Here is a 57,671-nt window from a genome sequence, read left to right as displayed (position 1 = left end):
TTCGACCGCACTTCGCGCGTGGTGAAGCTATCGCCCGACGGCGAAAAGTTTTTACCCGCCGCCATGCGGGTTGTTGAAGAGTTTCAACGGGCCGAAAATTATGCCCGCGACCTGAAAGAGATCAAAAAATCCCTGGTTCGGGTTGTTGGCGCGCCGCTGATCGCCTGTGCTTTTCTGCCGCAAATCATCCATGCCTTTAAGCGGCAGCATCCGCATACCCACGTACAGCTTATTGATAAGCCCATGTCGCAATTACAAAAAAGCATTATGTTGGGAGAAGCGGATTTCGGTATCGGCCCGGAGCGGCCGCTGGAACCGGAAATCGACAAACAAACGCTGTTCACAACGGAAATCGCCCTGTACTGCCATCCGGACTATCGGCTGCATAAAAAAACGGTTCGCTGGGAAGAGATTCAGAGTGAAGAGCTGATCGCCGTTGGCAACGAATCCGTTCCGATGATCTCCGCGACCGCTGGCGTGCGCATTAAGCCCAAAATGACGGTGGAACATATGGCGACCGCCATGTCGCTGGCGGCGCAGTGTGAAGGCGTGGTGATCGCCGGAACCTTTTCCCGCCATTACGCCAAAAGCTACCAATTAGCGACCTGTTCGCTCACGCCTCCGCTGCGGCGCAATATGAACCTTTATTTCCATGCGTGGCGCGCACAAACGCCCGCCACGCAGCGCTTTAGAGATTTTTTATTCAGCTATGTCGATGAACATCATGATGCCCCGGCCAACCAGCGGTAGGCCGGGGATTAAGGCAGGTTAAATATCGATATTCGCTGCTTTCAGGGCGTTCTCTTCAATAAAGGCACGACGCGGCTCAACGGCATCACCCATCAGCGTGGTGAACAGCTGGTCGGCAGCAATCGCATCTTTGACGGTCACGCGCAGCATACGGCGGCTTTCCGGGTCCATGGTGGTTTCCCACAGCTGATCCGGGTTCATTTCACCCAGACCTTTATAACGCTGGATAGCCAGACCGCGACGTGATTCTTTCACCAGCCACTCCAGCGCCTGCTCGAAGCTGGTTACCGGCTGGCGACGCTCGCCGCGTTCGATAAACGCATCCTCTTCAATCAGACCGCGCAGCTTCTCGCCCAGCGTGCAGATACGACGATATTCCGCGCCGGTCACAAACTCGTGATCCAACGGATAATCGGTATCCACACCATGCGTACGCACGCGAACGATCGGCTCGAACAGATTCTGTTCCGTATTAGTATGAACATCGAACTTCCACTGACTGCCGTGCTGCTCTTTCTCATTCAGCTCGGTAATCAGCGCATTCACCCAGCGCGTTACAGTCTGCTCATCAGAAAGATCGGCTTCGGTCAGAGTTGGCTGATACACCAGCTCTTTGAGCAGCGCTTTCGGGAAGCGACGCTCCATACGACCAATCATTTTCTGCGTGGCGTTATATTCAGAGACCAGTTTTTCTAACGCTTCGCCGGATAGCGCCGGCGCATGAGCGTTCGCGTGCAGAGTCGCACCGTCAAGCGCGATGGAAATCTGGTACTGATCCATCGCTTCGTCGTCTTTAATGTACTGTTCCTGCTTGCCTTTCTTGACTTTGTACAGCGGCGGCTGCGCAATGTAGACGTGGCCGCGCTCGACGATTTCCGGCATCTGACGATAGAAGAAGGTCAACAGCAGCGTACGGATGTGCGAGCCGTCGACGTCCGCATCGGTCATGATGATGATGCTGTGGTAACGCAGTTTGTCCGGGTTGTACTCGTCGCGACCGATACCGCAGCCCAGTGCGGTGATCAGAGTCGCCACTTCCTGAGAGGAGAGCATCTTGTCGAAGCGCGCTTTCTCGACGTTGAGGATTTTACCCTTCAGCGGCAGAATCGCCTGGTTCTTGCGGTTACGCCCCTGCTTCGCAGAGCCGCCCGCGGAGTCCCCTTCCACCAGGTACAGTTCGGACAGCGCCGGGTCGCGTTCCTGGCAGTCAGCCAGTTTGCCCGGCAGGCCCGCTAAGTCCAGCGCGCCTTTACGACGGGTCATTTCACGGGCGCGACGCGCCGCTTCACGCGCACGCGCGGCGTCGATAATTTTGCCGACGACAATTTTCGCGTCAGATGGGTTTTCCAGCAGGTATTCGCTCAGCAGTTCGTTCATCTGCTGTTCTACCGCCGATTTCACCTCGGAAGAGACCAGCTTATCTTTGGTCTGCGAGGAGAATTTCGGGTCCGGCACCTTCACGGAAACCACCGCAATCAGACCTTCACGGGCATCGTCGCCGGTGGCGCTGACTTTGGCTTTTTTGCTGTAGCCTTCTTTGTCCATGTAGGCGTTCAGCGTGCGGGTCATCGCCGCACGGAAGCCTGCCAGGTGAGTACCGCCGTCGCGCTGCGGAATGTTGTTGGTAAAGCAGTAGATGTTTTCCTGGAAACCATCGTTCCACTGCAGCGCTACTTCCACGCCGATACCGTCTTTTTCGGTGGAGAAGTAGAAGATATTCGGGTGGATCGGCGTTTTATTCTTGTTGAGATATTCAACAAACGCCTTGATGCCGCCTTCGTAGTGGAAATGATCTTCTTTGCCATCGCGCTTGTCGCGCAGGCGGATGGAGACGCCTGAGTTCAGGAATGACAGTTCACGCAGGCGTTTCGCCAGGATCTCATATTCAAATTCAGTGACGTTGGTGAAGGTTTCGTGGCTCGGCCAGAAACGTACCATCGTACCGGTTTTATCGGTATCGCCAGTGACGGCCAGGGGTGCCTGCGGCACGCCGTGCTCGTAGATCTGACGGTGAATTTTGCCATCTCGCTGGATAACCAGTTCCAGTTTTTGCGACAGAGCGTTGACTACCGAGACGCCCACGCCGTGCAGACCACCGGAGACTTTATAGGAGTTATCGTCAAATTTACCGCCCGCGTGCAGAACGGTCATGATCACTTCCGCCGCCGAGACGCCTTCTTCCGGGTGAATCCCGGTCGGAATGCCACGGCCATCATCCGTTACGGACACGGAGTTATCGGCGTGAATAGTCACGACGATATCTTTACAGTGACCTGCGAGCGCTTCGTCGATAGCGTTATCTACCACCTCGAATACCATGTGGTGCAGACCGGTGCCGTCATCCGTGTCGCCGATATACATACCCGGGCGCTTACGCACCGCATCCAGCCCTTTCAGGACTTTGATACTGGAGGAGTCATAAGAATTCGACATCAACGTTTCTCGCTCATTTAATCTTGGGTTAATCCGTTATTTTACCCTTTTCCACGGTAAACATCTTCGAATTTTCATCCGACATGTCTATAACGTGTTCAGCGCTAATTGCGCTGACAAAGACCTGCGATTGCGTGGCTTTTAAGCGGCTGGCCAGCAGTCCGCGACGCGCATCGTCAAGTTCAGAGGCAAAATCATCTATCAGGTACAGGCAGCGCCGCCCGCTTTCGCGGGTGAGGAACTCGCCCTGCGCCAGACGTAAGGCGCACATCAATAACTTTAGCTGCCCGCGCGACAGGGTATCTTCCACCGGCGCGCCGTCAGCGCGAATGCGAAAGTCCGCTTTATGCGGCCCGTGCGCGGTGTAGGTCAACATACGGTCACGCTCAAAGCTTCGCTCCAGCACGTCCGCATAGTCTGTCTCTTTCTCCCAGCCGCGCTGGAAAGAGAACGTCAGGGAAAATTCAGGTAAAAACTGCTGACAGGTATCCGCCATGTCCTGTGCGATAGCGCTACTGTACTCCGCCCGCCAGGTACTAATTTGTTCCGCCAGCGGAATCAGCTCTTTATCCCACGGGCGCAATTGCTCATAACGACTCACCTGGCGCAGCGCGGCATTACGCTGTTTCAGCAATCGTTTCAGGTTGCTCCAGGCGGTGAAGAATCCGGCTTCGTTGTGAAAGCATCCCCAGTCAAGGAACGCTCTTCTGTATTTGGGGCCGCCGTTGAGTAAAGTAAACCCCTCCGGCGTAATCAACTGCATCGGCATTAAATGCGCCAGCTCCGCGATCTTGTGACCGTCGGTACCATCGATACGGACTTTGCTGTCGCCCTGCTTATCTTTGGTTAAGCCAATCGACGTCTCACGCTCTTCGCCCTGTAATCGCCCGTGGAGAACAAACGCTTCCTGCTCATGACGAATCACGCGGCCAGGCTGCAAACTGCGAAACGCCCGACCGTGGCCAAGCGTATAGATAGCTTCCAGCACGCTGGTTTTGCCGCTGCCGTTGGCGCCAACCAGGAAGTTAAAGCCGGGGGATAAAGCGAGATCCGCATTTTCTATGTTGCGGAAGTCTTTGATTAGCAGTCTGGATAGCGACATATCAACTCATAACCAGGGCGTTATCGGCGCAGTTAGTCTGGCTACGGCCAGCGCACAGCAACCGGAGCGTACTGGAGTACGTGAGGATTGCTCGCTGCGCTCGCCCTTCGGGCCGTCCATAAGACGTCCAAAATACTTCGTATTTTGTGCGAGCACTGCCCGGAGCCAGAATAACAAGTAAGATAGCCCGATATTCTTTACAAGCGCATTGGCATAACAACATAGGCAGCCGACTGTGACGCCGCATCCTCAATCTGTACGCTGGATACGGAATCCGTCAGCATAATGCGCACGGTTTCGCACTTCAGCGCATTGAGCACGTCCAGCACATAACTGACGTTAAAGCCGATTTCCATCTCCGTCCCGCCGTAGCTCACGTCCAGAATCTCTTCCGCTTCTTCCTGCTCCGGGTTATTGGCGGTGATTTTGAGCTGATTCTCACTGACGTACAGACGCACGCCGCGGAATTTCTCATTCGAGAGGATTGCCGCGCGGGCAAACGCCTGCTTGAGGATATCGCAGCCCGCTTCCAGATGCTTATCCGGATTCTTTGGCAGAACGCGACGGTAGTCCGGGAAGCGACCATCCACCAGCTTCGAGGTAAAGATAAAGTCGCCGACGTGCGCGCGGATATTATTACTGCCGATCTGCACGCGCAGCGGGTTTTCGCCACCGTCAAGCATACGCATCAGTTCAATCACGCCTTTACGCGGCACAATCACCGAGTGGCTGGGTAAAGACGCCTCCAGCGGCATTGAGCACACCGCCAGACGGTGGCCGTCGGTCGCAACAGTGCGCAGTTCGCTGCCTTCCGTTTCAAACAGCATACCGTTTAAGTAGTAGCGCACATCCTGATGGGCCATCGAAAACTGGGTCGCTTCAATCAGGCGCTTCATCGTGGCCTGCGGCAGCGTAAATTCAACTTCGCTTTGCCAGTCGTCAAGATTCGGGAAATCGGCGGCAGGCAGCGTAGACAGCGAGAAGCGGCTACGGCCAGAACGCACCAGCATCCGATCGCCTTCCAACTGAACGGCAATCTCCGCGCCCTCCGGCAGGCCGCGGCAGATATCAAAGAATTTCCGCGCCGGCACGGTAGTAGCACCCGGCTCATGCGGCTGAGAAAGCGTAACGCGCGCGACCATCTCCATTTCAAGATCGGTGCCGGTCAGAGAAAGCGTACCGTCCGCTACCTGGAGGAGCAGGTTACCGAGAATCGGCAGCGTAGGACGACCGCCCAGCGGGCCGCTGACCTGCTGAAGCGGTTTTAATAAATGTTCACGTTCAACGGTAAATTTCATAGGATCACGACGATAGTGTTCTGATTAAATTCGAAAAATCTTCTTTGATATCGTGGCTTTCTTCACGCAGTTGCTCAATTTTACGACAGGCATGAAGTACGGTAGTGTGGTCGCGCCCGCCAAACGCATCGCCGATTTCCGGCAGACTGTGGTTGGTGAGCTCTTTTGCCAGCGCCATAGCCATCTGGCGCGGACGTGCTACCGAGCGAGATCGACGCTTAGAAAGCAGATCCGCAATTTTGATTTTGTAATACTCCGCCACCGTCTTCTGAATATTGTCGATGGTGACCAGTTTTTCCTGCAACGCCAGTAAATCGCGCAGCGCTTCGCGCACAAAGTCGATAGTAATCGCCCGGCCGGTAAAGTTGGCATTGGCGATCACCCGGTTCAGCGCGCCTTCCAGCTCACGCACGTTAGAGCGTAGACGCTTGGCGATAAAGAACGCGACCTCGCCTGGCAGACGAATATCATTTTCGTCCGCTTTTTTCATCAGGATCGCCACGCGGGTTTCCAGTTCTGGCGGTTCGATCGCCACTGTTAGCCCCCAACCAAAGCGGGACTTGAGACGATCCTCAACGCCGTTGATCTCTTTCGGATAGCGATCCGACGTCAAAATGATCTGCTGATTGCCTTCCAGCAGAGCGTTAAAGGTATGGAAAAACTCTTCCTGGGATCGTTCTTTATTGGCGAAGAATTGAATATCGTCGATCAGCAATGCGTCAACGGAGCGGTAGTAGCGTTTAAACTCTTCGATGGCGTTATTTTGCAGGGCTTTTACCATGTCCTGCACAAAGCGCTCGGAGTGCATATACACGACTTTCGCGTTGGGTTTGCGCGCCATAATGCCGTTACCCACCGCGTGCAGCAGGTGAGTTTTACCCAGACCGGTGCCGCCATAGAGGAATAACGGGTTATAGGCGCCGCCAGGATTATCCGCCACCTGACGTGCCGCCGCGCGCGCCAGTTGGTTGGATTTACCTTCGACGAAGTTATCAAATGTATGTTTAACATTGACGTTGGAGCGGTAGGTCGGCTCCGCCGGCGCTGGTACGTTATCCCAGCCCGAACGGGCCGCAGGCGCTACGCGCTGCGGCTGCGCCGTTGTTGTCTGCGCAGGCGCGACAACGTTATGCACAGGCGTTTTTAGCGTTTGCGTAACGGGCTTTGTTCCCACTTCAAAACGCAGTTGTGGGGCATCCGCGCCGCAGAATGTGTTGAGTAATCCATTGATATTGTTGAGGTACTTATCTCTTACCCAATCGAGCACAAAACGGTTTGGCGCATACAAAGCCAGCGTGTTATCGCTCAGTTCCGCCTGCAACGGGCGTATCCACATACTGAATTCTGTGGCTGGTAACTCATCCTGCAATCGGGCAAGACACTGCTGCCAAAGCGAAAGTGACACGGCGGACTCCACTCGAACAAAAGTCGATAAATGACAAAGGCTGATACATTAATGATTGTTGGCGCACGTCGATAAGACCCTGCATGAAGGGTGACGCACGAACCGCTGTCTGCGGTTTTCACGGATCTTTCAAACGATCGCGACTTCACGCAGTCTGAAAGATTTCGTGTTCATGCCTGACCAGGATCGTTTGAAACGATCAGGACCGCGGATCATAGCCTAAACTGAGCAAGAGATCTTCTGTTTCTCACAGATTCTTCCCGATTTATCCACAGGACTTTCCAGGAAAGGATAAGTGTAATCGATCCTGGGGAACTCCTGTACGCTTTCGCGCGCATATTGAAAAAATTAATAGGTAAAGGTGAGCAGACGCCTAAAAGATCGCATAAAGATCCAGGGCGATCCTTGCGCTTTACCTGGCAGTCCGTATAATTCTCCACCCGTCGCGCAATGCCCGTCATATGGCGTCAACGCTGCTTATTTTCCGCACAAAAAGGCGTGGAAAATCGCGGGAAAATAAGGAAAGAGAATTGACTCCGGAGTGTACAATTATTACAATCCGGCCTCTTTAATCACCCACACTGTGGCGTAAGTCGTTCAAAGTTTGTTCGGGTATACGCAAAAGTCAGTGAATTTATTCAAGTTTAGGTAGAAATCGCCATGAAACGCACTTTTCAACCGTCTGTACTGAAGCGCAACCGTTCTCACGGCTTCCGTGCTCGTATGGCTACTAAAAATGGTCGTCAGGTTCTGGCACGTCGTCGTGCTAAAGGCCGCGCTCGTCTGACCGTTTCCAAGTAATAAAGCTAACCCCTGAGTGGTTAAGCTCGCATTTCCCAGGGAGTTACGTTTGTTAACTCCCGCTCATTTCACATTCGTCTTCCAGCAACCTCAACGGGCTGGCACGCCGCAAATCACCATCCTCGGCCGCCTGAATTCGCTGGGGCATCCCCGTATCGGTCTTACCGTCGCCAAGAAAAATGTTCGACGTGCGCATGAACGCAACCGGATTAAACGTCTGACGCGTGAAAGCTTCCGTCTGCGCCAGCATGAACTTCCTGCAATGGATTTCGTGGTGGTGGCGAAAAAAGGGGTTGCCGACCTCGATAACCGTGCTCTCTCGGAAGCGTTGGAAAAATTATGGCGCCGCCACTGTCGCCTGGCTCGCGGGTCCTGATAGCCCTTATTCGGGTCTATCAACGCCTGATCAGTCCGCTGCTTGGGCCGCATTGTCGTTTCACGCCAACGTGCTCAAGCTACGGAATTGAGGCATTGCGCAGGTTTGGAGTGATAAAAGGCAGTTGGTTGACGGTGAAACGCGTATTAAAATGCCACCCTTTACACCCTGGTGGTGACGATCCCGTCCCGCCCGGACCATTTGATACCAGAGAACACTAACGATGGATTCGCAACGCAATCTTTTAGTCATCGCTTTGCTGTTCGTGTCTTTCATGATCTGGCAAGCCTGGGAGCAGGATAAAAATCCGCAACCTCAGACTCAACAGACCACGCAGACAACGACCACCGCAGCGGGTAGCGCCGCCGACCAGGGCGTACCAGCCAGTGGCCAGGGGAAAATGATTACGGTGAAAACCGATGTGCTTGATTTGACTATCAACACCCGTGGTGGTGATGTCGAGCAGGCCTTGCTCCCGGCTTACCCGAAAGAACTGGGTTCCAACGAACCGTTCCAGCTGCTGGAAACCACCCCGCAGTTTATCTATCAGGCGCAAAGCGGCCTGACAGGCCGCGACGGCCCGGATAACCCGGCGAACGGCCCGCGTCCGCTGTACAACGTCGAGAAAGAGGCGTTTGTACTGGCCGACGGTCAGAACGAACTGCAGGTTCCGATGACTTATACTGACGCCGCAGGCAACACGTTTACCAAAACGTTTGTCTTTAAGCGTGGAGATTATGCGGTTAACGTGAACTATAGCGTGCAGAACACCGGCGAAAAACCGCTGGAAGTCTCCACCTTTGGTCAGTTAAAACAATCCGTCAACCTGCCTCCTCATCGCGACACCGGCAGCAGCAACTTTGCGCTGCATACGTTCCGCGGCGCAGCGTACTCCACGCCGGATGAGAAGTATGAGAAATACAAATTCGACACTATTGCCGATAACGAAAACCTCAACGTCAGCTCCAAAGGCGGTTGGGTGGCAATGTTGCAACAGTATTTCGCCACCGCATGGATTCCGCGTAACGACGGCACCAACAATTTCTACACCGCCAATCTGGGGAACGGCATTGTCGCTATCGGCTATAAAGCGCAGCCGGTACTGGTACAGCCAGGCCAGACTGGCGCGATGACCAGCACCCTGTGGGTCGGCCCGGAAATTCAGGATAAAATGGCGGCTGTTGCACCGCACCTGGATTTGACCGTGGACTACGGCTGGTTGTGGTTCATCTCTCAGCCACTGTTCAAGTTGCTGAAGTGGATCCACAGCTTTGTGGGCAACTGGGGCTTCTCCATTATCATCATTACCTTTATCGTTCGCGGTATCATGTACCCGCTGACCAAAGCGCAGTACACATCAATGGCGAAGATGCGTATGCTGCAGCCGAAAATTCAGGCGATGCGCGAACGTCTTGGCGATGATAAACAGCGCCAAAGCCAGGAGATGATGGCCCTGTACAAAGCGGAGAAGGTTAACCCACTGGGCGGCTGCTTCCCGCTGATCATCCAGATGCCTATCTTCCTGGCGTTGTACTACATGCTGATGGGTTCCATTGAACTGCGTCATGCGCCGTTCGCGCTGTGGATTCATGACCTGTCCGCACAGGACCCGTACTACATTCTGCCGATCCTGATGGGCGTAACGATGTTCTTCATTCAGAAGATGTCGCCGACCACCGTGACCGACCCGATGCAGCAGAAGATCATGACCTTTATGCCGGTCATCTTTACGGTGTTCTTCCTGTGGTTCCCGTCAGGTCTGGTGCTGTACTATATCGTCAGCAACCTGGTCACCATCATTCAGCAGCAGCTGATTTACCGTGGTCTGGAGAAGCGTGGCCTGCATAGCCGCGAGAAGAAAAAATCCTGATTCGGTGTAGGCCGGATAAGGCGAAGCCGCCATCCGGCAAGGCGCGCCGGTCAGCCTGATGGCGCTAACGCTTATCAGGCCTACAATCAAAAGGCGGTCATATGACCGCCTTTTTTTATTGCAACAAAGTTGAGACTAACCATGAGCCATAACGACACTATCGTCGCCCAGGCAACCCCACCGGGACGCGGTGGCGTGGGTATCCTGCGTATCTCTGGTCTGAAGGCGCGAGACGTTGCGCAAGAGGTGCTGGGCAAGCTGCCGAAGCCGCGCTATGCCGACTACCTGCCGTTTAAAGACGTTGACGGCAGCGCGCTGGATCAGGGTATTGCGCTGTGGTTCCCCGGCCCGAACTCCTTCACCGGTGAAGATGTGCTGGAGCTACAAGGGCACGGCGGTCCGGTGATCCTGGACCTGCTGTTAAAACGTATCCTGACGCTTCCAGGCGTGCGCATTGCCCGACCGGGCGAGTTCTCCGAGCGAGCGTTCCTCAACGATAAGCTCGATTTAGCCCAGGCGGAAGCCATTGCCGACCTGATCGATGCCAGTTCCGAACAGGCGGCGCGTTCGGCGCTAAACTCGTTACAGGGGGCATTTTCCGCCCGCGTTAACCACCTTGTGGAAGCACTTACTCACCTGCGAATCTACGTCGAAGCGGCTATTGATTTTCCGGATGAGGAGATCGACTTTCTCTCTGACGGCAAAATCGAAGCGCAGCTCAATGGCGTCATCGCCGATCTTGACGCCGTGCGCACCGAAGCGCGCCAGGGCAGCCTGCTGCGCGAAGGGATGAAGGTAGTGATTGCCGGACGCCCGAATGCCGGGAAATCCAGCCTGCTGAATGCGCTGGCAGGCCGTGAAGCGGCCATTGTCACCGATATCGCCGGTACCACGCGCGACGTGTTGCGCGAGCATATTCACATCGACGGGATGCCGCTGCATATCATCGATACCGCCGGACTGCGCGACGCCAGCGACGAAGTTGAGCGTATCGGCATCGAACGCGCCTGGCAGGAGATTGAACAGGCCGATCGCGTGCTGTTTATGGTGGATGGCACCACGACGGACGCCGTGGACCCTGCCGACATCTGGCCGGACTTTATCGCCCGTCTGCCCAAAAATCTACCGATTACCGTGGTACGTAACAAGGCGGATATCACCGGCGAAACGCTGGGTATTAGTGAAGTAAATGGTCACTCACTGGTTCGCCTCTCGGCGCGTACCGGCGAAGGCGTCGACGTGCTGCGTAACCACCTCAAGCAGAGCATGGGTTTTGATACCAATATGGAAGGCGGCTTCCTGGCCCGCCGCCGTCACCTGCAGGCGCTGGCGGAAGCCGCTGAACATCTTGAGCAGGGCAAAGCACAGCTATTAGGCGCGTGGGCGGGGGAACTGCTGGCGGAAGAGTTGCGCCTGGCGCAGCAAAGCTTAAGCGAGATTACCGGCGAGTTTACCTCCGACGACCTGCTGGGACGGATTTTCTCCAGCTTCTGTATCGGCAAATAACGTTATGTTGCCCGGTGGCGCGATGCTTACCGGGCCTACAAACCCCGTAAGCCGGATAAGGCGTTTATGTTGCCATCCGACAGCAATGATTTCCCATGCGGAAATCACTGTTGTCCAAATGGCAACTCGTCTCGCGCAACGTCGCCCCGTATTCTTAGCGCCACACTTTTCGTGAGGCCGCTATGAAACGTTTTCTACTGTGTAGTTTTGCCCTGGTTTTACTCTATCCTGCCGGTATTGATATGTATCTGGTCGGTTTACCGCGTATAGCCGCCGATCTGAACGCCAGCGAGGCGCAGTTGCATATCGCCTTCTCCGTTTACCTGGCCGGAATGGCGACGGCCATGCTGTTTGCCGGGAAGATAGCCGACCAGTCAGGCCGCAAGCCGGTCGCGATCGTCGGCGCGCTCGTCTTTATGATAGCCTCACTGCTTTGTTCACGGGCGTCGGAAGGCTCGCTATTTCTGAGTGGGCGTTTTCTTCAGGGGGTAGGAGCAGGCGGCTGCTATGTGGTGGCGTTCGCCATTCTGCGCGACACGCTCGACGAGCATCGTCGGGCGAAAGTGCTGTCATTATTGAATGGGATTACCTGTATTGTGCCGGTACTCGCCCCGGTGATGGGGCATTTGATTATGCTTCGTTTCCCCTGGCAAAGTCTGTTCTATACGATGTCCGCGATGGGCATTATTGTGGGCCTGTTATCACTGTTTATCCTGCGCGAGACGCGCCCGGCAAGGCTGGCTCCACGCGATTTATCACGATCGTCGCCCGCCGCCGAGTCGCTGGTTAACCGTTTTTTCGTCAGTCGACTGGCGATCACCACCCTTAGCGTGTCGGTGATCCTGACCTTCGTCAATGCCTCTCCAGTGCTGCTGATGGAGGTGATGGGATTTAGCCGTGGCGACTATGCCATTACCATGGCGCTCACCGCAGGCGTCAGCATGGTCGTCTCTTTTTCTACCCCTTTTGCGCTTGGGTTATTTAAGCCGCGAACCTTAATGCTCGTCTCACAGGGGCTGTTTTTGACGGCTGGCGTGACGTTAAGCCTTGCTCATACCAATACCGTCACGCTCTTTGGCCTGACGCTTATCTGCGCCGGATTCTCGGTTGGTTTTGGCGTCGCGATGAGCCAGGCGCTGGGGCCGTTTTCGCTGCGCGCCGGAGTGGCCAGTTCCACGCTGGGTATCGCGCAGGTTTGCGGTTCATCACTGTGGATTTGGCTGGCGGCAATACTCGGTATCAGCGCGATGAATATGCTGATCGGGATTCTGATTGGTTGTAGCATAGTGAGTATTCTGCTGATCTTCTCCGTCACGCCCAACAGGTCCGTAGCCGAGCATGAAGAAATCCCTTACCAATCTCGATCTTAATCTGCTGTTATGCCTACAGTTACTCATGCAGGAGCGCAGCGTCACTAAAGCTGCAAAACGGATGAACGTAACGCCCTCTGCGGTCAGCAAATCGCTGGCGAAACTCCGGGCATGGTTTGACGATCCGCTGTTCGTCAATACGCCGCTGGGCCTGGCGCCGACGCCGCTGATGGTCAGTATGGAGCAAAGTCTGGCGGACTGGATGCAGATGGGGAACCAACTGCTTGATAAGCCGCATCATCAAACGCCGCGCGGTTTAAAATTTGAGTTGGCGGCAGAGTCGCCGCTGATGATGATTATGTTTAATTCACTGTCGCAGCAGATTTATCAGCGCTATCCGCAGGCTACCATTAAGGTTCGCAACTGGGATTATGACTCGCTGGAGGCGATTACGCGTGGGGAAGTCGATATCGGATTTACCGGACGCGAAAGCCATCCCCGCTCGCGAGAATTGCTCAGTCTGTTGCCGCTCGCGATTGATTTTGAGGTGTTGTTTAGCGATTTGCCGTGGGTCTGGCTGCGGGAAGATCATCCGGCGCTGCGCGAAGCGTGGGATCTGGACACATTTCTGCGCTACCCGCATATCAGTATTTGCTGGGAGCAAAGCGATACCTGGGCGCTGGATGATGTCCTGCAAGAAATGGGACGCAAACGCCATATTGCGTTGAGCCTGCCGGGGTTCGAGCAGTCGCTCTTTATGGCCGCCCAGCCGGATCACACCCTGATAGCAACCGCGCCGCGCTATTGCCAGCACTACAATCAGCTCCACCAGCTACCGTTAGTGGCGCGCCCCCTGCCTTTTGATGCGCAACAGCGGGAAAAGCTGATGGTGCCGTTTACCCTATTATGGCACAAACGTAATAGTCATAATCCCAAGATTGTGTGGCTACGACAGGCTATCAACACGCTCTGCCGTCGCCTTATCTGACCACCTGCGTTGATAAATTAACCTTCCTCTTACCAGAAATATCACCGTCTGATTAAAGAACCTTCTGAAATTGAATTTTTAGCGCGTAAAACCTGTCCATAATTTACGTTAATGTTACTCTCGTCATTATCACGGCCCATTAATCACGGAGCGAAAAATGGCGACTCACTTTGCCAGAGGGATACTTACGGAGGGACAGTTGGTTTCAATTCGTCTCTCTTCGTCTTGCCATATTGAAGCCAGAAACCTGCCTGCTCACCGACGAACGCGTTTTCTCGCCTCCAGAGGCCTTCTTGCCGAACTGATGTTTATGCTGTACGGAATTAGCGAGCTGCCGGAAATCATTATTCAGGCGAAAGGTAAACCCGCGTTTCGTGACAAAAATCTGCCAGGTTTTTCTATCTCCTACGCCGGAAATATGGTTGGCGTGGCGTTGACCACCGAAGGAGAGTGCGGGCTGGATATGGAATTACAGCGCACCTCCCGCGGCTTTCACCATCCGCATTCGCTCGAACGCCACCCTTTCTCCCGCAATGAAAACTTATGGGTAGCCAATCAAAACGATCCCAACGAAGCGCGAGCGCAACTCATCACATTGCGCCAGAGCGTGTTAAAACTCACCGGCGATGTCATGAATGACGATCCGCGGGAGCTGCAACTTTTACCCGTTGCCGGACGCCTGAAGTGCGCGCATGTCACACAGCTTGAAGCCGTATGCGATGCGGAAGATGTGCTGGTATGGTCCGTAACCGTTACGCCAGCGATAGAAAAATTAAAAGTGTGGGAGTTCGATGGCAAACTGGGCTGGAAAAGCCTGCCCGATATCCAGACGCGCGCCAATGAGCCAACCGGCCGTCTGATGCGATTCGCCCAACTCCCCGCCGCCAAATCGTATACGCTTAATCGTTCATAATGAAAAAAGGGGCACGTATGTCTGAAACGCTGAATGTGGTTACACTGCTGGGAAGTTTACGCAAAGGTTCCTTTAACGGGATGGTGGCGCGTACGCTGCCTAAAGTCGCGCCGGCAGGAATGACGGTATCGCCGCTGCCTTCGATCGGGGATATTCCGCTGTATGACGCCGATATCCAGCAGGAAGAGGGATTTCCAGCCAGCGTAGAGGCGCTGGCGGAGCAGATTCGCAACGCTGACGGCGTCGTCATTGTGACGCCGGAATATAACTATTCCGTTCCCGGCGGCCTGAAGAATGCCATCGACTGGCTATCCCGTCTGCCTGAGCAGCCGCTGGCGGGTAAGCCCGTTCTTATCCAGACCAGTTCAATGGGGGCGATTGGCGGCGCGCGCTGCCAGTATCATCTGCGCCAGATTCTGGTGTTCCTTGATGCGATGGTGATGAATAAACCGGAGTTTATGGGCGGCGTGATTCAGAATAAAGTCGACCCGCAGACTGGAGAAGTGGTGGATCAGGGAACGTTAGATCATTTGACCGGTCAGCTGACCGCATTTGGCGAGTTTATTCAGCGCGTTAAAGCGTAAGTTATTTAAAAACCCTCCCCCGATGGGGCGAGGGTTCATTTCATCAGTGTGCGTCAATAAACACAATCTTCAGCACGAATAACAGCGCGACAATCACTACGCACGGGCTAAGGTCGCGTAGGCGGCCTGTCCCGATTTTCATCACGCAGTAAGAGATAAAGCCCAGCGCGATACCTTCGGTGATCGAGAAGCTAAACGGCATCATTACCGCCGTAATAAACGCCGGGACCGATTCGGTTAAATCCTGCCAGTTTACCCGCGCCAGGCTGGAGGTCATCAGCACGCCGACGTAAATCAGCGCGCCCGCCGCCGCGTAAGGCGGCACCATGCCCGCCAGCGGCGACAGGAAGATAACCAGCAGGAACAAAATACCGACCACCACCGCCGTCAAACCGGTGCGACCGCCCACCGAAACGCCGGAAGACGATTCAATATAAGCGGTCACAGAAGACGTTCCGACAAATGCGCCAGTGACGGAAGAGATACTATCAACAAACAGTGCCTGCTTCATGCGCGGGAATTTGCCTTTCTCATCCGCCAGGCCGGCTTTATCGGTCACGCCAATCAGCGTACCGGAGGAGTCAAACAGGTTTACCAGCATGAAGGAGAAAATAACCCCCGCCAGGCCAAGATTGAACGAGCCTGCCAAATCGACATGCCCTACCACGCTGGTGACGCTTGGCGGCGCGGAGACAATGCCGTTGTAGTGTACATCGCCCATCATCCAGCCAAGCAGCGTCGTGACGATGATGGACACCAGCACCGCCGCATGAATGTTGCGCGAAGCGAGAATCGCAATAATAAAGAATCCGAGAACCCCCAGCAGCACGCTGTGCGAGGTCAGGTTGCCAATGCTGACCAGCGTTTCCGGATTTGCGACAATCACGCCGGCGTTTTTCAGCCCCATCATGCCAATAAACAGGCCGATGCCGCTGGTGATGCCCACGCGCAGGCTGACCGGAATGTTGGCGATCATCCAGTAACGCACGCGGAAGATAGTCAGCAATAAAAGACCAACAGCGCCCCAGAAAATGGCGCCCATGCCTACCTGCCACGGCAGTCCCATTGCCTGAACAACCACGAAGGCAAAGAACGCATTCAGCCCCATCGCGGGTGCCAGCGCCACTGGCAGGTTAGCGAACAGGCCCATCAGAATGCTGCCAAAGGCTGCAATCAGACAGGTGGTCACAAAGACGGCGCTGGTGTCCATGCCAGCTACGCCCAGAATTTGCGGGTTAACAAAAACGATATAAACCATCGTCAGGAAAGTGGTAAAACCGGCGATCACTTCGGTTCGTGCCGTCGTGCCATGTTCGCGCAGTTTAAACACGCGTTCCAGCATACCCTGACCAGAAGCCTGGGTGGTGTGTTGTTGACTCATTATCAATTTCCGGAGAAAGGAGGGAAAATTCGCCGTTATCCTATACCAAAATGCGACACCTGGCGCAGTTGTGTGGTAATTTTTTTCACTCAATTTGTTAGTACGGCAACGATTGCGTCCCCTCATTCAGCATTACGTAAACGTTAAACTTGTTAAAATGGAAATGACATGTCCCAAATCGAAGCAGTGTTTTTTGACTGTGACGGCACGCTGGTCGACAGTGAAGTAATTTGCTCGCGCGCCTATGTCACTATGTTCCGGCAGTTCGGCATTACGCTTGAGCTCACGGAAGTATTCAGACGCTTTAAAGGCGTAAAGCTCTACGAAATTATCGATACCATCAGTAAAGAGCATGGCGTTGCGCTGGCAAAGGCGGAGCTGGAGCCGGTGTACCGCGCCGAGGTTGCGCGTCTGTTCGATACCGAACTGGAAGCGATCGCGGGCGCAAATACCCTGCTGGAGAGCATTAAGACGCCCATGTGCGTGGTATCCAACGGGCCGGTCAGTAAGATGCAGCATTCGCTGGGTAAACTGGGCATGTTGCATCATTTTCCCGATTTGCTGTTTAGCGGTTACGATATTCAACGCTGGAAGCCCGATCCGGCGCTGATGCTCCATGCGGCGAACGCCATGAAGGTCAATGTTGAGAAATGTATTCTGGTGGATGATTCCAGCGCAGGCGCGCAGTCAGGAATTGCAGCGGGAATGGAAGTGTTTTATTTCTGCGCCGATCCGCATAACAAGCCGATCGATCACCCTAACGTGACGACATTTACCGATTTGGCGCAGTTGCCGGGATTGTGGAAAGCGCGCGGGTGGGAGATTACGCGTTAACTGAAATGCCGGATGGCGCTGACGCTTATCCGGCCTACAGCATCTGTACCTGTAGGCCCGGTAAGCGCAGCGCCACCGGGCAAAAGAATGAGATTTACTCTTTCGGATCTTTCCCCGCCAGCAGCTTATCCAGCTCATCTCCGCCCACGTGACGGAAATCCTGCCCCTTCACGAAGTAGAAGATGTATTCGCAAATATTCTGGCAACGGTCACCGATACGCTCGATAGAGCGCGCGCAGAATAACGCGGTCAGCACGCTGGGAATGGTGCGCGAGTCTTCCATCATGTAGGTCATCAGCTGACGCACGATGCCTTCATATTCCTGGTCAACTTTCTTGTCTTCACGGTAGATACGCACCGCTTCGTCGAGATCCATCCGCGCGAACGCATCCAGCACGTCGTGTAGCATCTGCACGGTGTGGCGACCCAGCGACTCCAGGCTGACCAGCAGTGGCTGGTGCTGCTGGGAGAATTTCTCCAGCGCGGTACGGCAGATTTTATCCGCCACGTCGCCAATGCGCTCCAGTTCGGCGATGGTTTTGATAATCGCCATTACCAGGCGCAGGTCACTCGCCGTCGGCTGGCGCTTGGCGATAATACGCACACAGGCTTCATCGATGGCGACTTCCATCATATTAACCTGATGGTCGCCTTCTACCACGCGCTTCGCCAGCTCGCTGTCCTGGTTGTGCATGGCGGTGATAGCGTCAGAAAGCTGCTGCTCCACCATGCCGCCCATGGTCATTACCTGAGTGCGGATGCTTTCCAGTTCTGCGTTGAACTGGCCGGAAATATGTTTATTAAGGTTCAGACTGTCCATTACGCACTCCTGAATTAACCGTAACGACCGGTGATATAGTCTTCTGTTTGTTTCTTCGCGGGCTTGGTGAACAGATCGTCCGTGTTGCTGAACTCAATCAACTCGCCCAGGTACATAAACGCCGTATGATCGGAGCAACGTGCCGCCTGCTGCATGTTGTGGGTCACGATCACCACGGTGTAATCCTGTTTCAGCTCGGTGATCAGCTCTTCAATACGCCCGGTGGAGATCGGATCCAGAGCTGAACATGGCTCATCCAGCAGCAACACTTCCGGGCGAATGGCGATACCACGCGCAATGCACAGGCGCTGCTGCTGACCACCGGAGAGAGAGTACCCGCTCTGGTGCAATTTATCTTTGGTTTCGTTCCATAATGCGGCTTTGGTCAACGCCCACTGCACGCGCTCGTCCATATCGGCGCGAGACAGCTTCTCAAACAGACGCACGCCAAAGGCGATATTGTCATAGATGGACATCGGGAACGGCGTCGGCTTCTGGAATACCATTCCCACTTTTGCGCGCAGCAGCGCGATATCCTGGGTGTTGGTGAGAATATTGTCGCCATCCAGCAGAATTTCACCTTCCGCGCGCTGCTCCGGATAAAGCGAATACATTTTATTGAAGGTACGCAGTAGCGTTGATTTACCGCAGCCGGATGGCCCGATAAATGCCGTTACCTGATTCTTCGCGATATCCAGATTAATGTTCTTCAGGGCATGGAATTTGCCGTAGTAGAAGTTCAAATCACGAACCTGAATCTTACTCGGGGCAGTTTCAACCATACTCATTTCACTCTTTTCCTCATCCAGCGCCGCATCCGCCACGCCGTAAAATAATGCCTGATGGCGCTACGCTTATCAGGCCTACAATGTCTTTAACCGTGTTTTTTCTTCGCGAAAACAACACGCGCCAGAATATTCAGCAGCAGTACGCACAGGGTAATAATCAGCACGCCCGCCCAGGCTAATTGTTGCCATTCGGCAAACGGGCTCATCGCGAATTTAAAGATGGTCACCGGCAGGTTGGCGATAGGCTGCATCATGTCGGTGCTCCAGAACTGGTTCGAGAGCGCGGTAAACAACAATGGCGCCGTTTCCCCGGCGATACGGGCAATGGCCAGCAGAATACCGGTCATAATGCCGGAGATAGAGGCTTTCAGCGTAATCGCGGAGATCATCTTCCACTTCGGCGTACCCAGCGCGTAGGCGGCTTCACGCAGGCTATCCGGCACCAATTTGAGCATGTTTTCAGTGGTACGGATAACGATCGGTACCTGCAACAGCGCCAGCGCAATCACCCCTGCCCAACCGGAGAAGTGCTGCATCTGCGCCACCACGATGGTGTAAACAAACAGCCCCACAACAATTGACGGCGCGGAAAGCAGAATGTCGTTAATAAAGCGAATGATTTCCGCCAGCCAGGATTTACGGCCATATTCCGCCAGATAGATCCCGGCCATAATCCCCAGCGGCGTACCCAATACGGTAGCCCAGAGAATCAATAATCCACTCCCTGCCAGGGCGTTCGCCAGCCCGCCGCCCGCCGTGTTCGGCGGCGGCGTCATTTCGGTAAACAGCGCCAGCGACATCCCATCGATACCGCGCGTGATGGTGGACATCAAAATCCAGATCAGCCAGAACAGGCCAAATGCCATTGTCGCCATTGAGAGCGTTAGTGCGATACGGTTCTTCATGCGGCGACGCGCCTGCATCTTGCGACGGGATTCCGCGAGCTGCGCGGTATTCTGCATATCAAGCGTAGCCATTAACGTGCTCCCTCGTTCTTCGCCAGACGCATAATCATGAACTTAGACGCCGCCAGGACGATAAAGGTGATCACAAACAGGATCAGCCCCAGTTCCATCAACGCTGCCACGTGCAGACCCGATTCCGCCTCAGCGAATTCGTTCGCCAGCGCGGAAGTGATGCTGTTGCCCGGCATATACAGCGACGCGCTGTCGAGCTGGTAGGTGTTGCCGATGATAAAAGTGACCGCCATCGTTTCACCCAGAGCACGGCCCAGCCCCAGCATAATGCCGCCGATCACGCCATTTTTGGTGAACGGTAGCACGATGCGCCAGATAACTTCCCAGGTAGTGCAGCCGATACCGTAAGCGGACTCTTTCATCATTACCGGCGTTTGCTCGAAGACGTCGCGCATAACCGCCGCAATGTAGGGGATGATCATGATGGCGAGGATGACGCCCGCCGCCAGAATGCCGATACCAAACGCCGGGCCGGAGAACAGCGCGCCGACAAACGGAATGTTGGAAAGAATATTGCCGACCGGCTCCTGGAAGTACGTCGCAAACAGCGGTGCGAAGATAAACAGCCCCCACATGCCGTACACGATACTGGGGATCGCCGCCAGCAGTTCAATGGCGATGCCGAGCGGACGCTTTAGCCAGCCTGGCGCCAGCTCGGTTAAAAACAGGGCAATGCCGAAACTGACCGGAACGGCGATCAGCAGTGCGATAAAGGAGGTCACCAGCGTGCCGTAAATGGGCACCAGTGCGCCGTAGATATCGTTTGGCGCGTCCCATTCCTTAGTCCAAAGAAATGAGAAACCAAATTTCTGGATACTTGGCCAGGAGGAGATGATCAATGAGACGATAATACCGCCCAACATCAATAGCACAATCAGCGCAGCCAGTTTTACCAGCGCGCTGAAAATCATGTCGCCTTTTTTACCCGGCGGGTTAAAAGCAGGCTTGGTTGCAGCCATAAATTACTCTTTCCATTAAACGCGTTTTACGACGTTGCCCCTGCCGGATGGCGCTACGCTTATCCGGCCTACAACGTGGGCCTGCGGTCGAAACCGTAGGGCGGATAAGCGTAGCGCCATCCGCCAATTCGTTAATTAATACAGCGCCTTACCGTTGCTGTCTTTTATACTGGTCTTCCAGGCAGTACGAACCTGCTCAACGACGTTATCCGGCAGGCTGGCGTAGTCCAGATCATTCGCCTGTTTAGCGCCATTTTTGTAGGCCCAGTCGAAGAACTTCAGCACTTCAGCACCCTGCTCAGGTTTCTTCTGCGCTTTGTGGACCAGGATAAAGGTGGTGGAGGTGATTGGCCACACATCGTCACCTTTCTGGTTGGTCAGATCCTGCGCGAAGGTTTTGCTCCAGTCTGCGCCTTTCGCCGCATTAGAGAAGCTCTCTTCCGTCGGGCTTACCGGTTTGCCGTCGGCAGAAACCAGTTTGGTGTAGGCCAGGTTGTTCTGCTTGGCATACGCATACTCAACGTAGCCAATAGCGCCTGGCAGACGCTGTACAAATGCCGCGATGCCGTCGTTACCTTTACCGCCCAGGCCGGTTGGCCAGTTCACGGTAGAACCCGCGCCCACTTTCGATTTCCACTCGTCGTTGACTTTCGCCAGGTAACTGGTGAACACGAAGGAGGTACCGGAACCGTCAGCGCGACGCACCACAGCGATGTTCTGAGAAGGCAGCTTCACGCCTGGGTTCAGTTTGGTGATGGCTTCATCATCCCACTTTTTGATTTTACCGAGGTAGATGTCACCCAGCGTTTTACCATCCAGCACCAGTTCGCCGGATTTGAGGCCTGGAATATTCACCGCCAGCACCACGCCGCCGATCACAGTCGGAAACTGGAACAGGCCTTCCTGATTCAGTTTTTCGTCAGACAGCGGCGCATCGGAAGCGCCAAAATCAACGGTATTCGCGGTGATTTGTTTCACGCCGCCGGAAGAGCCTATCCCCTGGTAATTAACTTTGTTACCGGTTTCTTTCTGGTAGGTATCCGCCCATTTGGCATACACCGGCGCAGGAAACGTTGCACCGGCACCTGTCAGGCTTGCTGCTGCAAAGGCAGAGAACGCGCTCATCGATAAGGTCGCGGCGACAACAGTTGCGACAGTGGTACGCATAACTTTCATAATGTCTCCTGCACGGTTTCGGTAAATCATTGTTTGAGTTGCTACGATGAGCAAAATAGGACAAATTGATGACAGTTATATGTCTTGATTATGACGGTTTGATGACAATGGAAATAAAAAAGCTGGCCCGGGGAGACACCAGACCAGCCTGCAGGGGGAGATGAATTAAACTGTTTGCGCAACCGCAGACGGTTTCAACAGCGCGTACATCAGGCCGCAGACAATCGTGCCCAGGGCAATCGAGAGCAGGTACTGCATCACATGTTCTACCGCATGCGGGATCGCCAGGACAAAGAGACCGCCGTGTGGCGCCATCAGTGTACAACCGAAATACATGGACAGTCCCCCGGCGATTGCGCCACCGACCATCGTGGAAGGGATGACGCGCATCGGGTCACGCGCAGCGAAGGGAATCGCCCCTTCAGAGATAAAGCACAGCCCCAGGATAAAGGATGCGTTACCCGCTTCATGCTCAGAGGCAGTGAATTTCGCTCTGGCCGCCCAGGTTGCGACGCCCATTCCTAATGCCGGAACCATCCCTGCCGCCATAATGGCCGCCATTGGCATATAAGAATGAGAAGCCAGTAAACCGACGCCGAAGGTATACGCAGCTTTATTCACCGGCCCGCCAAGGTCAAAACCTTGCATTGCGCCCAGCAACATTCCCAGCAAGATAGCATTCGTAGAGGTCATATTCCCCAGGAACGTCGTCAGCCCTTCCATCACCGCAGAAACGGGGCCACCCACCACGTAAATCATGATAAGGCCAGTAATCAGCGTAGACAGTAGCGGCAGAACCAGCACAGGTTTAAGCGCTTCCATCGACGCCGGCAGCTTAATATTTTGCGCCAGAAACCGTACGCTGTAACCGGCCAGAAAACCGGCCACAATCCCACCCAGGAAACCAGCGCCGCACAGGCTGGCCAACATCCCGCCAATAAGCCCCGGGGCCAGACCCGGACGATCGGCAATTGAGAAGGCAATAAACCCAGCCAGTACCGGCACCATCAGCGCAAAGGCCGCCTTACCGCCGATTTGAAATAACGCAGCCGCCAGCGTGTCCGGCTCGTTGAAGGCCTGGATACCGAAGACAAAAGAGAGCGCGATACACAACCCTCCCGCAACCACCAGGGGAAGCATATGGGATACGCCGGTCATTAAATGCTTATAAACGCCGGGTAGCTCTGTTTTACCAGCTGAAGAAGAGCGCCCGGCACTCCCCTGATAGACCTCGGCGCTATTGAAAGCATTATCCATTTCCTGCGCACTCTTTTTTAGCGCCGCGCCGGTACTGGTGCGATAGAGTCTTTTGCCAACAAAGCCTGACAGATCCAGTTCAATATCCGCCGCGATAATCACCACATCCGCCTGCGCTATCTCTTCCGCGGTCAGCGTGTTCTTCGCCCCGACGGAACCGCGGGTTTCAACCTTGATCCAGTCACCACGCTTGCGGGCTTCAATTTCCAACGCTTCTGCCGCCATAAAGGTATGGGCGACGCCCGTCGGACAGGCCGTCACAGCAACAATTTTTTTAGTCATAGTAGGGTACCCTGTTCTTTTAATTTAAAGAAAAAGCGGGAAAAAAATGTTACAGACGTGACCAGGCCGCGGCTTTCTGGAACAGCGCGTCATCCGGGCGAATCCCGGTATAAAGGACAAATTGCTCCACGGCCTGAATAGCAAACACTTCGGAACCGGTAATCACGGTTTTACCGCGTTCACGGGCGTAGCGGATTAGCGGCGTGACGGGCGGTAGCGCCACCACATCAAAGATAACGCTCGCCTTATCCACTTCCTGTTCGGAATAAGAGAGTTTGTCGGCATCATTACCGCCAGCCATTCCGATAGGCGTGGCGTTAATTAACAAATCGGCTTCAATACCGTCGGTATCCGGGCGCCATTCATAGCCATAGAGTTCGGCCAGTTGTTTACCTGACGCTTCATCAATCGCGACAATATAACCACGGGTAAACCCCGCATCCTTCAGCGCGCAGGCCACCGCCTTTGCCATACCACCGCTGCCACGCAAAGCAAATACCAGGTCGGGAGAGACCTTGTAATTCGCCAGCAAGCGAGCTATTGCAATGTAATCGGTGTTGTACGCCTTCAGATGGCCATTGGTATTCACAATGGTATTAACTGAGTGAATGGCCTGAGCAGAAGCATCCAGTTCATCCACCAGCGGAATGCAGGCTTCTTTAAACGGCATAGAGATCGCGCACCCACGGATCCCCAGACCGCGCACGCCGCTAATGGCCTGCGTAAGATCGGTCGGCGAAAAGGCTTTGTAGAGATAATTGAGATCCAGCGCTTCGTACAGATAGTTGTGAAAGCGTGTACCGAAGTTACTTGGGCGTGCCGCCAGGGACATGCAGACCTGAGTGTCTTTATTAATGCGCTTTGTCATGATGAATCCTCATAGAAGTTGCGATAGAGAAAATCATCGGCTAAAAAGGGGATATTAAAAATTGCTCATTCCCGTTCGGGAAATTTCACCTTTTATGACAACCCGGCACACTGAACAAAAATATTTAAAGCTACTCCAGCACTATGGCGACAAGCCTGTTAGCGTGACATTACAGGAGCTGGCGGATGTGTTGTTCTGCACCCGGCGGCATATGCGTAATCTGTTGCTTCAGATGCAGGAGGCAAAGTGGCTCATCTGGCAATCACAGGCCGGACGTGGGCATCGCGCCCGGCTTCACCTGCGCTATAAACCAGAACAGCTGTTAAGCGAAAAGGCGGAGCAGTTACTGGAGTCTGGTCATATTGATCAGGCCATTCAGCTGCTGGGTAAAAATAAGCACCAGGTGGCGCAACTGCTGCGTTCAAAGCTGGGCTATAGCGTGCGGGCAGACTATCAGCGGCTGTGCATCCCCTATTATCGGACAATGCCGTCGCTGTGCCCCGGCATACCGTTGCGTCGCTCTGAGCAGCATCTGGTCAGGCAGATTTTTAGCGGCCTGACGCGCATAAATGAGGAAAAAGGTGAAGTCGAAGCCGATCTTGCCCACCACTGGCGGCAGATTGATCCGCTGCGCTGGCGTTTTTATCTGCGCCCCGCCGTCCTCTGGCATGATGGCCAGGAGCTGACGATCGACGCGGTTATCGCTTCACTGACCCGCAGCGCTAAGCTGCCGCTGTTCTCGCACTTGCAGACCATTCAGGCCACCGGGCCGCTGAGCCTTGAAATTACGCTGGCGCACCCGGATAACCGACTGCCGCTGCTGCTCAGCCATATTGATGCCATGATCCTACCGCCTGACCATACACAACGCGCTGATTTCCCGGCACATCCTGTGGGGACTGGCCCTTATGAGGTGGTGGAAAACAATGGCTTTCATCTGCAAATGAAGGCCTTTGACCACTATTTCGGTCTGCGCGGGCTGCTGGATGAAGTGGAGGTCTTTATCTGGCCGAATTTAACGGAGACAGACAACCTGGCGGAATCGCTGTCGGATAACGACACGGCAGCCTGGCTCAGCTCCAGCCTGAGCGATGAGGATTACGTTTCCGGACGGCTTAGCCAGGTATCAGGCAAACCTTCTGACAACCTGCGCGAGATGTTTCTTGAGCGTGGAGGATATTTTTTATTATGCGACAGCCGCTCCCCGCACTGGCATACCGCCGAACATCGCCGCTGGCTACGGGAAACACTCAGCCCTTACGCCATACTCCAGCATCTGAGTGAGGCAATTCGCCCCTTCTGGGTACCGGGCGGCAGCCTGCTGTCCTCCTGGTTTCATACTATTGAGGCGGGCCCGGCCTGTTCACCTTTTATCTCGTCGTCGCCCTACGCGAAACTGCGTCTGGCCTATCACGATCAGCACCCTGAATTTCCAATGCTCCTGGATATCATGCAAGAGATCATGCGCCAGCAGGGCATTTTACTTGAGGGCGTTGAGCTGAATTATGATGACTGGGCGAATGGCAAAGCCAATGTGGATCTCTGGCTGGGGACGGTCAATTTCCCCATTCCCGAAGAGTGGAACGTCGGTACATGGCTACTGGGCTCCCCTTTACTGCGCCACGCCATCAGTGGTGGGGATGATGCGCTGCTGGCCCAATGGGAAACCCAGTGGCATGCCGAAACCATCAGCGCGGAACAACTGGTCAGGGAAACCACCCGTTCAGGCTGGCTACAGCCGCTTTTTCACCACTGGATGCGACTCAAAAGCCCCGACCGGGCCAGGGGGATCCACCTGAATAACCTGGGGTGGTTTGATTTCCGATCCACCTGGATTGAGCCAGGGCCTTAAAGAAGAGAATGTGACCGGGTGCCCGTAGCGCAGGCAGGCGTAGCACCTCTTAGTCGCTCTTCAGCCACCATAGAGAAAGAACAGCGCCTGTCACAGCGCACAAAAAAAGGCCGTCTGTCGACGGCCTTCTGCCTGGTGCAACATTTGTACTTACTCTACCGTCACCGATTTCGCCAGGTTACGCGGCTGGTCAACGTCGGTGCCTTTAATCAGCGCCACGTGATACGCCAGCAGTTGCAGCGGAACGGTGTAGAAGATAGGCGCGATCACTTCTTCCACATGCGGCATCTCGATGATGTGCATGTTGTCGCTGCTCACAAAACCCGCATCCTGATCGGCGAAGACGTACAACTGACCGCCACGTGCGCGAACTTCTTCGATGTTGGATTTCAGTTTCTCCAGCAGTTCGTTGTTCGGCGCCACCACAATCACCGGCATATCGGCGTCAATCAGCGCCAACGGCCCGTGTTTCAGCTCGCCTGCAGCATAGGCTTCCGCGTGAATGTAAGAGATCTCTTTCAGCTTCAGCGCGCCTTCGAGCGCAATCGGATATTGATCGCCACGCCCCAGGAACAGCGCATGGTGTTTGTCAGAGAAATCTTCCGCCAGGGCTTCAATACGTTTGTCCTGCGACAGCATCTGCTCAATACGGCTCGGCAGCGCCTGTAGGCCATGAACGATATCATGCTCAATGGACGTATCCAGACCTTTCAGACGCGCCAGTTTCGCCACCAGCATCAACAGCACGGTTAACTGGGTGGTAAAGGCTTTGGTAGATGCTACGCCAATTTCCGTACCCGCGTTGGTCATCAGCGCCAGATCGGATTCACGCACCAGCGAAGATCCCGGCACGTTACAAATGGCCAGAGAGCCCAAATATCCCAGCTCTTTCGACAGACGCAGGCCAGCCAGGGTATCTGCGGTTTCGCCAGACTGTGACAGGGTAATCATCAGGCTGTTACGGCGCACGGCAGATTTGCGATAGCGGAATTCAGAGGCGATTTCAACGTCGCACGGAATACCTGCCAGCGATTCAAACCAGTAACGGGAAACCATACCGGAGTTGTAAGACGTACCGCAGGCGAGGATCTGAATATGCTCAACCTTTGACAGCAGTTCGTCGGCGTTCGGTCCCAGCTCGCTTAAATCCACCTGACCGTGGCTGATGCGCCCGGTAAGGGTGTTTTTGATCGCGTTCGGCTGTTCGTAGATTTCTTTCTGCATGTAGTGGCGGTAAATACCTTTATCGCCCGCGTCATATTGCAGATTAGATTCGATATCCTGACGTTTTACTTCCGCGCCGGTGTTATCGAAGATATTTACCGAACGGCGAGTGATTTCAGCGATATCGCCCTCTTCAAGGAAGATAAAGCGACGAGTCACTGGCAACAGCGCCAGCTGGTCAGAAGCGATAAAGTTTTCGCCCATACCCAGGCCAATCACCAGCGGGCTGCCAGAACGTGCCGCCAGTAGGGTATCCGGGTGACGGGTATCCATGATCACTGTACCGTACGCACCACGCAGTTGCGGGATAGCACGTAGAACAGCCTCACGCAGAGTACCTCCCTGTTTCAGTTCCCAGTTTACCAGGTGTGCAATCACTTCGGTGTCGGTTTCAGAAACGAAGGTATAGCCACGCGCTTTTAATGCTTCACGCAGCGGTTCATGGTTTTCGATGATGCCGTTATGCACCACCACAATGTGTTCAGAAACATGCGGATGCGCGTTAGCTTCTGAAGGTTCACCGTGCGTCGCCCAACGCGTGTGAGCAATACCGGTGCCGCCATGCAGAGGATGTTCTTCCGCTGCCTGAGCCAGCATCTGGACTTTACCGAGGCGACGCAGACGGGTCATATGACCTTCTGCATCAACCACGGCCAGACCGGCAGAGTCATATCCGCGGTATTCCAGACGACGTAAACCTTCGAGAAGGATTTCAGCTACATCACGCTGCGCGATAGCGCCAACAATTCCACACATAGTTTTATTTCCTGATTATGGCATTACGCCATGCGTTGTCGCTGACCTGTATGCCCGTCGTTGCGGGCGCCCCGAGCCTTGTAGAGAGTGGGGTTATTTTTATAAGTACTGCTCATGGAGCGGAGGATTATTTTATCCTCTCATCTCCGGTCTGCCGGATGGTGCTGACGCTTATCCGGCTTACAAAATCACTTTTTCTTCACCGGACGCTGCCAGCCTTGCTTATGTACCTGCGGCACGCGGCTTAATACCAGTTCATTGTCGGCTACATTACGGGTGACGGTAGTCCCTGCGGCGATGGTGGCCCCTTTACCAACAGTAACCGGCGCCACCAGTTGGGTATCGGAGCCGACAAACACATCGTCGCCAATAACCGTTTTGAATTTGTTCGCGCCATCATAGTTACAGGTGATGGTCCCCGCGCCGATATTCACGTTGTCGCCAATTTCCGCATCGCCCAGATAGGTCAGATGACCGGCTTTAGAACCTTTACCCAGACGCGCTTTTTTCATTTCAACGAAATTGCCGACATGAGCGCCCGCTAACAGCTCCGCGCCGGGACGCAGGCGAGCAAACGGACCGATGGTGCAGGCCGCTTCCAGATGCGCATCTTCCACCACGCTGTATGGGCTAATTTCGCAGTCATCGCCAATAACGCTGTTTTTAATAATGCACCCCGCGCCGATCTTCACGCGATGACCGAACGTCACGTTACCTTCGATGATAACGTTAGCGTCAATTTCCACATCACGCCCGTGAGCCAGATTACCGCGCAGATCAAAACGAGCCGGATCGCGCAACATAACGCCGGATAACAGCAGTTTCTCCGCCTGTTCGGCCTGATAAATACGCTCCAGACGAGAAAGCTGTAGACGGTTATTCACGCCGTCCGTTTCGCTGATGCGAGCCGGATGCACCGCGGCGATTTCCCGTCCTTCATGATAAGCCAGCGCAATGATATCAGTGATGTAATATTCACCCTGCGCATTATTGTTAGTCAGCTTAGACAACCAGCGTTTCAGGTCCGCGCCGTTGGCGATCAGAATACCGGTGTTAATTTCCTGGATCTGACGCTGTTCATCAGTGGCGTCTTTATGTTCAACGATGCCGGTCACTTTACCGTTTTCACGCGTAATACGGCCATAGCCGCTCGGATCGTCCAGCTTCACGGTTAATAACCCAATACCACCCTGCGGTTTGGCATCGCGCAGGCGCTGTAAGGTTTCAACCGAAATCAGCGGCACGTCGCCGTAAAGCATTAAAATATCTTCATCGTCGCTAAAGAAGGGCGCGGCCTGCTGCATTGCGTGACCTGTTCCCAACTGTTCCGCCTGAAGCACCCAGTTTAGCTTGTCATCTTTCAGGGTCTGTTTTAACAACTCGCCACCGTGGCCATAGACCAGATGAACCTGTGCGGCCCCTAATTTAGTTGCTGCATCAATGACATGCTGCACCATGGGTTTACCCGCCAGCGTGTGCAGCACTTTAGGAATATCGGAATACATGCGCGTGCCTTTACCTGCGGCAAGGATCACTACGCTCATAGCACTATTTAACATACGCGTCCTGACTGTAATTTGAGAACGAATTTATACTGTTTCACGTTGAAAATACTACATTTTTTTCATCGTAAAATGGAAGAAGGATAAAACGCTCACCGGGATAACATCCCCGCCTGCTAATGAATCATTTTCGTTCATTACCGCGCCTCTTGTCTCCTGAAAAGTAAAAATACCCGCGGATTGGCAACGTAGTCCGATGTTTTTGCTGTTTTTTTACTCCATAAATAAAGAAGATAACGTAATAAAGCGCAGGGGAGTCAGAAAAGCAAAAACCAGCGACAGAGGCCGCTGGTTTTCCGTTGCGCGTATTTTTTACTTAATTACGCGACATAAAAATCCGCAAAATATACCAGAACATGGTCGCGATAGAAGCAAACAGATGTAATGCCGCGCCAGCAGGGCGATCGGTAGGGTAATGGTGAATAATGTTAGAAGTGTCGTAAAGTATAAACCCGGCGCACAGCAGTACCATTAGCGCAGAAAACCAGACGCCCAGCGAGAAGCCGCAGATGACGCTGGCAATAATCGCGCCAAAAGCAATGAACCCAGCCATAGTCAGAAACGAGCGCAGAAAAGAAAAGTCTTTTTTTATGGAAAAAGCGGTAAACGTCAGGCCGCCGACCAGCAACAGAGTCGTTATTGCCGCCGCGCCAATACTCGACGGGTTAATATACGCCGCCACCGTTAACAAGGGGGCAAAAATCAGGGATTCTGCCAACACATAAATCCCCAGCCCGATAAGTTGCGTTTGATTAGTCCCCGCATTATCCGCCAGACGGGCCGCCAGCATTCCCACCAGCATAAAAGCGCCGAGAACAACCAACCAGCTATATCTTCCACCAGCCAGCAGCACATCAAGCGCATACTCCCCGACCCCTATAAAACTCCACGCCGCGCTCAATACGATAAAACCGACGATGGCGACGGCGAGATGAAGATAAGCGCGACGAATAAAGGTAGTACGATCAATCCTTGAGTCGGGTTGTGGACCCGCAAAGGATGGCTGAAATGACATAGTAATAATCCCTCATTTTATGCAATAAAAACGCATCCATTCCTCCCTTCTTCGCACAATGTGCAGATGCCAATGACAGAAAGAAGGATTTAATGAAAACAGCGCTGTCGCTGAAAACGCGTCGCCTTCAGCCGCTTGTTTTTGTCGTTGCTAGTTTATCGAATAAAAATTGAGAGGATAAAAAAAAACCAGTCCGCAATCAGACTGGTTTTATGCTTTCAAGCCGGTGTTACATCGCTTTTTTGGTCAACTCGATAACGCGCAGTTTAGCGATCGCTTTGGCCAGTTCCGCAGACGCCTGAGCGTAATCCACGTCACCGTGCGAGCTCTTAATGTGCTCTTCGGCTTTACGCTTCGCTTCCAGGGCTCGCGCTTCGTCGAGATCCTGACCGCGAATCGCGGTATCCGCCAGAACGGTCACGCTGCCAGGCTGCACTTCCAGAATGCCGCCGGACAGATAGATAAACTCTTCATGACCGTGCTGCTTAACGATGCGAATCATACCAGGCTTAATGGCGGTGAGCAGCGGCGCGTGCCCCGGGTAAATCCCCAGTTCGCCTTCGCTACCCGTAACCTGGATTTTCTCGACCAGACCGGAGAACATTTGTTGCTCCGCGCTGACGACATCCAGGTGGTAAGTCATTGCCATATCACCCTCCGATTAAGGCGTTAAAGTTTTTTGGCTTTTTCCACGGCTTCGTCGATGGAACCGACCATGTAGAACGCCTGCTCCGGCAGGTGATCGTATTCGCCTTCCATGATGCCTTTAAAGCCACGGATGGTGTCTTTCAGGGAGACGTATTTGCCCGGAGAACCGGTAAATACTTCCGCCACGAAGAACGGCTGGGACAGGAAGCGCTGAATTTTACGCGCGCGTGCTACCACCAGTTTATCTTCTTCAGACAGTTCGTCCATACCGAGGATGGCGATGATGTCTTTCAGTTCCTGATAACGCTGCAGGATGGACTGAACGCCACGCGCGGTGTCGTAGTGTTCCTGACCAACAACCAGCGGATCCAGCTGACGGCTGGTGGAGTCCAGCGGGTCAACGGCCGGGTAGATACCCAGGGATGCGATCTGACGGCTCAGTACCACGGTTGCATCTAAGTGCGCAAAGGTGGTGGCTGGAGACGGGTCAGTCAAGTCATCCGCCGGTACGTATACCGCCTGTACGGAGGTGATAGAACCGGTTTTGGTGGAGGTGATACGTTCCTGCAGAACGCCCATCTCTTCCGCCAGAGTCGGCTGGTAACCTACTGCGGAAGGCATACGGCCCAGCAGTGCGGATACTTCCGTACCGGCCAGGGTGTAACGATAGATGTTATCGACGAACAGCAGTACGTCACGACCTTCGTCACGGAATTTCTCCGCCATGGTCAGACCGGTCAATGCAACGCGCAGACGGTTTCCCGGCGGCTCGTTCATCTGGCCATACACCAGGGATACTTTATCGATAACGTTGGAGTCGGTCATTTCGTGGTAGAAGTCGTTACCCTCACGAGTACGTTCACCTACGCCCGCAAACACAGAGTAACCGGAGTGCTCGATCGCGATGTTACGGATAAGCTCCATCATGTTTACGGTTTTACCTACACCCGCACCACCGAACAGACCGACTTTACCGCCCTTCGCGAACGGACACATCAGGTCGATAACTTTGATACCGGTTTCCAGCAGTTCCTGAGAGTTTGACAACTCTTCGTAGGAAGGCGCTGCGCGGTGAATCGCCCAACGCTCTTCTTCGCCGATCTCGCCTTTCATGTCGACCGGTTCGCCCAGGACGTTCATGATACGACCCAGCGTGGCTTTACCTACCGGGACTTCGATCGGGTGTTCGAGATCTTTTACATCCAGACCGCGACGCAGACCGTCAGAAGACCCCATCGCGATGGTACGCACGATACCGCCGCCAAGCTGCTGCTGAACTTCCAGCACCAGCTTCTCATTACCATTCTGCACCTCAAGAGCATCGTACACGCGTGGTACGGCATCCTGAGGGAACTCGACGTCGACCACGGCGCCGATTACCTGGACAATCTTTCCAGTAGCCATCTTAAATCCTCTACGAAATAACCTGGTTAAACCGCGGCGGCCCCCGAGACGATCTCGGTGAGTTCCTGAGTAATGCTGGCCTGACGAGCTTTGTTGTATACCAACTGCAGCTCTTTAATCAGGCTGCCGCCATTATCGGTTGCGGCTTTCATCGCCACCATTCGCGCGGCCTGCTCGCTGGCCAGGTTTTCTACCACGCCCTGATAAACCTGAGACTCCACATAACGACGCAGGAGAGTATCCAGCAACGCTTTCGGGTCGGGTTCATACAGGTAATCCCAGGCTTTACGCTTCAGATCATCATCTTCTGACGCCGGCAGCGGCAGCAGTTGAGTGATCGTCGGCACCTGAGACATGGTGTTAATAAATTTGTTGCTGACAATGTAAAGCTTGTCCAGACGGCCTTCGTCGTAGGCCTGCAACATCACTTTAACCGGACCGATCAGTTCGGACAGAGAAGGGTTATCCCCCATACCTGTCACCTGAGCGACAACGTTGCCGCCTACGGAATTAAAGAATGACACGCCCTTAGAGCCGATCATTGCGAGTTCGCACTGAACGCCTTTATCGGACCATGCCTTCATATCCGCCAGCAGCTTTTTGAACAGGTTAATGTTCAAGCCACCGCACAAACCACGGTCGGTCGACACTACCAGGTAGCCCACGCGTTTAACGTCGCGCTCTTCCAGGTAGGGGTGCTTATATTCCAGATTACCGTTCGCAAGGTGACCAATCACTTTGCGCATGGTCTCTGCATAAGGACGGCTGGCCGCCATGCGATCCTGCGATTTACGCATTTTGGAAGCGGCGACCATCTCCATCGCTTTAGTGATCTTCTGCGTGTTCTGGACGCTTGCGATCTTACTACGTATCTCTTTTGCGCCGGCCATGAGCTTCTCCTCAATGCCTTACGGCCTGCCCTAAGGCAAGCCGCCAGACGTTACCAGGACTGGGTTGCTTTGAAGGAATCGAGGATGCCTTTCAGCTTGCCTTCGATTTCGTCGTTATAGCCACCGGACTGGTTGATCTCTTGCATCAGCGGAGCGTGATCACGGTCGACGTAAGCCAGCAGTGCGGCTTCGAAGCTACCGATTTTCGCCAGTTCGACATCCGCCAGATAACCACGTTCTGCTGCGAACAGAACCAGAGACTGCTGCGCGACGGACATCGGCGCATACTGTTTCTGTTTCAGCAGTTCGGTCACTTTCTGACCGTGGTCAAGCTGTTTACGGGTGGCATCGTCAAGGTCGGATGCAAACTGAGAGAACGCCGCCAGTTCACGATACTGCGCCAGCGCGGTACGAATACCACCGGACAGTTTTTTCATGATCTTGGTCTGGGCTGCGCCACCTACACGGGATACCGAGATACCCGGGTTAACCGCAGGACGAATACCGGCGTTAAACAGGTTAGATTCCAGGAAGATCTGACCATCGGTAATGGAAATTACGTTGGTCGGAACGAACGCGGAAACGTCACCTGCCTGCGTTTCGATAATCGGCAGCGCGGTCAGAGAGCCGGTTTTCCCTTTCACTTCACCTTTGGTGAAGGCTTCGACGTAGTCGGCGTTAACACGCGCAGCACGCTCCAGCAGACGAGAGTGGAGGTAGAATACGTCGCCCGGGAATGCTTCACGTCCTGGCGGACGACGGAGCAGCAGGGAGATCTGACGGTAAGCAACAGCCTGTTTAGACAGGTCATCGTAAATGATCAGCGCATCTTCGCCGCGGTCGCGGAAGTATTCGCCCATTGCGCAACCGGCATATGGCGCCAGGTATTGTAGCGCAGCGGATTCGGACGCGGTCGCCACCACAACAATGGTGTTAGCCAGCGCGCCGTGTTCTTCCAGTTTGCGCACCACGTTAGAGATGGTGGACGCTTTCTGGCCGATAGCGACATAGATACATTTAATGCCGGAATCGCGCTGGTTGATGATGGCGTCGATAGCCAGCGCGGTTTTACCGGTCTGACGGTCACCGATGATCAGTTCACGCTGACCACGACCGATTGGGATCATGGAGTCAACGGCTTTATAGCCGGTCTGCACCGGCTGATCGACAGACTGACGATCGATAACGCCCGGCGCAATCGCTTCAACGGCAGAGAAGCCGTCATTATCAACCGGACCTTTACCGTCGATTGGCGCACCCAGGGTGTTTACCACACGTCCCAGCAGGCCGCGGCCAACCGGAACTTCCAGGATACGACCCGTACATTTAACCTTCATGCCTTCGGCAAGGTCAGCGTATGGACCCATGACTACCGCACCCACGGAGTCGCGCTCCAGGTTCAATGCGATAGCGTAACGGTTACCCGGCAGGGAGATCATTTCACCCTGCATACAATCGGCCAGGCCGTGAATGCGGATAACACCGTCACTGACAGAAACAATAGTACCTTCGTTGTGAGCTTCGCTCACCACATTGAACTGAGCAATGCGCTGCTTGATCAGTTCGCTGATTTCGGTGGAATTCAGTTGCATGCTCCAGTCCCCTTAAGACTGCAAGACGTCTGCAAGGCGCTCAAGACGGCCGCGTACGCTGCCATCAATGACCATATCACCCGCCCGGATGATAACGCCTGCCATTACAGACTTATCGATTTTGCAATTCAGCTTCACTTTGCGTGACAGACGTTTTTCCATCGCGGCGCTGATTTTCGAAAGCTGCTCTTCACTCAATGCGGTTGCCGACGTAACTTCTACCTCGGAGGTAGCTTCACTGGCGGCACGCAGATGAATAAACTGCTCCAGAACATCCGGGAGCGCGTTCAGACGATTATTTTCAGCCATCACCCGAATCAGGTTCTGACCGTTTTCGTCTAACTGCTCACCGCAGACTGCGATAAACGACTCAGCGAGCGTTTCCGGCGCCAGCGCGCCAGAGAGAAGCTCTGCCATTTGTTCGTTCTTGGTTACCTCGGCGGCAAACGCCAGCATATCCTGCCAGCGCTCTACACTTTGGTGTTCAACGGCAAAGTCAAAAGCTGCTTTGGCGTAGGGGCGAGCTACCGTAACAAATTCAGACATCAGCCCCTCCCTCCTTACAGTTCAGCGACAAGTTTATCCACGATGTCGCTGTTAGCAGCTTCATCCACGGAACGTTCGATGATCTTCTCGGCGCCAGCAACAGCCAGGATAGCAACTTGCTTACGCAGCTCTTCACGGGCGCGTTTACGCTCGGCTTCAATTTCCGCCTGCGCCTGCGCCACGATTTTAGTACGTTCCTGCTCTGCTTCAGTTTTGGCTTCGTCCAGGATCTGAGCGCGGCGTTTGTTTGCCTGCTCGATGATTACCTGAGCTTCCGCTTTCGCTTTTTTCAGCTGGTCGGTCGCGCTGGCCTTTGCAAGGTCAAGATCCTTATGTGCTCGTTCAGCAGAAGCGAGACCGTCAGCAATTTCTTTCTGACGTTTCTCGATGGCTGCCATTAACGGCGGCCATACGTACTTCATGCAAAACCAGACAAAGAGAATAAACGCGATGGCCTGGCCGAGGATTGTTGCGTTAAGATTCACAGCACAATGCCTCTATCTAGTTAACCTTCTGATATTGCTCTTAATTCAAGCAACGCTTACTACGCGACAGCGAACATCACGTACAGACCCAGACCTACAGCGATCATCGGGATAGCATCCACCAGACCCATAACGATAAAGAACTGAGTACGCAGCAGAGGAATCAGATCAGGTTGACGCGCCGCGCCTTCCAGGAATTTACCCCCGAGGATGCCGATACCGATCGCAGCACCGATTGCCGCCAGACCCATCATCACAGCGGCAGCCATGTACAGCAGATCCATATTCAGGTTTTCCATGACAGTCTCCAGTTTGTTTCAGTTAAAACGTAGTAGTGTTGGTAAATTAATGCTCTTCGGACGCCATCGACAGATAGACAATCGTCAGAACCATGAAAATGAAGGCTTGCAGCGTAATAATCAGGATGTGGAAAATGGCCCACGGCACATTCAGAATCCACTGTGACCACCACGGCAACAGACCAGCAATCAGAATGAAAATCAGCTCACCGGCATACATGTTGCCGAACAGTCGCAGACCGAGAGAAACCGGTTTGGACAGCAGACTTACCCCTTCAAGGATTAAGTTGACAGGAATGAACGCCCAGTGATTGAACGGCTGCAGCGTCAACTCTTTAGCGAAGCCGCCGATGCCTTTCATTTTGATGCTGTAGAACAGAATAAGGATGAATACGCCCAGCGCCATCGACAGGGTGATGTTGACGTCAGCAGACGGCACCACGCGCGTTGCCGGCAGACCCAGCCAATGCTCAGCGATATACGGCAGCAGGTCGATAGGCAGTAAGTCCATCAGGTTCATAAGGAATACCCAGACGAAAATCGTCAGGGCCAGCGGCGCAATCAGCTTGCTTTTGCCATGGTACATGTCTTTGACGCTGCCATGCACAAAGCCGACTATCAGCTCAATCGCGGTCTGAAACTTGCCTGGCACGCCGCTGGTCGCTTTTTTAGCAACGCTACGGAACATCACCAGAAACAACAGACCCAGCACCACCGAGAAGAACATGGAGTCAATATTGAGCGTCCAGAAGGTGGCTGGGGGGTTCTGCGGATCCACCAGCGAGAAAGTACGCAGGTCCAGCTGAAGGTTATTCAGATGGTGTCCTATGTATTCCTGCGGCGTCATATTTTCTGAAGCCATGATGCCTTTTACCCTTTGTTGTTAATTACAGCCGGCGCCAGTATCTGAACCACCAGCACCAAAACCCACGTAACGATCAGCGGCAAAAACACCGCCTTTAAAACCGCCAACGCCACCACCAGTAAAACCAGCATCGCTAACACCTTGAAGGCTTCACCGAAGGCGAAAGTCCAGGACACGCGGCCCTTAGCAGGTGTATGCGCCTGGTGACGCCAGGCAAATATCATAAACAACATATTAGGCAGTGCCACTGCCAATCCCCCACATACTGCGGAGATGCCCCAGAAGGGGTCTTTGAGGCAAAACAGCAATCCACTTGCTATTACCGCCAGAAACTGAATGAACAGAAGCTTACGAGCAACGTTTCGACTCACGAGCGACACAGACATCACGTTTTTACTCCTGCTCACTTCGAGGTATGCCGCGTGTCGTATAAAACGTTCTTTAAGACTTAGAGTCAAGCATCAAAAAGCGGTCAAATTATACGGTGCGCACCCGTGATTTCAAACAATAAGTAGCCAAAAGGTGAATAAATGTTTAAATATTTTTCTCTGGCCCGCATTTTTAACTTTTAGCCAAAGTGTGAACGATCGTACAAAACTGCAAATAGCGCGAAAACACTGGCGATAAAGCGTGCACCAGATCACACATTAAACATATTCATGCTTACGCAATTCATTTACGTGTCAATTCATGCCTTTTCATCTTTTTGATATTTAAGCGTAAAACCAGGTACTGTTTTAAAAATACCAGCTTACACCTTAAAAACGCCCCATTGACATTTATAATAAAAATTTAACAAGCAAAAGTGATTTTTCGATTCGATTTTTAGCAGACTGATATTTACAAAGTTGATTACTCTCTGTTTTAACAAAAGAAGCGACGTTGTCATGTTGAAACGAAACCGTAAATCCAGAGTTAAATGTAACAACACTTAAATGCGTTATACCTGTCGATTTTTAACACAAGCCGCGTCGTTTTTTTTCTATTTTTTTTGATAAAAATTAAACTTTGTTTGACTTAATAATCACCAGATGCCGCTCGCCTTCCAGTTGCGGAACGCGTAATTTTTCAACAGATTCGACGCTAAAATCGTCAGGTAGTGAGGCAATTTCATCCCCTGGTAATTGCCCTTTTAAGGCATAAAAACGCCCTTTCTCTCCCGGCAGATGGTGGCACCAGCTCACCATATCATTCAACGATGCGAAAGCGCGGCTGATAACGCCATCAAACGGCGGTTCGGAGGGATAGGCTTCAACGCGGCTTTGAACCGGCGTGATGTTTTCCAGTTTCAGTTCGTGCTGGACCTGACGCAGAAAACGTACCCGCTTGCCCAGGCTGTCGAGTAAGGTGAAATGCGCGTCAGGGAGAACAATAGCCAGCGGGATGCCCGGCAGCCCCGGTCCTGTTCCTACATCGATAAAACGCTGTCCCTGAAGATACGGCGCAACGACTATGCTGTCGAGAATATGGCGTACCAACATTTCGTTGGGATCCCGCACTGACGTCAGGTTGTATGCTTTGTTCCATTTATGCAGCATATCAACGTAGGCGACCAGCAGCGTTTTCTGGTGATCGGTAAGAGAAATACCGGCATCAGCCAGCAGACGAGAGAGTTTGTTGAGCACGGTCATTACCTGTTAATAATCAAATGCCCGATGCGCTTTCGCTTATCGGGCCTACAAATTTGTAGGGCGGGCAAGCGAAGCGCCCCCGCCAAATTAGTGTTATCAAGCGCTACGACGCAGCATACCTTGTTTTTTCAGCCATACCAGCAGAATGGAGATTGCCGCTGGCGTAACGCCGGAGATACGCGATGCCTGACCGATAGACGCCGGTTTATGATCGTTCAGCTTGGCGATAACTTCGTTCGACAGACCGGAAACCTGACGATAATCCAGCGTGGCAGGCAGCAACGTATTCTCGTTACGTAGTTGTTTTTCAATCTCATCCTGCTGGCGAGCGATATACCCTTCGTATTTGACCTGGATTTCCACCTGCTCAGCGGCTTGCTCATCTTCAAGCGCAGGCGCGAATGCGGCAAGCGAAGTGAGCTGCGCGTAGGTCATTTCCGGACGACGCAACAGATCTTCGCCGCTGGCCTCACGGGAGAGAGGCGTGGTCAAATGCGCATTCACTTCATCGGCGGATTCCGCAGACGGCGTTACCCATGTCGATTTCAGCCGCTGACGTTCGCGTTCGATATTTTCCAGCTTCTCGTTGAAGCGCGCCCAGCGTTCATCATCCACCAGACCCAGCTCGCGGCCCATTTCGGTCAAACGCAGATCGGCGTTGTCCTCACGCAGCATCAGGCGATATTCGGCGCGGGAGGTAAACATGCGATACGGCTCTTTGGTGCCCAGCGTACAGAGATCGTCCACCAGCACGCCGAGATAAGCCTGAGAACGCGCAGGCGCCCAGCCCTCTTTGTCGGCGGAAAGACGCGCGGCATTCAGACCAGCGAGCAAGCCCTGCGCCGCAGCCTCTTCATAGCCGGTAGTACCGTTGATTTGACCAGCAAAGAACAGGCCGTGAATAAATTTACTTTCCAGTGTCGGTTTCAGATCGCGCGGGTCGAAGAAATCGTACTCAATCGCGTAACCAGGGCGAACGATCTTCGCGTTCTCCATGCCCTGCATGGAACGGACAATCTGCATCTGCACGTCAAACGGCAGACTGGTGGAGATACCGTTAGGGTAAATCTCGTTAGAGGTCAGTCCTTCCGGCTCAAGGAAGATCTGATGCTGGTTACGATCGGCAAAACGCATCACCTTGTCTTCGATCGAAGGACAGTAGCGTGGGCCGATCCCTTCGATCACGCCAGCGTACATTGGGCTACGATCGAGGTTATTACGAATCACATCATGGGTTTTCTCATTGGTATGCGTGATGTAACACGGCACCTGTTGCGGATGCTGAGAAGCATTCCCCATAAACGAGAAAACCGGCATCGGGTTATCGCCATGCTGTTGAGCCAACACGCTGAAATCGATAGTACGCGCATCAATACGCGGCGGTGTGCCGGTTTTCAGGCGACTGACGCGTAGCGGAAGCTCACGCAGACGGCGAGATAGCGGGATGGATGGCGGATCGCCAGCACGACCGCCGCTGTAGTTATCCAGACCAATATGAATTTTGCCGTCCAGGAAGGTTCCGACGGTCAGCACCACCGCTTTCGCGCGGAATTTGAGCCCCATTTGGGTCACGGCGCCGACAACGCGATCGTTTTCGACAATCAGATCTTCAACCGCTTGCTGGAAGATCATCAGGTTCGGCTGGTTCTCCAGCGCGGTACGCACCGCCTGGCGATATAAGACTCGATCCGCCTGAGCCCGGGTAGCGCGAACGGCCGGACCTTTGCTGGCGTTTAGTATCCTAAACTGAATACCTGCCTGATCGATCGCTTTCGCCATCAGACCGCCGAGCGCATCCACCTCTTTTACCAGATGTCCCTTTCCAATACCGCCGATCGCCGGGTTGCAGCTCATCTGTCCCAACGTGTCAATATTGTGTGTCAAAAGCAGAGTCTGTTGACCCATACGCGCTGCGGCCATCGCGGCCTCAGTGCCTGCATGACCCCCGCCAATAATAATGACGTCAAAAGGATCCTGATAAAACATGCTAATTGCCTCGCATAACGCGGTGTGAAAATGGATTGAAGCCCGGGCGGTGGATTCTACTCAACTTTAGCCGATGGAGAAAGCCCCGGATCCGGGCTATTAAAAAGAAGATCTTTTTATTTAGAGATCTGTTCTATTGTGATCTCTTATTAGGATCGCACCAGGCTGTGGATAACCCGGATCCTGTAATAAAGATCAATGCGTTGGAAAGGATCACTAGCTGTGAATGATCGGTGATCGTGGCCCGTATAAGCTGGGATCAAAACGGGTACTTATACACAACTCAAAAAGTGAACAATGGTTATTCTTTGGATAACTACCGGTTGATCCAAGCTTTCCACCAGATTTATCCACAATGGATCGCACGATCTTTACACTTATTTGAGTAAATTAATCCAGGATCCGAGCCAAATCTCCGCTGGATCTTCCGGAATCTCATGTTCAAGGATGTTGATCTTCAGTGTTTCCCCAACCTGTTTTGCGCCAGCGTCTTTCAGTTCCGCTTCTATTTTCTCAATCGCGCCGCAAAACGTGTCGTATTCTCGACTACCAATGCCAATTGCGCCGAAACGTACCGCGGAAAGATCGGGTTTCTGCGTCTGAAGGTCTTCATAGAAAGGGGTCAGGTTGTCCGGAATGTCTCCGGCACCGTGCGTTGAGCTGATTATCAGCCAGATCCCGGAAGTTGACAGATCCTCTAATAACGGACCGTGCACCGTTTCGGTTGAAAAACCGGCAGCTTCCAGCTTTTCCGCCAGATGTTCCGCGACGTATTCGGCGCCGCCCAGGGTGCTGCCGCTGATAAGAGTAATGTCTGCCATTGATCGCTCGCTCAGGTAAAGAGGCTGCATTGTACTCTGTGAACGAGCTGGGATCTACCTGTGGAAAAATGTGGGATTAAAAAAGCCGATCATGGCTTGATGGTGCGCATGATCGGGTTCTGCAAGACGATCAGTGTCTCAGTGGACTGAATTTCATCAATTGTTTGGATCTTGTTGATAAGTACGTGCTGAAGCGCGTCGATTGATTTGCACATCACTTTTATAAAGATGCTGTAGTGACCGGTGGTGTAATACGCTTCCGTCACCTCATCCAGGCTTTCCAGCCGGGCCAGTGCGGAGGGATAGTCTTTGGCGCTTTTGAGGATGATGCCAATAAAGCAGCCCACATCGTAGCCCAGTTGTTTAGGGCTGACGTCAATCCGTGCGCCCGTAATGATCCCGGCCTGCTTCATTTTCTCGACGCGAACGTGAATGGTTCCAGGGCTAACGCCAAATTGTTTGGCCAGTTCGGCGTAGGCGGTGCGGGCATTTTCCATTAAGGCGTCAAGTATGCCGCGGTCCAGATTGTCGATCTGATAATTTTCCATCGCTTTTTCTTATGCAGATTAATGATTATCTCTATTTTAGCCATTATTTTTAACGAATCAAAACCGAAGTTAGCTTTTTATCTGTTGATTATTGAATAGTGCTCTCGTTTTGTTGCTTAATCATAGGCAACAGGACGCAGGAGTAAAAAAATGAAAACCGCTTACATTGCCAAACAACGTCAAATTAGCTTCGTGAAATCACATTTCTCTCGCCAGCTGGAGGAGCGTCTGGGTCTGATTGAGGTCCAGGCGCCGATCCTGAGTCGCGTAGGGGATGGTACGCAGGATAATTTGTCCGGCTGTGAAAAAGCGGTGCAGGTAAAAGTGAAAGCGTTGCCTGACGCCCAGTTCGAAGTGGTGCATTCACTGGCGAAATGGAAACGTCAAACCCTGGGGCAACATGACTTCAGCGCGGGCGAAGGGCTGTACACGCACATGAAAGCCCTTCGCCCCGATGAAGACCGACTCTCTCCGCTCCACTCGGTCTATGTGGATCAGTGGGACTGGGAGCGTGTCATGGGCGATGGCGAGCGCCAATTTTCCACCCTGAAAAGCACAGTAGAGGCTATATGGGCAGGTATTAAGGCGACGGAAGCGGAAGTGCATAAACAGTTTGGTCTGGCGCCGTTCCTGCCAGAGCAAATTCAGTTTGTTCACAGCCAGGAGCTGTTGTCTCGCTATCCGGATCTGGATGCGAAAGGGCGCGAACGCGCGATCGCCAAAGAACTTGGCGCCGTTTTCCTGGTGGGGATCGGCGGTAAACTGAGCGATGGCCACCGCCATGATGTACGCGCGCCGGATTATGATGACTGGAGCTCCGCATCTGAGCTGGGCTACGCCGGTCTGAACGGCGATATCCTGGTGTGGAACCCGGTGCTGGAAGATGCGTTTGAGCTTTCCTCTATGGGTATCCGCGTAGATGCCGATACGCTGATGCGCCAGCTGGCGTTGACCGGTGATGAAGATCGTCTGCAACTGGAGTGGCATCAGGCGCTGCTGCGCGGCGAAATGCCGCAGACCATCGGCGGCGGGATTGGGCAGTCGCGTCTGACGATGTTGCTGCTGCAATTGCCGCATATTGGTCAGGTGCAGTGCGGCGTATGGCCCGCGCAGGTTCGCGAAAGCATTCCTGCTATTTTATAAGCCGTTAGCGCCGCCAGCGTCTCAGCAGTCGGCTTCTCATCCCGGTGTCAAAGCGCCAGATATGATCGAAAATGCGCATGATGCCGGGTTTGCCGTGCGCCGACATCGCCACCGCGTGGAATCGATGCTGGTGAAGACGCTGCAACTCTCCTACTTTGCTCACCACGTCATCCGGCAAGCGCTGGGCGATAAAATCCGAAATGACCACCGCATCGGCATCAAACCATTCCCGTCCCTGCATTCTTTCAATAATGGCGCGAAAACAGCTGGCGATATCTGTGCCGCCGCGAAAACGTTGACTTAAAAAGCGGATGGCCTGCTCGATACCTTCCGGGCCGGAGAGTTCATAACGCACAACGTCAGTGGAAAACAGCATAATAAAGCAGCGGCGGTTATCCGCCAGCGCAACGCGCATCAACGCCAGGCAGAACGCTTTTGCGCACTGCTCGTTAAATCCCCCCATCGAGCCTGAAGTATCGACGCAGACAATAAACGGTCCGCGCGGCTGCTCGTCGACATCCTGGTGTAATACCGGCCGTTCGGTCACTTTCTCACGCCACGCTTCGCCATGCAGGCGATAGGTGAGGAGCTGTTTTTCCACTAACCGGCGGTAAAATTCATATTCCAGCTCGGTGATGCCGAGCGTCGCCAGCTCTGGCGGCAACAGGCGCAGAATATCATCGCCTTGCTGAATACCGTCAACCTGCTCCGGCACCGTAGCGGGTTCGCGTACCAGTGTACGAAAGGTTTCCATCGGCGCGTCTTTTTTCGGTACCGATTTGGCTTCCCGCGAACGTCCCAGTTGTTCCGCCAGTTGCATTAGCTCCGGCTGGGCGGCGAGAAATTCGCCGTATTTTACGATCAGTTGATAATCACCACGTTTAAGCTGGCCCGCGCTCATATCCCACAGGCGGCCTGCGGCATTATCATTTTCCGCCAGCGTCGGTTCCAGTTGCCCGCTCAGCGTCATCCGTTCCTGGACGTCACTCAGCAACTGCTCGCGCTCTTCTTCCAGTAGTTGTTGGTTTAACGTGGTGGCCTGCACGACCAGACTTAACCGCCAGCGTTGCAAAAAAAGCGTGTGTAGCGCAGGGGTAAAGGTACTGTTGCTCTCCGTCAACTGCTTCGCCTGCGCGGCATACGGTGAATGCAGGCGGTGAAGCAACGCCAGTATTTGCGGCAGTTGCACGATGAACTGTGGGGTAGAGAGAAGTTGGCTTTGCTGATAACACATGACCTCTTCCATGAGTTCCGGCGGAACGCGTGCGTCTTTAAGACGGCTGCGTAGCGCTTCCCGCCAGCGCGGGAGATCGGCGGTCACGGCGTTTTTTAAACGCGGAAACTTTTCAAAGAAAATGACCAGCTGTGGGGAAGCCAGTAGCGCAAGGATCATCTCTTCGACCATTCCCTCTTCGCTGACGGCCAGCATGGTATTTAGCGTATCCAGCGTCAGCATTGTTGCGCCTGACGGATCTGTTCTCCTACATCCTGCAGGCTGGCCTCAATGCGCCCTAACCAGTCGCTGTGAATAAACAGGCAATGTTGCTGCTCGCTGAAGCGGGTATGTTGCTGGCGCCATTCGTTTTCTAACGTTTCCAGCTGCTGTTTGATCTCCGCAGGCATACTGTCTTCAGCCGCTCCCGGTAACGCCAGACGGGTACCTTGTAGACTGATGTCGCGCACCACCAGATGTTGAGCGTTATCGACTTCCATATTTAGCGTTTGGGCAAAGCCGATCCCGTTCAGTTTGCCGCGGATCTCGCCGCCTTTGGTCAGCCAAAGTTCCAGCGCGCTGCGGTCAAAGGTAATATGGATCACTTCCATATCATGCAGTTTTAGCGGTTTTTGTAGCAATAACGTCAACGTTGACGCGCTGGCTTCCGGCGGTAAAGTGTAATGCGGGCGGCGGCTGAACATACCGCCTTCTTTAATGACGGTGAAAGCGGTTTTATCGCTTTGCTGTTGCTGCAACTGGAGGCGACGCTGGACGATACCGCCGAGGCGAGTCAGCATGGCCTGCTGCTGCCAGGCGTGTCCGGTCATCAATATTTCCAGTTGCTGTTGCATGAGATTCAGACTCTGCGCGTCATACCACAAGCAATCTTTTAGCAGGATAAGGTCAATCGGCGCAACCGCGTCGCGTCCGCTAAAGAAGGCGCTGGCCTGTAACAGGCGGATGGCTTTCTTCCAGCGACGGTCGGAGACATAAGGCGCATTCGGCAAATTATCCAGCTGTTGGCGCAGAGTAAATATCAGCTCAAAGACCGGATCAGGGAGTGAAATCGCGCCGATATCTTTTTGCCACTGTTGATATTCTTCGTCGCTAACCTGTAACGAGGCGGGGACCGGGTTATCGCTCTCATCCTGCTGACTAACCAGCATGGAGCGGAAATTGGCTTTATCCTGAACTTTATCCAGCCACAGGCGAATCAACATTCGGTCGTACAAGGCTTCCAGGCTGCTGTCCGCTTCGGGCAGTTCGTTAGAGGCCGCCACCAGCAGCCGCATCGGAATTTTTTCCTCAAAAGCGCCGTTGCGGAAATGGCGTTCGTTAATGGCGGTCAGCAATGTGTTCAGGATAGCGGGCCCGGCTTTCCAGATTTCATCCAGAAAAACGATTTCGGCTTCGGGAAGGTAGCCGGTCGTTAAGCGTTCATAGCGACCTTCATCTTTCAGCGCCTGAATAGAGAGCGGGCCAAACACCTCTTCCGGCGTGGAAAAGCGTGTCATCAGATATTCAAAAGCGCGGGCGCGCTGGAAAGCAAACTTCAGGCGGCGGGCAATCAGACTCTTGGCGATACCGGGCGGGCCCAACAAAAAGACGCTTTCACCGCTTAACGCCGCCAGTAGGCACAGGCGTATGGCGTGACTACGTTCATACAGCCCCTTCTCAAGGGCGCTGCTCAGACGGGAAATTCTTTCCGCTAATAAATGTGGGTGAGCCATAATAAAGAGGCGTCCTTTCGACAAATGGATCATGCTAATTGCGAGTATAGACGTTTCACCACCGGGGCTATAATCGTCTGATGCGCTGTTTATTTTTCTTTGAGCCAGGTTAATCTGGCTTCATTTAGGGGTACGATTTTATGATTAATCGTGCATACTGTGCGCTTTTTTGTGGGCCAAGGGACTAAGCACACATTTCATATCTATACACTCATTCATTCAAACTACATCAAGGCGGCAAAGGAGTGAATCCCCTGGCACTGACTTAAACGTGTGACTGGGGTAAGCGAATGCAGCCGACAAGGAGGTAGCGTGAAGGGTGACGTGTATAAACGAAAGATGAGTCTATGAGCACTGATAATAAGCAATCGTTGCCTGCGATTACCCTCGCAGCTATTGGGGTTGTCTACGGTGATATTGGTACCAGCCCGCTTTATACGCTTCGTGAATGTTTGTCCGGTCAGTTTGGTTTTGGCGTTGAACGAGATGCCGTGTTTGGTTTTCTGTCGCTGATCTTCTGGCTACTCATCTTTGTGGTTTCCATCAAATATCTCACCTTCGTGATGCGCGCCGATAACGCGGGTGAAGGTGGAATTTTGACGCTGATGTCGCTTGCCGGGCGTAATACCTCGGCGCGCACTACATCCATGTTAGTTATCATGGGACTGATAGGCGGCAGCTTTTTCTATGGCGAAGTGGTCATTACGCCGGCGATTTCGGTGATGTCGGCGATTGAAGGCCTGGAGATTGTCGCGCCGCAGCTGGATACCTGGATTGTCCCGCTCTCCATTATTGTGCTGACTCTGTTGTTTATGATTCAGAAGCACGGTACGGGAATGGTAGGGAAACTCTTTGCGCCGATTATGCTGACCTGGTTTTTAATCCTGGCGGTACTTGGCCTGCGCAGTATTATCGCCAATCCCGAAGTGTTACATGCGCTGAATCCTGTCTGGGCGGTACGTTTTTTCCTTGAATATAAAACCGTATCATTTATTGCGTTGGGCGCGGTGGTGCTGTCGATTACCGGCGTAGAGGCGTTGTACGCCGATATGGGACACTTCGGTAAGTTCCCGATTCGCCTGGCGTGGTTTACCGTGGTACTGCCGTCGTTAGTACTGAACTACTTTGGTCAGGGCGCATTGCTACTAAAGCATCCGGAAGCGATTAAAAATCCCTTCTTCCTGTTGGCGCCGGACTGGGCGTTAATTCCGCTGCTGATTCTGGCCGCGCTGGCGACGGTGATCGCCTCCCAGGCGGTCATTTCCGGCGTCTTTTCGCTGACGCGTCAGGCCGTGCGTCTTGGCTATTTGTCGCCAATGCGCATTATCCATACCTCCGAGATGGAGTCCGGTCAGATCTATATCCCTTTCGTTAACTGGCTGCTTTATTTCGCGGTCGTGGTTGTTATTGTTAGCTTTGAGCACTCCAGCAACCTGGCGGCGGCCTATGGTATCGCCGTGACCGGCACGATGGTGCTGACGTCTATTCTTTCTACGACCGTGGCGCGTAAGAACTGGCACTGGAACAAATATTTTGTCGCGCTGATCCTCATCGCGTTCCTGTGCGTGGATATCCCGCTGTTCTCGGCTAACCTCGACAAATTGTTGTCCGGTGGTTGGCTGCCGCTGAGCCTGGGCCTGATCATGTTCACGATCATGACCACCTGGAAGAGCGAGCGTTTCCGCCTGTTGCGTCGTATGCATGAACACGGTAATTCGCTGGAAGCGATGATTGCTTCACTGGAGAAGTCACCGCCGGTTCGGGTACCAGGTACTGCCGTATACATGTCGCGCGCGCTCAGTGTGATCCCTTTTGCTTTATTGCATAACCTGAAGCACAACAAAGTGTTGCATGAGCGCGTAATCTTACTGACGTTGCGTACGGAAGATGCGCCTTATGTGCATAACGTTCGCCGGGTGCAGATTGAGCAGTTGTCTCCGACATTCTGGCGCGTGGTGGCCAGCTACGGCTGGCGCGAAACGCCAAACGTTGAAGAGGTGTTCCACCGCTGCGGTCTGGAAGGGCTTAGCTGTCGGATGATGGAAACGTCGTTCTTTATGTCGCACGAGTCGTTGATTGTCGGCAAACGCCCGTGGTATTTGCGTCTGCGCGGCAAGCTGTATTTGTTGCTGCAACGTAACGCTCTGCGCGCGCCGGATCAGTTCGAGATCCCGCCTAACCGCGTGATTGAGTTAGGAACGCAGGTCGAGATTTAACCTCCCGTCACCATGCCGGGGGCCGCGTTGGCTTACCCGGCCTGGCCAATCCGTAGATTCCCACAAGATAATCGCCATCGGGCGATTATCTTCACCTGATTTCCGCTAGCGAAACGTTTCGACGGCGATCACAATTCTGTTACGTCATGATGGTTTTATGAACACATCCAGGGTTACACTGCGGCCAGCGAAACGTTTCGCTAGTGGAGCAGAAAAATGAAGAAAGGCACCGTACTCAACTCTGAAATCTCGTCGGTCATTTCCCGTCTGGGGCATACTGATACTCTGGTGGTCTGTGATGCGGGTTTACCTATCCCGAATAGCACCGCGCGTATCGATATGGCACTAACCCAGGGCGTACCTTCTTTTATGCAGGTGGTGGATGTTGTGACCCGGGAAATGCAGGTTGAGGCGGCGATTCTTGCAACGGAAATCAAACAACAGAATCCGCAGCTCCACGAAACGTTGCTCACTCACCTTGAGCAACTGCAGCAACACCAGGGAAACACCATAAAAATTAGTTATACGACACACGAACAATTCAAAAAATTGACTGCAGACAGTCAGGCGGTGATTCGCAGCGGGGAGTGTTCCCCGTATGCGAACGTCATTCTTTGCGCTGGCGTCACTTTCTGAGGCCGCTATGGACGCATTACTGCAACTCAAAGGGATCGATAAAGCGTTCCCCGGCGTGAAGGCTCTCTCCGGCGCCGCGTTAAACGTTTATCCTGGCCGCGTTATGGCGCTGGTGGGGGAAAACGGCGCCGGAAAATCCACCATGATGAAAGTATTAACCGGCATCTATACGCGAGATGCGGGATCGTTGTTATGGCTGGGTAAAGAGACCACCTTTAACGGGCCTAAATCGTCTCAGGAAGCCGGGATCGGCATTATTCATCAGGAACTGAACCTGATCCCGCAGTTGACCATTGCGGAAAATATCTTCCTGGGCCGTGAATTTGTGAATCGCTTTGGCAAAATCGACTGGAAAAAGATGTATGCCGAAGCCGACCAGCTCTTAGCCAAACTCAATCTGCGCTTTAAGAGCGATAAGCTGGTGGGCGAACTCTCTATCGGCGATCAGCAAATGGTGGAAATCGCCAAAGTGCTGAGCTTCGAATCCAAAGTCATCATTATGGATGAACCGACCGATGCGCTGACCGACACTGAAACCGACTCTCTGTTCCGCGTTATCCGCGAATTAAAATCGCAGGGGCGCGGCATTGTCTATATCTCTCACCGTATGAAAGAGATTTTCGAAATTTGCGATGACGTGACGGTCTTCCGCGATGGGCAATTTATCGCCGAGCGTGAAGTGGCCACGTTGACCGAAGATTCTCTTATCGAAATGATGGTGGGACGTAAGCTGGAAGATCAGTACCCGCATCTGGATAACGCGCCGGGTGAGATTCGCCTCAAGGTCGATAATCTGTGCGGACCGGGCGTGAATGATGTCTCTTTTGTGCTGCGAAAAGGCGAGATTCTTGGCATTTCCGGCCTGATGGGCGCCGGTCGCACCGAGCTGATGAAAGTATTGTACGGCGCGATGCCGCGAACCAGCGGTTACGTGACGCTTGATGGACACGAAGTGGTGACGCGTTCTCCGCAGGACGGGCTGGCCAATGGCATCGTTTATATCTCTGAAGACCGTAAGCGCGATGGACTGGTGCTCGGCATGTCAGTTAAAGAGAATATGTCGCTGACGGCGCTGGACTATTTCAGCCGCGCTGGCGGAAGCCTGAAACACAAAGATGAGCAACAGGCGGTGGGGGATTTTATCCGTCTGTTCAACGTCAAGACACCGTCAATGGAACAGGCGATAGGCCTGCTTTCTGGCGGTAATCAGCAAAAAGTGGCGATTGCCCGCGGGTTGATGACGCGCCCGAAAGTGCTCATTCTCGACGAGCCGACCCGCGGCGTGGACGTCGGCGCCAAGAAAGAGATTTACCAGCTTATCAACCAGTTTAAGGCCGACGGCCTGAGCATCATTCTGGTCTCATCTGAGATGCCAGAAGTATTAGGCATGAGCGATCGCATCATCGTCATGCATGAAGGGCATCTCAGCGGTGAATTTACTCGCGAGCAGGCCACCCAGGAAGTGTTAATGGCTGCCGCAGTGGGCAAGCTTAATCGCGTGAATCAGGAGTAAAAAAGATGACAACCCAGGCTGTTTCTGGTCGCCGTTATTTCACTAAAGCGTGGCTTCTTGAGCAGAAGTCGCTCATTGCCCTGCTGGTGTTGATCGCGATTGTTTCGACGTTGAGCCCCAACTTTTTTACCGTTAATAATCTGTTCAATATTCTTCAACAGACCTCCGTCAACGCCATTATGGCGGTAGGGATGACGTTGGTGATTCTGACATCGGGGATCGATCTGTCCGTCGGTTCCCTGCTGGCGCTCACCGGCGCGGTTGCCGCTTCAATCGTCGGCGTTGAAGTGAATGCGCTGGTCGCGGTTGCCGCCGCGCTGGCACTGGGCGCTGCGATTGGCGCCGTTACTGGCGTTATCGTCGCGAAAGGCCGCGTACAGGCGTTTATCGCTACGCTGGTGATGATGCTGCTACTGCGCGGCGTGACGATGGTTTACACCGACGGTAGCCCGGTCAACACCGGCTTTACCGATAACGCCGATCTGTTTGGCTGGTTCGGTATCGGCCGTCCGCTGGGCGTTCCTACGCCGGTCTGGATCATGGCTATCGTCTTTATCGCCGCCTGGTATATGCTGCATCACACCCGTCTGGGACGCTATATCTACGCGCTGGGCGGTAACGAAGCGGCGACGCGTCTGTCTGGCATTAGCGTGAGCAAAGTGAAAATTATCGTCTATTCACTTTGCGGCCTGACAGCATCGCTGGCGGGCATCATTGAAGTGGCGCGCCTCTCTTCCGCGCAGCCGACGGCGGGTACCGGCTATGAGCTGGATGCTATTGCCGCCGTGGTGCTGGGCGGCACCAGCCTTGCTGGCGGTAAAGGACGCATTGTTGGGACATTGATCGGCGCATTGATTCTCGGCTTCCTTAATAATGGTTTGAATTTGTTAGGTGTTTCCTCCTATTACCAGATGATCGTCAAAGCGGTGGTGATTTTGCTGGCGGTACTGGTAGACAACAAAAAGCAGTAACAACGACTACAGGACATCTGAAATATGAACATGAAAAAACTGGCTACCCTGGTATCTGCTGTTGCGCTGAGCGCCACCGTGAGCGCGAATGCAATGGCGAAAGACACCATTGCGCTGGTGATCTCTACCCTCAATAACCCCTTCTTCGTGTCGTTAAAAGACGGGGCGCAAAAAGAGGCGGATAAACTGGGTTATAACCTGGTGGTGCTGGACTCCCAGAACAACCCTGCCAAAGAGCTGGCGAACGTGCAGGATTTAACCGTTCGCGGGACCAAAATTCTGCTGATCAACCCGACTGACTCCGATGCGGTGGGTAACGCGGTGAAGATGGCGAACCAGGCGAAGATTCCGGTTATCACGCTTGACCGCCAGGCAACCAAAGGCGATGTCGTCAGCCATATCGCGTCTGATAACGTGCTGGGCGGTAAGATCGCTGGCGACTATATCGCGAAAAAAGCTGGCGAAGGCGCTAAAGTGATTGAGTTGCAAGGCATTGCCGGAACATCTGCGGCGCGTGAGCGTGGCGAAGGTTTCCAGCAGGCGGTAGCCGCTCACAAATTTAATGTCCTGGCCAGCCAGCCTGCCGATTTCGACCGTACTAAGGGTCTGAACGTCATGCAGAACCTGCTGACCGCGCATCCGGATGTTCAGGCTGTCTTCGCCCAGAACGATGAAATGGCGCTGGGCGCACTGCGCGCGCTGCAAACTGCCGGTAAAGCAGATGTGATGGTGGTTGGATTTGACGGTACGCCGGATGGCGAAAAGGCCGTAAAAGATGGCAAACTGGCAGCGACTATCGCTCAGTTACCGGATCAAATCGGCGCCAAAGGCGTTGAGGTGGCGGATAAGGTGCTGAAAGGCGAAAAAGTTCAGGCCAAATATCCGGTTGACCTGAAACTGGTCATCAAGCAGTAATAAACGACACGGGTCAACTATGGCCTGATGGCGACAGAAATACGCGAGCCTCCGCTGAGGTGAACGTAAAAAAAGAAAAGCAGGGCACGCGCCACCCTAACCGGTGGCGCACTTTGACGTGGAACCCCGAATATGAAAACCGCAGGTAATCTCATCGTCCTTGGCAGCATTAATGCCGATCATATCCTTAATCTTGAGTCCTTCCCTACCCCGGGTGAAACGGTAACCGGTAGCCATTATCAGGTCGCGTTTGGCGGGAAAGGCGCGAATCAGGCGGTTGCTGCGGGACGTAGCGGGGCAAATATTGCGTTTATCGCCTGCACGGGCGATGACGATATTGGCGACAGTATTCGTAAACAATTAGTCAGCGATCGTATTGATATCGCGCCAGTTAGCGTCATTAAAGGCGAGTCTACCGGGGTGGCGCTGATTTTCGTTAATGGCGAAGGCGAGAACGTCATCGGTATTCATGCCGGAGCGAATGCCGCGTTATCGCCGGCGTTGGTTGATGCGCAACGTGAACGTATCGCGCAGGCGGATGCGTTACTGATGCAGCTGGAATCGCCGCTGGACAGCGTACTGGCGGCGGCGAAAATCGCCCATCAACATCATACTACTGTTGCGCTTAACCCGGCGCCTGCCCGTGAGCTACCGGATGAACTGCTGGCGCTGGTGGACATCATCACGCCAAATGAAACGGAAGCTGAAAAGCTGACGGGCGTGCGTGTGGAAAATGACGACGATGCCGCGAAAGCTGCGCAGGTTTTGCATGATAAAGGCATTCGAACCGTATTAATTACCTTAGGAAGCCGTGGCGTCTGGGCCAGCGTAAACGGCGAGGGCCGCCGCGTTCCTGGATTTAGCGTTGAGGCTGTCGATACCATTGCCGCCGGAGATACGTTTAACGGCGCCTTTATCACCGCGATACTGGAGGAGACGCCGTTGCCGGAAGCGATTCGCTTTGCCCATGCCGCCGCCGCGATTGCCGTAACGCGTAAAGGCGCTCAACCTTCCGTTCCGTGGCGCGAAGAGATAGAAGCGTTTTTACATCAGCAGGGGTAACGCTTGGCTACTATGAAAGATGTTGCCCGCCTGGCGGGAGTCTCTACATCGACGGTCTCTCACGTTATTAACAAAGATCGCTTTGTGAGTGAGACGATAACCGAAAAAGTTGAAGCGGCGATTAAATCACTTAACTATGCGCCTTCCGCGCTGGCGCGAAGCCTCAAGTTAAACCAGACCCGCACGATTGGTATGCTAATTACCGCCAGTACCAACCCTTTTTATTCCGAACTGGTGCGCGGCGTTGAGCGAAGCTGTTTTGAGCGCGGTTATAGTCTGGTGCTGTGCAATACCGAAGGCGACGAGCAACGGATGAACCGTAACCTGGAGACGCTGATGCAAAAACGGGTAGACGGTTTACTGCTGCTGTGTACCGAAACGCATCAGCCTTCTCGTGAAATCATGGAGCGTTATCCGTCTATTCCTACCGTCATGATGGACTGGTCGCCGTTTGATGGTGAGGGCGATAGCGATCTCATTCAGGATAATTCGTTGTTAGGCGGCGATCTTGCGACCCAACACCTTATCGATAAAGGATTTACCCGAATAGCCTGTATTACAGGCCCGCTGGACAAAACGCCAGCGCGTTTGCGGCTGGAAGGGTATCGGGCGGCGATGAAACGCGCAGGGCTGGCTATTCCGCAAGGCTATGAGATCACCGGCGATTTTGAATTTGGCGGCGGCTTTGACGCCATGCAGGCGTTACTCGCCCATCAACAGCGACCGCAAGCGGTTTTTACCGGAAACGATGCGATGGCTGTCGGCGCCTATCAGGCGCTATATCAGGCGGGGCTTCGTATTCCGCAGGATATGGCGGTCATTGGCTATGATGATATTGAGCTGGCGCGCTATATGACGCCGCCGCTGACGACTATCCATCAGCCGAAAGATGAATTGGGCGAGCTGGCTATTGATGTGTTGATTCATCGGATGGCGCAGCCCGCCTTGCAACAACAGCGACTTCAGCTTACTCCGGTTTTGACGGTGCGTGGGTCGGTTTAGATTTATGCCGTTCTTTAATCAGATTGTTGCCGTCTTTGGCTCTTAGCAGCATAAACATCAGCGCGGACACGATAGTGATCGCCCCCATCGTGATAAAGGTATAGTGGAACTGTTCTACGGTACTGGTGCCCGCAAAACCTTCATAAATACGTAACACCGCCGCGCTGATCGCCACGCCTAAACTGATAGACAATTGCTGCGTAACCGCCAGAACGCTGTTGCCGCTGCTGGCGTTATCGTCTGTCAGATCCGCAAGAGTAATCGTATTCATTGCCGTAAATTGAGTGGACATCGCCATTCCAAGAATGAATAGCGGCAGCACGAGCATCCAGATCGGCATGGCGGGAGATTGAAACGAAAACTGGGCAATCATCAGACCGATAAATACCGTAATGCCGACCAGAGTCTTCCGGTATCCCAAACGTCGCAAAACCTGCGTTACGGTCGATTTCGCGATAATAGAACCCAAAGCCGTCGGCGCCATCATGCAGCCGGCGATCAGAGCCGGGTAGCCAAAACCAACCTGTAGCATTAACGGCATCAAAAAAGGTACGCAGCCTGTCCCCAGACGCGTGGCGAGGTTGCCGGCAATACCGACGGAAAATGTGCGTGTCTTAAACAGCGATAGTGATATTAACGGTGTCGGATGACGGCGGGCGTGGCGGATATAAGCCAATAGTAGAACGATACTGCAAAAAATAATGGCGGATGCGATCCATGTCGCCACAATCTTTTCGCCAAACAGTTCCATTCCGCTGGAAAATAAAACCAGACTTAACCCAAAAAGAAAGAAGCCAGTCATGTCAAACTTGCGACGCGGCGTGGTGAAGTTGGGCATATATTTGCGGGCATACAGAATGCCTGCAACCCCAATGGGAATATTAATCAGGAAGATCCAGTGCCAGCTTGCCCAGGTCACCAGTACGCCGCCTAATACCGGCCCCAGAATCGGACCTACCAGCCCCGGCATAGTGACAAAGTTAAGAACGGGCAGCAGCTCACTACGCGGATAGGCTCGCAATAACGCCAGTCGCGCCACTGGCATCATCATCGCTCCGCCGACGCCTTGTACGACGCGAAAAATAACCAATTCAGATAGTGAACTGGAGAGCGCGCAGGCCAGCGAGCCTAACGTAAACAGACTTACGGCAACCATAAAGACGCGACGCGTACCGAAGCGGTCAGCCAGCCAGCCGCTTACCGGAATTAACATAGCTACTGTTAGGGTATAACTGATAATAGCGGACTGCATGGCGAGTGGTGAACGGTTAAGACTATGCGCAATAGCCGGTAAAGCGGTATTCAAAATGGTGGCGTCTAGCGCCTGCATAAAGAAGGCCATCGCCGCGATCCACGGCAGGCCAGCCATACTGCGCGCTTTTTTGCTGGTCATTCAATATCCTGTTAATTATCTGGTCTTTCATTGGGCGCTATTAACAACGCCTGGCAGGCCTGGAAAGCGCGTTCGCCGTCGCCATCAGCGATGGCATCAACAATGGCCTGGTGCAAATCCAGCTTTACCACCTCGTTATAGGTGATTGAGGCAAAGTAAGTGTGATAAACCGAATGAAATAGCGTCGCAAAAGAGATTAGAAAGGGATTGGCGCTCATTTCGTAGATATGCTCGTGCCATGCCATATCCACTTCAATCCATCGTTCACGCTTAAAATGCTTTTTCAGCGCGACCATCTCTTCCATTAAGGCATTAAGCCGCGCTTTCTGCTCCGGTGTGCCAAGAGTCGCCGCCAGCAGGCAGGCTTGCGGCTCCAGGCTAATACGCATCACCAGAAAATGATCTACCACCTGATGAAAATTTTCTTCCGTCATCCACCAGGTCAGCAGCTCTTGATCCAGAAAGTTCCAGTTTCCCTGCGGCATCACCCGCGTACCAATGCGCGGACGGGGTAGCACCATACCTTTAGCCGTCAACGTTTTCACCGCTTCGCGAACTGCCGTTCGACTTACGCCGTACTGCTCGCCCAGTTCTATTTCGCCGGGAAGAATCGTACCAGGGGCGTAGTCACCCTTTAATATCCGCTGCGCCAGCTTTTCAGCCAGAACATAGGATAGATTTTTCTGTGCGGCTAATTGTTGTGCGCTTAAAGGCATGAATGTTCTTCCTTTCTCTTTCGTTTGGTTATTAGTATGCCACCTGGAAGTGTGATTGCAGTTGCAATAACGGCAATTTGCTTATTTTATGGCACGTTAAGCACGCCATTGATGAAAAAAGAGACACTCAGAAAATTATTTTAAATTTCCTCTTGTCAGGCAGAAATAACTCCCTATAATGCGCCACCACTGACACGGAACAACGGCATACAGGCCGCCGGGTCAGCGAGGTTCAGACCAGAACCTCACGGAGAAAAGCGAAAATAAACGCTTGACTCTGAAGCGGGAAAGCGTAATATGCACACCCCGCGCCGCTGAGAAAAAGCGAAGCGGCACTGCTCTTTAACAATTTATCA

At 53.6% G+C, this 57,671-nt stretch carries 52 protein-coding genes (1 of these 52 running past the window's edge); 20 read left to right on the top strand and 32 right to left on the bottom strand.

The annotated features are described in order from the left end of the window. A protein-coding gene (locus J4614_RS21005) for a LysR family transcriptional regulator (RefSeq protein WP_001054599.1) crosses the window boundary here: on the top strand, positions 1–750 show its 3' portion. The gene continues 147 nt to the left of window position 1, outside the view; 750 of the gene's 897 nt are visible here — the last part of the coding sequence; the start codon falls outside the window, past its left edge; its stop codon occupies positions 748–750. 18 nt (positions 751–768) lie between these two features. Here J4614_RS21005 and gyrB read toward each other — a convergent pair whose 3' ends face one another. From gyrB to dnaA, 4 genes are all read right to left on the bottom strand, one after another. After that, a complete protein-coding gene (gyrB, locus tag J4614_RS21000) occupies positions 769–3,183 on the bottom strand; it encodes a DNA topoisomerase (ATP-hydrolyzing) subunit B (protein ID WP_000072047.1) in 2,415 nt (804 codons plus the stop codon). Between the two features lie 28 nt (positions 3,184–3,211). Beyond that, positions 3,212–4,285, bottom strand: a complete 1,074-nt coding sequence (gene recF / locus J4614_RS20995; protein WP_000059373.1) for a DNA replication/repair protein RecF — start codon at positions 4,283–4,285, stop codon at positions 3,212–3,214. A gap of 197 nt (positions 4,286–4,482) precedes the next feature. Further along, positions 4,483–5,583, bottom strand: a complete 1,101-nt coding sequence (dnaN, locus tag J4614_RS20990; protein ID WP_000673474.1) for a DNA polymerase III subunit beta — start codon at positions 5,581–5,583, stop codon at positions 4,483–4,485. Between the two features lie 4 nt (positions 5,584–5,587). Continuing rightward, entirely contained in the window at positions 5,588–6,988 is a 1,401-nt protein-coding gene (dnaA, locus tag J4614_RS20985) for a chromosomal replication initiator protein DnaA (RefSeq protein ID WP_000059093.1), read from the bottom strand. A gap of 660 nt (positions 6,989–7,648) precedes the next feature. Between dnaA and rpmH the strand changes: the two genes are divergently transcribed. The 9 genes from rpmH to J4614_RS20940 all read left to right on the top strand — a co-directional run bounded on the left by rpmH (position 7,649) and on the right by J4614_RS20940 (position 15,336). Then, positions 7,649–7,789: a 50S ribosomal protein L34 gene (gene rpmH, locus J4614_RS20980; RefSeq protein WP_000831330.1), complete on the top strand. Its 141-nt coding sequence runs from the start codon at positions 7,649–7,651 to the stop codon at positions 7,787–7,789. A 16-nt stretch (positions 7,790–7,805) separates the two neighbouring features. Then, on the top strand, positions 7,806–8,165 hold the full coding sequence (gene rnpA / locus J4614_RS20975) for a ribonuclease P protein component (RefSeq protein WP_000239725.1): 360 nt from the start codon (positions 7,806–7,808) through the stop codon (positions 8,163–8,165). After that, positions 8,129–8,386, top strand: coding sequence for a membrane protein insertion efficiency factor YidD (gene yidD, locus J4614_RS20970; RefSeq protein WP_001307474.1), 258 nt, complete (start codon positions 8,129–8,131; stop codon positions 8,384–8,386). The genes rnpA and yidD overlap by 37 nt, the downstream gene beginning before the upstream one ends. A gap of 2 nt (positions 8,387–8,388) precedes the next feature. Beyond that, positions 8,389–10,035 (top strand): membrane protein insertase YidC, encoded by a 1,647-nt coding sequence (gene yidC / locus J4614_RS20965; protein WP_000378283.1) that lies wholly within the window; start codon positions 8,389–8,391, stop codon positions 10,033–10,035. Positions 10,036–10,176: 141 nt separating this feature from the next. Next, positions 10,177–11,541, top strand: coding sequence for a tRNA uridine-5-carboxymethylaminomethyl(34) synthesis GTPase MnmE (gene mnmE, locus J4614_RS20960; RefSeq protein WP_000019081.1), 1,365 nt, complete (start codon positions 10,177–10,179; stop codon positions 11,539–11,541). 182 nt (positions 11,542–11,723) lie between these two features. Then, positions 11,724–12,911: an MFS transporter gene (locus J4614_RS20955; protein WP_000819610.1), complete on the top strand. Its 1,188-nt coding sequence runs from the start codon at positions 11,724–11,726 to the stop codon at positions 12,909–12,911. Beyond that, positions 12,880–13,839 carry an HTH-type transcriptional regulator YidZ gene (gene yidZ / locus J4614_RS20950; RefSeq protein ID WP_000749365.1) on the top strand — a complete coding sequence of 320 codons (960 nt, stop codon included), beginning with the start codon at positions 12,880–12,882 and terminating at the stop codon, positions 13,837–13,839. The genes J4614_RS20955 and yidZ overlap by 32 nt, the downstream gene beginning before the upstream one ends. Before the next feature lie 157 nt (positions 13,840–13,996). Next, complete coding sequence (locus tag J4614_RS20945; protein WP_000190678.1) at positions 13,997–14,752, top strand: 4'-phosphopantetheinyl transferase superfamily protein; 756 nt, start codon at positions 13,997–13,999, stop codon at positions 14,750–14,752. After that, the gene (locus J4614_RS20940) at positions 14,752–15,336 is read left to right on the top strand and encodes an NADPH-dependent FMN reductase (protein WP_001527038.1); all 585 of its coding nucleotides are present in this window, start codon (positions 14,752–14,754) and stop codon (positions 15,334–15,336) included. Before J4614_RS20945 ends, J4614_RS20940 begins: the two co-directional genes overlap by 1 nt. A 43-nt stretch (positions 15,337–15,379) precedes the next feature. Here J4614_RS20940 and adeP read toward each other — a convergent pair whose 3' ends face one another. Further along, positions 15,380–16,717, bottom strand: coding sequence for an adenine permease AdeP (adeP, locus tag J4614_RS20935; protein ID WP_001519317.1), 1,338 nt, complete (start codon positions 16,715–16,717; stop codon positions 15,380–15,382). A 168-nt stretch (positions 16,718–16,885) separates the two neighbouring features. Here adeP and yieH point away from each other — a divergent pair, with 168 nt between their 5' ends. Then, the gene (gene yieH, locus J4614_RS20930) at positions 16,886–17,551 is read left to right on the top strand and encodes a 6-phosphogluconate phosphatase (protein WP_000078081.1); all 666 of its coding nucleotides are present in this window, start codon (positions 16,886–16,888) and stop codon (positions 17,549–17,551) included. 94 nt (positions 17,552–17,645) lie between these two features. On the opposite strand, the gene phoU is transcribed toward yieH, so the two are convergent. The 7 genes from phoU to J4614_RS20895 form a co-directional block, all read right to left on the bottom strand. Further along, positions 17,646–18,371, bottom strand: a complete 726-nt coding sequence (gene phoU, locus J4614_RS20925) for a phosphate signaling complex protein PhoU (RefSeq protein ID WP_000377800.1) — start codon at positions 18,369–18,371, stop codon at positions 17,646–17,648. A 14-nt stretch (positions 18,372–18,385) separates the two neighbouring features. After that, positions 18,386–19,159, bottom strand: coding sequence for a phosphate ABC transporter ATP-binding protein PstB (pstB, locus tag J4614_RS20920; protein WP_000063118.1), 774 nt, complete (start codon positions 19,157–19,159; stop codon positions 18,386–18,388). Between the two features lie 86 nt (positions 19,160–19,245). Beyond that, positions 19,246–20,136 carry a phosphate ABC transporter permease PstA gene (gene pstA, locus J4614_RS20915; protein ID WP_000212197.1) on the bottom strand — a complete coding sequence of 297 codons (891 nt, stop codon included), beginning with the start codon at positions 20,134–20,136 and terminating at the stop codon, positions 19,246–19,248. Then, a complete protein-coding gene (pstC, locus tag J4614_RS20910; RefSeq protein ID WP_000741630.1) occupies positions 20,136–21,095 on the bottom strand; it encodes a phosphate ABC transporter permease PstC in 960 nt (319 codons plus the stop codon). Before pstC ends, pstA begins: the two co-directional genes overlap by 1 nt. Before the next feature lie 135 nt (positions 21,096–21,230). After that, positions 21,231–22,271 (bottom strand): phosphate ABC transporter substrate-binding protein PstS, encoded by a 1,041-nt coding sequence (gene pstS, locus J4614_RS20905; protein WP_000867131.1) that lies wholly within the window; start codon positions 22,269–22,271, stop codon positions 21,231–21,233. A 165-nt stretch (positions 22,272–22,436) separates the two neighbouring features. Next, positions 22,437–23,810: a fructose-specific PTS transporter subunit EIIC gene (locus J4614_RS20900; RefSeq protein WP_208293305.1), complete on the bottom strand. Its 1,374-nt coding sequence runs from the start codon at positions 23,808–23,810 to the stop codon at positions 22,437–22,439. Between the two features lie 49 nt (positions 23,811–23,859). Then, positions 23,860–24,678, bottom strand: a complete 819-nt coding sequence (locus J4614_RS20895; RefSeq protein ID WP_000166709.1) for a shikimate 5-dehydrogenase — start codon at positions 24,676–24,678, stop codon at positions 23,860–23,862. Between the two features lie 94 nt (positions 24,679–24,772). Here J4614_RS20895 and J4614_RS20890 point away from each other — a divergent pair, with 94 nt between their 5' ends. Then, entirely contained in the window at positions 24,773–26,530 is a 1,758-nt protein-coding gene (locus J4614_RS20890; protein ID WP_000213163.1) for an SgrR family transcriptional regulator, read from the top strand. A gap of 150 nt (positions 26,531–26,680) precedes the next feature. Here the strand turns inward: J4614_RS20890 and glmS are convergent, their stop codons facing one another. The 16 genes from glmS to asnC form a co-directional block, all read right to left on the bottom strand. After that, entirely contained in the window at positions 26,681–28,510 is a 1,830-nt protein-coding gene (gene glmS / locus J4614_RS20885; RefSeq protein WP_023258758.1) for a glutamine--fructose-6-phosphate transaminase (isomerizing), read from the bottom strand. A gap of 188 nt (positions 28,511–28,698) precedes the next feature. Beyond that, a complete protein-coding gene (gene glmU / locus J4614_RS20880; RefSeq protein ID WP_023213862.1) occupies positions 28,699–30,069 on the bottom strand; it encodes a bifunctional UDP-N-acetylglucosamine diphosphorylase/glucosamine-1-phosphate N-acetyltransferase GlmU in 1,371 nt (456 codons plus the stop codon). Positions 30,070–30,388: 319 nt separating this feature from the next. After that, positions 30,389–31,087 carry a Bax inhibitor-1 family protein gene (locus J4614_RS20875; protein WP_208293304.1) on the bottom strand — a complete coding sequence of 233 codons (699 nt, stop codon included), beginning with the start codon at positions 31,085–31,087 and terminating at the stop codon, positions 30,389–30,391. 229 nt (positions 31,088–31,316) lie between these two features. Beyond that, on the bottom strand, positions 31,317–31,736 hold the full coding sequence (locus J4614_RS20870; protein WP_001251971.1) for a F0F1 ATP synthase subunit epsilon: 420 nt from the start codon (positions 31,734–31,736) through the stop codon (positions 31,317–31,319). A gap of 20 nt (positions 31,737–31,756) precedes the next feature. Beyond that, the gene (gene atpD, locus J4614_RS20865) at positions 31,757–33,139 is read right to left on the bottom strand and encodes a F0F1 ATP synthase subunit beta (protein ID WP_000190499.1); all 1,383 of its coding nucleotides are present in this window, start codon (positions 33,137–33,139) and stop codon (positions 31,757–31,759) included. Between the two features lie 26 nt (positions 33,140–33,165). After that, on the bottom strand, positions 33,166–34,029 hold the full coding sequence (atpG, locus tag J4614_RS20860) for a F0F1 ATP synthase subunit gamma (protein WP_000896506.1): 864 nt from the start codon (positions 34,027–34,029) through the stop codon (positions 33,166–33,168). Between the two features lie 50 nt (positions 34,030–34,079). Next, positions 34,080–35,621, bottom strand: coding sequence for a F0F1 ATP synthase subunit alpha (gene atpA / locus J4614_RS20855; RefSeq protein ID WP_001176751.1), 1,542 nt, complete (start codon positions 35,619–35,621; stop codon positions 34,080–34,082). Between the two features lie 12 nt (positions 35,622–35,633). After that, complete coding sequence (gene atpH / locus J4614_RS20850; protein ID WP_001288957.1) at positions 35,634–36,167, bottom strand: F0F1 ATP synthase subunit delta; 534 nt, start codon at positions 36,165–36,167, stop codon at positions 35,634–35,636. Positions 36,168–36,181: 14 nt separating this feature from the next. Next, on the bottom strand, positions 36,182–36,652 hold the full coding sequence (gene atpF / locus J4614_RS20845) for a F0F1 ATP synthase subunit B (protein WP_001052212.1): 471 nt from the start codon (positions 36,650–36,652) through the stop codon (positions 36,182–36,184). 59 nt (positions 36,653–36,711) lie between these two features. Continuing rightward, positions 36,712–36,951 (bottom strand): F0F1 ATP synthase subunit C, encoded by a 240-nt coding sequence (atpE, locus tag J4614_RS20840; RefSeq protein WP_000429386.1) that lies wholly within the window; start codon positions 36,949–36,951, stop codon positions 36,712–36,714. A gap of 46 nt (positions 36,952–36,997) precedes the next feature. Continuing rightward, positions 36,998–37,813 carry a F0F1 ATP synthase subunit A gene (gene atpB / locus J4614_RS20835; protein WP_000135632.1) on the bottom strand — a complete coding sequence of 272 codons (816 nt, stop codon included), beginning with the start codon at positions 37,811–37,813 and terminating at the stop codon, positions 36,998–37,000. Positions 37,814–37,821: 8 nt separating this feature from the next. Next, on the bottom strand, positions 37,822–38,202 hold the full coding sequence (gene atpI, locus J4614_RS20830; RefSeq protein ID WP_000116685.1) for a F0F1 ATP synthase subunit I: 381 nt from the start codon (positions 38,200–38,202) through the stop codon (positions 37,822–37,824). Positions 38,203–38,817: 615 nt separating this feature from the next. Next, positions 38,818–39,441, bottom strand: coding sequence for a 16S rRNA (guanine(527)-N(7))-methyltransferase RsmG (gene rsmG, locus J4614_RS20825; protein ID WP_001528235.1), 624 nt, complete (start codon positions 39,439–39,441; stop codon positions 38,818–38,820). A gap of 102 nt (positions 39,442–39,543) precedes the next feature. Next, on the bottom strand, positions 39,544–41,433 hold the full coding sequence (gene mnmG / locus J4614_RS20820) for a tRNA uridine-5-carboxymethylaminomethyl(34) synthesis enzyme MnmG (RefSeq protein ID WP_000499872.1): 1,890 nt from the start codon (positions 41,431–41,433) through the stop codon (positions 39,544–39,546). Positions 41,434–41,810: 377 nt separating this feature from the next. After that, positions 41,811–42,254 (bottom strand): FMN-binding protein MioC, encoded by a 444-nt coding sequence (gene mioC, locus J4614_RS20815; protein ID WP_001518982.1) that lies wholly within the window; start codon positions 42,252–42,254, stop codon positions 41,811–41,813. 89 nt (positions 42,255–42,343) lie between these two features. Continuing rightward, positions 42,344–42,802 (bottom strand): transcriptional regulator AsnC, encoded by a 459-nt coding sequence (gene asnC / locus J4614_RS20810; protein ID WP_000433016.1) that lies wholly within the window; start codon positions 42,800–42,802, stop codon positions 42,344–42,346. A gap of 150 nt (positions 42,803–42,952) precedes the next feature. Here asnC and asnA point away from each other — a divergent pair, with 150 nt between their 5' ends. Then, positions 42,953–43,945: an aspartate--ammonia ligase gene (asnA, locus tag J4614_RS20805; protein WP_000845123.1), complete on the top strand. Its 993-nt coding sequence runs from the start codon at positions 42,953–42,955 to the stop codon at positions 43,943–43,945. Between the two features lie 4 nt (positions 43,946–43,949). Here asnA and viaA read toward each other — a convergent pair whose 3' ends face one another. Next, positions 43,950–45,401: an ATPase RavA stimulator ViaA gene (viaA, locus tag J4614_RS20800; protein ID WP_000956584.1), complete on the bottom strand. Its 1,452-nt coding sequence runs from the start codon at positions 45,399–45,401 to the stop codon at positions 43,950–43,952. After that, positions 45,395–46,891, bottom strand: coding sequence for an ATPase RavA (ravA, locus tag J4614_RS20795; protein WP_000940989.1), 1,497 nt, complete (start codon positions 46,889–46,891; stop codon positions 45,395–45,397). Before ravA ends, viaA begins: the two co-directional genes overlap by 7 nt. Before the next feature lie 347 nt (positions 46,892–47,238). Here ravA and kup point away from each other — a divergent pair, with 347 nt between their 5' ends. From kup to rbsR, 7 genes are all read left to right on the top strand, one after another. Beyond that, a complete protein-coding gene (gene kup, locus J4614_RS20790; RefSeq protein ID WP_000102338.1) occupies positions 47,239–49,107 on the top strand; it encodes a low affinity potassium transporter Kup in 1,869 nt (622 codons plus the stop codon). Positions 49,108–49,323: 216 nt separating this feature from the next. Next, entirely contained in the window at positions 49,324–49,743 is a 420-nt protein-coding gene (gene rbsD, locus J4614_RS20785; RefSeq protein ID WP_000715944.1) for a D-ribose pyranase, read from the top strand. 7 nt (positions 49,744–49,750) lie between these two features. Then, positions 49,751–51,256, top strand: a complete 1,506-nt coding sequence (gene rbsA / locus J4614_RS20780) for a ribose ABC transporter ATP-binding protein RbsA (protein WP_000339366.1) — start codon at positions 49,751–49,753, stop codon at positions 51,254–51,256. Between the two features lie 5 nt (positions 51,257–51,261). Continuing rightward, a complete protein-coding gene (gene rbsC, locus J4614_RS20775; protein WP_000211345.1) occupies positions 51,262–52,227 on the top strand; it encodes a ribose ABC transporter permease in 966 nt (321 codons plus the stop codon). Between the two features lie 24 nt (positions 52,228–52,251). Continuing rightward, complete coding sequence (gene rbsB / locus J4614_RS20770) at positions 52,252–53,142, top strand: ribose ABC transporter substrate-binding protein RbsB (protein ID WP_001056260.1); 891 nt, start codon at positions 52,252–52,254, stop codon at positions 53,140–53,142. Positions 53,143–53,274: 132 nt separating this feature from the next. Beyond that, positions 53,275–54,204: a ribokinase gene (rbsK, locus tag J4614_RS20765; RefSeq protein ID WP_000844724.1), complete on the top strand. Its 930-nt coding sequence runs from the start codon at positions 53,275–53,277 to the stop codon at positions 54,202–54,204. A 3-nt stretch (positions 54,205–54,207) separates the two neighbouring features. Then, positions 54,208–55,206, top strand: a complete 999-nt coding sequence (gene rbsR / locus J4614_RS20760) for a ribose operon transcriptional repressor RbsR (protein ID WP_000224487.1) — start codon at positions 54,208–54,210, stop codon at positions 55,204–55,206. Here rbsR and mdtD read toward each other — a convergent pair. Continuing rightward, positions 55,172–56,599: a multidrug transporter subunit MdtD gene (mdtD, locus tag J4614_RS20755; protein ID WP_000202071.1), complete on the bottom strand. Its 1,428-nt coding sequence runs from the start codon at positions 56,597–56,599 to the stop codon at positions 55,172–55,174. The two genes, rbsR and mdtD, sit on opposite strands and share 35 nt — an antisense overlap. 11 nt (positions 56,600–56,610) lie before the next feature. Then, positions 56,611–57,315 carry a FadR/GntR family transcriptional regulator gene (locus J4614_RS20750; RefSeq protein ID WP_001528246.1) on the bottom strand — a complete coding sequence of 235 codons (705 nt, stop codon included), beginning with the start codon at positions 57,313–57,315 and terminating at the stop codon, positions 56,611–56,613. Positions 57,316–57,671 lie beyond the last annotated feature (356 nt).

Origin of the sequence: Salmonella sp. 32031103-2018-00083-FB-01-SM-01, from assembly GCF_017571995.1 — a bacterium.
GTDB lineage: Bacteria > Pseudomonadota > Gammaproteobacteria > Enterobacterales > Enterobacteriaceae > Salmonella > Salmonella enterica.
Note: the sequence above shows the minus strand (reverse complement) of the source record. Positions and strands in the feature narration are given on the sequence as shown.

Coding starts and splice junctions, on each gene's coding strand:
- gyrB (WP_000072047.1), bottom strand. CDS start 3,183: ATGTCGAATTCTTATGACTCCTCCAGTATCAAAGTCCTGAAAGGGCTG.
- recF (WP_000059373.1), bottom strand. CDS start 4,285: ATGTCGCTATCCAGACTGCTAATCAAAGACTTCCGCAACATAGAAAAT.
- dnaN (WP_000673474.1), bottom strand. CDS start 5,583: ATGAAATTTACCGTTGAACGTGAACATTTATTAAAACCGCTTCAGCAG.
- rpmH (WP_000831330.1), top strand. CDS start 7,649: ATGAAACGCACTTTTCAACCGTCTGTACTGAAGCGCAACCGTTCTCAC.
- yidD (WP_001307474.1), top strand. CDS start 8,129: ATGGCGCCGCCACTGTCGCCTGGCTCGCGGGTCCTGATAGCCCTTATT.
- yidC (WP_000378283.1), top strand. CDS start 8,389: ATGGATTCGCAACGCAATCTTTTAGTCATCGCTTTGCTGTTCGTGTCT.
- mnmE (WP_000019081.1), top strand. CDS start 10,177: ATGAGCCATAACGACACTATCGTCGCCCAGGCAACCCCACCGGGACGC.
- J4614_RS20955 (WP_000819610.1), top strand. CDS start 11,724: ATGAAACGTTTTCTACTGTGTAGTTTTGCCCTGGTTTTACTCTATCCT.
- yidZ (WP_000749365.1), top strand. CDS start 12,880: ATGAAGAAATCCCTTACCAATCTCGATCTTAATCTGCTGTTATGCCTA.
- J4614_RS20945 (WP_000190678.1), top strand. CDS start 13,997: ATGGCGACTCACTTTGCCAGAGGGATACTTACGGAGGGACAGTTGGTT.
- J4614_RS20940 (WP_001527038.1), top strand. CDS start 14,752: ATGAAAAAAGGGGCACGTATGTCTGAAACGCTGAATGTGGTTACACTG.
- adeP (WP_001519317.1), bottom strand. CDS start 16,717: ATGAGTCAACAACACACCACCCAGGCTTCTGGTCAGGGTATGCTGGAA.
- yieH (WP_000078081.1), top strand. CDS start 16,886: ATGTCCCAAATCGAAGCAGTGTTTTTTGACTGTGACGGCACGCTGGTC.
- phoU (WP_000377800.1), bottom strand. CDS start 18,371: ATGGACAGTCTGAACCTTAATAAACATATTTCCGGCCAGTTCAACGCA.
- pstB (WP_000063118.1), bottom strand. CDS start 19,159: ATGAGTATGGTTGAAACTGCCCCGAGTAAGATTCAGGTTCGTGATTTG.
- pstA (WP_000212197.1), bottom strand. CDS start 20,136: ATGGCTACGCTTGATATGCAGAATACCGCGCAGCTCGCGGAATCCCGT.
- pstC (WP_000741630.1), bottom strand. CDS start 21,095: ATGGCTGCAACCAAGCCTGCTTTTAACCCGCCGGGTAAAAAAGGCGAC.
- pstS (WP_000867131.1), bottom strand. CDS start 22,271: ATGAAAGTTATGCGTACCACTGTCGCAACTGTTGTCGCCGCGACCTTA.
- J4614_RS20900 (WP_208293305.1), bottom strand. CDS start 23,810: ATGACTAAAAAAATTGTTGCTGTGACGGCCTGTCCGACGGGCGTCGCC.
- J4614_RS20895 (WP_000166709.1), bottom strand. CDS start 24,678: ATGACAAAGCGCATTAATAAAGACACTCAGGTCTGCATGTCCCTGGCG.
- J4614_RS20890 (WP_000213163.1), top strand. CDS start 24,773: ATGACAACCCGGCACACTGAACAAAAATATTTAAAGCTACTCCAGCAC.
- glmS (WP_023258758.1), bottom strand. CDS start 28,510: ATGTGTGGAATTGTTGGCGCTATCGCGCAGCGTGATGTAGCTGAAATC.
- glmU (WP_023213862.1), bottom strand. CDS start 30,069: ATGTTAAATAGTGCTATGAGCGTAGTGATCCTTGCCGCAGGTAAAGGC.
- J4614_RS20875 (WP_208293304.1), bottom strand. CDS start 31,087: ATGTCATTTCAGCCATCCTTTGCGGGTCCACAACCCGACTCAAGGATT.
- J4614_RS20870 (WP_001251971.1), bottom strand. CDS start 31,736: ATGGCAATGACTTACCACCTGGATGTCGTCAGCGCGGAGCAACAAATG.
- atpD (WP_000190499.1), bottom strand. CDS start 33,139: ATGGCTACTGGAAAGATTGTCCAGGTAATCGGCGCCGTGGTCGACGTC.
- atpG (WP_000896506.1), bottom strand. CDS start 34,029: ATGGCCGGCGCAAAAGAGATACGTAGTAAGATCGCAAGCGTCCAGAAC.
- atpA (WP_001176751.1), bottom strand. CDS start 35,621: ATGCAACTGAATTCCACCGAAATCAGCGAACTGATCAAGCAGCGCATT.
- atpH (WP_001288957.1), bottom strand. CDS start 36,167: ATGTCTGAATTTGTTACGGTAGCTCGCCCCTACGCCAAAGCAGCTTTT.
- atpE (WP_000429386.1), bottom strand. CDS start 36,951: ATGGAAAACCTGAATATGGATCTGCTGTACATGGCTGCCGCTGTGATG.
- atpB (WP_000135632.1), bottom strand. CDS start 37,813: ATGGCTTCAGAAAATATGACGCCGCAGGAATACATAGGACACCATCTG.
- atpI (WP_000116685.1), bottom strand. CDS start 38,202: ATGTCTGTGTCGCTCGTGAGTCGAAACGTTGCTCGTAAGCTTCTGTTC.
- mnmG (WP_000499872.1), bottom strand. CDS start 41,433: ATGTTTTATCAGGATCCTTTTGACGTCATTATTATTGGCGGGGGTCAT.
- mioC (WP_001518982.1), bottom strand. CDS start 42,254: ATGGCAGACATTACTCTTATCAGCGGCAGCACCCTGGGCGGCGCCGAA.
- asnC (WP_000433016.1), bottom strand. CDS start 42,802: ATGGAAAATTATCAGATCGACAATCTGGACCGCGGCATACTTGACGCC.
- asnA (WP_000845123.1), top strand. CDS start 42,953: ATGAAAACCGCTTACATTGCCAAACAACGTCAAATTAGCTTCGTGAAA.
- viaA (WP_000956584.1), bottom strand. CDS start 45,401: ATGCTGACGCTGGATACGCTAAATACCATGCTGGCCGTCAGCGAAGAG.
- ravA (WP_000940989.1), bottom strand. CDS start 46,891: ATGGCTCACCCACATTTATTAGCGGAAAGAATTTCCCGTCTGAGCAGC.
- kup (WP_000102338.1), top strand. CDS start 47,239: ATGAGCACTGATAATAAGCAATCGTTGCCTGCGATTACCCTCGCAGCT.
- rbsD (WP_000715944.1), top strand. CDS start 49,324: ATGAAGAAAGGCACCGTACTCAACTCTGAAATCTCGTCGGTCATTTCC.
- rbsA (WP_000339366.1), top strand. CDS start 49,751: ATGGACGCATTACTGCAACTCAAAGGGATCGATAAAGCGTTCCCCGGC.
- rbsC (WP_000211345.1), top strand. CDS start 51,262: ATGACAACCCAGGCTGTTTCTGGTCGCCGTTATTTCACTAAAGCGTGG.
- rbsB (WP_001056260.1), top strand. CDS start 52,252: ATGAACATGAAAAAACTGGCTACCCTGGTATCTGCTGTTGCGCTGAGC.
- rbsK (WP_000844724.1), top strand. CDS start 53,275: ATGAAAACCGCAGGTAATCTCATCGTCCTTGGCAGCATTAATGCCGAT.
- mdtD (WP_000202071.1), bottom strand. CDS start 56,599: ATGACCAGCAAAAAAGCGCGCAGTATGGCTGGCCTGCCGTGGATCGCG.
- J4614_RS20750 (WP_001528246.1), bottom strand. CDS start 57,315: ATGCCTTTAAGCGCACAACAATTAGCCGCACAGAAAAATCTATCCTAT.